A 57671-nucleotide genomic window follows, 5' to 3' on the forward strand; every position below is an offset into this window, starting at 1 on the left:
TTTCCGACGTTTGATTCAGCAGTTCCCGACAGGATTCTATTGTTGCTCTCTGCTCGGAGCGTACTGTTTTCAGCACCTGTTCTGTCTCTGCTTTCGTTGACAGCACCGATAGTGTTTGCAGTATCTCTAACTGCTCCCGTGCCATTTCCTTGTTGAGTGCTATCAGTGCTCTCCAGTTGGAATCGAGCACCACCACTGTCGGCTGGGTGTCCGCCGCTGCCGACAATTCCTTGTCGTACATCTGCTGCAATTCTTCTTGCTTTGAATTCATACTCCATATTCTCCTTTCTATATCGCTCGCCATGAAGCTTGTTGTCACGGCACTTCATTTTGTTGGGAAAGGTATATGTGATATATTTTTTGTTGCCTTCACGTATTATATTATCTTTAAACTTCTCCTTCAATTATAATTTATTGCCTACATGTTGAAAAATGATAATTATTATTTACAAATGATGTGTAAAATAAAAACATAATTTATCGCGTATTGACAATGCTTGTAAATAGCTGTAAAATTAAATTGAAATATGCTTTTTATTAATCAAAGATGGAGGAAATGATATGAGTATTTTTAAAGAATTATTGAGATGTATCGCTCCAAAGTTGTATTACAGTATTATGTCTGATGAAGAACTAAAAGAAAAACGAGAACAAGTTAGAAAAAAATACATTTCAGGGAATGACTCCAGCTCTGGAAAAACGTTACATTTAATTGATGGTATTCAATTAAATCGAATGAATGAAAAACACGAAAAAGAGCATCCAGATGCTAAACCAAGACATAAGGAACATGGGTGGTATTTGCCTGAAGATGATGATTAAGTTTTATATCAAAGTATTATAGCAGCGAGTGTAGTATGTATTACACTCGCCGCTCTGCGTTTTCATTTATCAAATCAACCGCCTCCTATTGTTTATCGACTTAATAGTAAAAGTATTTCAATCTTAACTAGTTTGTTAATACATCTGTTTTTGCGTCTGTACAGCGGATAGTGATCGTCCGATTATGTTTTCTCATTGTGATATTCCTCCATTCCTTGTGAGATTTTTGAGAGGGGGCTCGGGGTTCGCCCCGACCAGCAAGCGTTCGGTGGACTGCCAAATGCGGTGCTGGCATTTCATACTTCCGTTGCCGGTACGGCTCCGTCAGCGGTAGTTTTCTCCTTGTGCCAATGCCGCCACATTCGCTCCACGTTGCGCCACAATCGCTTTTGTGGGTACGGGTGGGATAACTACCCGATTTCTGTATCGGCGGCAAAAATGGGCGGTTTTGTGCGCGTTTTTACTGTCATCCGAGAGCGGTATACCGTCACCCTGAACCACAAATGCCGTCACCCTCAGTTTTACCGTCACCCGCCTCAAACAAAGGTAAATAGACGTTTTCTGAATTTCGGGTGCTGGTATGGTCAGTAATTTCTACCCACAGCAGACTTCCATTCTTACTGTCACCCGACTGGTCATAAACGAGTTCAAGTATTCGTGAGCCGTGACTTCTGCGCATATTGAATTGCACTCCATACACTTTAAGCTCTTCGGTATGCTGAACAAGATTTCTCGTCATCCAGTTGGGAGCGTACTCACGACCGAAGCGTTTGTACATTAGCTTGCAGAGCTCAGTTGCGGAACCTGTGAAACGTTTTTCTTCGACCATGAGATCATGTATTGCGAAAGAGAAAAGGTCTGGCTTATGCTCAGGTACAACATCGACTACATTCCACCTGTGATTTGCAAACTCCAGATTCAATTCAAGGTGTTCAATGTCACGACCTGCGCAGTGCAATTTTGCTTTACCACTTCCACGACGTTCTTCTATCATAACCATGATACCGTCAACGCTACCGATGATACCTGTCGAGCCTGAGACCATATTGAACGGATCGCTGTCGTAGCACTTGCGCGTATGATGTACGACAAGTATTGCAACTTTTAATTTGTCCGCAAGTACTTTCAGCACAGATAGCTCTTTGTAATCCGAACCATAGTTGACATCAGTGTTGCACCTGACCTTCTGCAACGTATCTATGACAATGATTTTTAAATTCGGAAGCTCCTGTTTACTTTTTTCGAGTTCTTCTTCCAGACCGTTGCCAATAGTTTTCGCTTCGATTGCGAAGTTCAAGTTCTCACAGGGTTCGTCTGTAAGCTCGTATATCCTGTTCTGCAAGCGCAGCAGGTTGTCCTCAAGACTGAGATACAACACCTGACCTGTATTCGTATCGTGCTTGAGGAAATGCTCACCGTTAGCGACAGACATACACAAGTCCAGTGCCAACCACGACTTGCCTATCTTCGGCGCGCCTGCAAGGATATACAGACCCGGGTACATCATTTTGTAGATGATGTACTCCTGCTTTTCCAGCGGAGTTGTCATTATGTACTCGCTGTTGTAAATTGTTAATTCGTTTCCTATAAAATCATCTCCTTCTTTTTTATCGGAACACAGCCGACAGCTTTTTTGTAACGAGCAACTGCTCGCGCGAACTATTTGTGTGGGCTGTGTCGGGCGGATATTTGCTCTTTTGATTGAAAAAATGTGGGAGCAGTATCCTTTATGCAAATCGACCTGTTTTTGCATAAGTTTTTGACTGCTCTGAAACGTTTTCCAAAACACAAATTGATTTTTGTGAGAACTGACCTTTTCTCACTAAACTATAAAAACAGCTGCACTGCCCATAGAATAGAGCTTTGCAGACATTTCAACTCAAAACTGTTATGATGACAGTTTTGAATGATTTTCAGTCAAAAATGAGCGTTTCGGAATTAAAATGTGGGAGCAGTATCCTTTGTACAATTTGAACTGTTTTTGGCATATAAATCAGACACATCACGAACGCATCAGGACATAGTACGTCCCAGCATAGCAGACACACTGTTTTGAACAGCAGTATCCGCCGTACTATGCCTGACCGAATCAGAAGCCGCCCGACTGCATATCGGACTCATAGACAACCTAAATGCTCGGCTGCCCCGGCACACTCCCATTGCCTGCGACGGTTTTATCACGCTCGGACTGTGGCTGAGTGTAAGTATCCGTTCCCGACTTTCATCGCTTACTTCACATCTGCGCTATGTGAAACCAGAGATGTTATCGCTCGCTCTTTCGAGGTCATCGCGCATCTCTGGGCTGGTACGGCTCACCGCCCCACCATCGGAAACAACGTAACTCCTGATCCCATATTCAATTTTCAAGTTACTTTTTGGTTTTTACTTGTTCATTTCAGGTCACCCCTTTATATTATCCATGTGTAATATGTTACATATCATATCATATTACACGGTTTTGAGAAGAATGAGCAGATTCATTAACTGAACTCTGCTCGTGCTTTGCATCTGATTGTAATTGCACATCAAATATATGCTATTACTCTTTTTCAATTCTATTATAACACACTATTTTTATTTGTCAAGGCCTTCATTTTTATTTTGAAACAAAAAGAGCAAAGCGTCAATGCTTTGCTCTTGATTTGTATACGTTGTATTGATTTCGGCATCTTGCAGAACAGAACTCGCTGCGTATATCGGTGGCATAGAACAGCTTTCCGCAGTGCTTGCAGGTACGGAGCAGCTTCTTATCGTCTGTCACTGCTTTAGCAAAGGCGAGATCAATCATTGCCTTGAGCGAATCATACTCGCACAGCAGGTTCAGTCCGTTCCTGTTATCTATCTTGTAGGTCAGGCGAGGAGGTATGAACTCCGTCAGCTTTGATTCCTTGCTTATCGTGAAGCTGTACAGATATTTAAAGTATTTCTTTACCCATTCAAGCGGCTCGCAGTATCTATACTTCCGCAGGAACATTGTCGAATATATCGGGCTGCGGTAATACAGTCTCAGCTTGCCTTTCTTATTGGCTTTATCAAACAGGTCGATTATATCAAGAGGGAAGAATGTCTTTGCAAACTCATTCACATCAACGATACCGCTGTCAGTAAAGATATTGTCACGGACTATGACACGCTCGCTTTTACCTATATCCGAACCTGCAATATCAGGCATAATACCGAGCAGACCATACTTATGTACAAAGTCCAGCACCATTTCATTTTGACAGAGGTCGTTCTCAGTCAGATACTTGCCGAGATTAAGTGCGTCGGTCATCATTGTGTTTTCACTTTTTATTGGATCGTACACCGAGCCATACTCGCAGGGAACAATGTATTCCACACTGTCTATGCTCTGTATTTCATATCTTGTATTCTTGTGCCAATGGCTTACTAATAGCTGTTCCATACGGCTCTCCTTGTAATTGCACTTATATAAATTTATATTACTCACTAATCTTATTGTAACACGCTATCCTTCGTTTGTCAAGTCGTTATTTTTATCGATACAAAAAACTACCTCAGATTATTCCAAGGTAGTTGTTGATAGTGTAACATTTTTAATTTCGACAATTGGTGTTATTAGCTATCCAACTTCTTTGATAGCTCAATATCAAGTTCTTTGACCTTTTCTAAGCATTCGTTGTAATTCTTTTTAGCAATACTCATTGATAATTTTCTATCGTTACTATCTCTGTCGGCTTTGTCGTCATATACAACAACAAATTCATCAATTGCATTGGCGAGAGCGGAATAGGCTTCAGCCCAGTCATGCAATTTTATACTTGCTATTGAAAAGTCTGTTTGTTCAAGGAATAATTTTCTAATCTCTATTTTTAAGCTTTTTACTTGGTTTATAAACTCGACTTCACTAATGGTTCCGTTTGCATAAGCGCTATAGTAACTTAAATACTTTTCAGCGTCTATTATCATTTTATATATACAAGTGCGGTATGTTTCTATCAATGAAGTATCATCCGAAGTATTCTCATTAATAAATTTTTTTATAAAAAAGTAACCTTGCAATTCTTCAACCAAAATGTCATCTATAATTGAAGAACGGTCGTTTTCTCTATACCAATATCCTTTATCCTGATCTTTATCAACCCATGTACTCCTGAACGCATATGTCCCATTAATAACATCTTCTTCATCATAACCATAAGATGCAAATATTATATTATTAGTTTTTCCTTTCCATTTCTTTTCACTATTTGGACTAGAAAATACATCATAATAAATAGCTTCTTTATTGATTTCATTAGCTATTTCTGCAATATCCCTTTTTTCACAAGGAAATCTGAGAATTATTTTTATACCTATTCGCTTAATATTGCCGCCCATAGGTTTAACAGAATAAATAATATATTGATCTGTTTCTTTGTATATCTTCTTTGTAATATAAGGTGTATAAGTTTCTACATTGAAGTAAATTGTACCCACAATACTGGAACGAAATGTGCAATGCTGCTTATACTTATCTTCTAGTTTTTTGTTATCAATATACGCAAGTCTGTCAACATATTCTTTAATATCTTCGAGTGACTTCCTTCCTTGTTTTATCAATGAACGTGCAGTAAACGCATCATAAATAATTCGAGTATATCTACTCAATTGTCTATTGTTATCGAAGCCGGAATTTTCATAGAAACTACATGAAGCCATTATTGCACACCCATGACCTACAAACTGGTCTGCAGTTTCATATATATCAATCGGAGAAGAAAGGGAAATACCTGCATTTCCTGAGTGACAACAGTCAAGAATAACTATTTTATTTTTGCAAGGAATACTATCTATGACAGAAATCAATTCTTTAACAGATACCTTTGCGTTGCTGAAAATAATATAGTTTTCATTTTTTTCATTTGATCCGTGTCCTGAAAAATAAAAGATAAATGTGTCAGACTCTTCAATTTCCTTCAATGCTTTACAGAACCACGTTTTAAATTCTTCCAGTTTAACAATTCTTTTTTCACCAATAGAGTAAATATTTTCCTGCTTTACAGATAAGCCTAATTCCATTGCTTCTTTTATTGCTTGAATATCATTGTAACATAGCGGAATGTTATATCGCGGATTATCGTACTCGCTCACCCCTACAACAAATGATTTAATCATAATTTATCTCCTTTTCTTTTGTGCCTTTTTTCAATATTATTATACCTCATTTTGTTTAAATAATCAATATAAATATAAAAAACTCATAGAATCAAATCTAAACTTGGATTCAACTCTATGAGTCATATTAGGATACTATTTGTTTTATCTGTCCATAGTAAGCTCTTTTTTTATCTCTTTGATTCGCTTTTCTATGGCATCAATTTTATCTTTGAGTGGTTTGGCGGCTCCTTCAAGCTCTTTTATTTTTCCGTCACACAAATTATTAAGTTCTTTTTTCTCAATTTTTATAGATTCATTAATAGTAGGCAAACGTGAGTTTAGTTCATCGATTTGTGCTTGTAAAGCCTTCTTTTCCTTTCCCTTAAATAGGCTTAAATTGCTCTTTTGTTGGTTAAGTGCAGATATTTGTTCTTCAAGCTTTTTCTTTTCTTCGACAGCCGGAGTTTCTGTTTTACGTTTCTTTTTCCATGCTTTTATTTCAGAATCATACGGATCTACTTGCACATGAAGTTGCTTAAGCTGAGTCTCTAAAGTAGCAGATTCTGATTCAAGTTGCTTTCTTTTCTCTGCATTTTCATTCCAGTATGCATCATTTTTACTTTTTTGTAACTGACGCTTGCTTTCTTTTATAACTTTATTAGCACTATCAAAAAGATCGTTCATTAAAACATTATATTTATTAGTCGATCCGAAAAGATAAGAATTAATTGTTGATACTGTTTCTGATAGTTCTTGATAAGAACTATCTACAGCTTGAATTATTTCATTAGAAACATATTTTGCAACAACAGCATTTAAATCAAAAGTGAGTACATTACTTATAATCGTTTCATAATCAGTTTCAAAAAAATCCCAACCTGATTCGGTTTCTTGATAGAGATTAAATCTATTATAAAATACTAAAATAGCTAATGACGTAATTTTATCAATTATTTCTATAATTGAATCACAGTCAATTGGTTCAGTTTTTTCGATTATCTGAACGGATGATTGAGCAGCATTTAATGTTGTGTAAAATCTTGACGCTAAATTAATTAATTTGCTTTGCATTGTAGAGCAGAAACTTTTATAGAAGTTTGCTCTCCAGTTCTCTGGATTAATTTTTAAAATACTATCATAGTAGTGTTCGGCACTTTCGTAGTTTCCCTCTTTTAACGCTCTTTCTGCTAAGACGGCTAAGTTATCCATTTCATCGGATTTGTCAACTTTTACTGTACCAGTGACATTTACAGTTCCTTCAATCATCATCTTTCTGGCTTCTTCAACTGTATATTTACATCCACAGGTCTGACATACAAACACTCCATCCTGCTTGAGCATATCTGTGCTACCGCACATTTCACAAGTTAATTGTTTCATGAAACTTTCCCCTTAACAATTATTATTGATGATTCAGCTCTATATTTTTAATTTTGCATACTTAATTATCTATCGCTTAAAAGCTATAACCTTTTTATTTCTTTTTAATAATAACCTTTCCACTTCGGCAATTGCAGCAGACTTATCAGTACTATGATCAATTGATGCCACCTTAATAGACATTTCATTCTCTAAATCAGCAAGTGAAGGATCACTCATAGGATCGCTGAGCCGTATCTTCTTTGCAAGCTCGGTCAATTTCAGCTTGATCTCGCTGTCTGTTTCCGTTTCAGCAAGCATTTCTACTTCAATCTGCAGATCTTTGATAAACTGCCGCTTGACAGCAACCTTGTTTTCGGTAGCAGTTATCATTTCCGTGCCTGCATTGGTGGTTATCATGCAGACCGCCGAAATGCCGAGTATCATCACACATACGAGTATAGCACACCAATTCGGTGCAGACGATACAAACATAAATATCAGAAATGCTACAAATTGTATGGCAAGGTATACCGCACTAATATATGTAACCGATGAGCCGAGCAGCTTACTTTTCAAGTCCTGTTTCTTACCGATAGTTGCATACCACACATAGGCTTGTACAGCAAATGATATCACAGTGAATGCATAACATATCCAGAAAGCAGAAGTTTTTGTTGTCGGTATCACAAATGCGATAACATTATAAATGACAAACAGTATTGCTATCACAATATAGGGAGTTTTATTCTTCATGGCTATCCCTCCCTGTTAAATCCGCATTTCGGACAAAACTTGCCCGATCGGGTAAACTCAAATCCGCATTGAGGACATTTGTTTAGTGGCGTAGTTTCCTGCTTCGTACCACACTTGTCGCAGAATAATGCGCCTGCTTCCAATTCAGCTCCGCAATTATCGCAAAAGCACTTAACTGGTACAACAAGTGGTGTGGGCGGCTGATTGTCTATTCCCGATACCGCACCGTTTATCGCTGTCCCAACAACTCCGCCAACTGCCCCGCCTATGCCTGCCATCGTTCCTAAGCCGATGCCCATGTTGGTAAACTGTCCGACAGCTTCGTTTTGTGCAACTTGCTCCGCTACATCAAAACCGCGCTCCTGCTGATAGGTGTAGCCCTCCTGCTGACGCTTGGTCGCCATAGCCTGCGACTGTATAACCATTCGTTGAGCCGCCGTCTGCTGTTCGATGATACCTACCTGCTGTTTCAGCTTTGCTTCAGTAATATCCGCATACTGCCGGAAATGAAGCTCTTTGAACTTTTCATATTGTTCGCTGCCGTCTGGCTTTACAATTCCCGTCACGAAGAACTTTCGCAGATCAACGCCATATTCAGCAAAATCAGGCTTTAGTTTTTCATGTATGCTCTTTGAAAATTCTTCGAATCGTTCATCTATTTCAAAAATACTGATAGCATTATTTCGCATTGCCTGTGCAAGATAGGTCTTTACCCTTGTCATAAGGAATGCCCTGAAATAATTGACAAGGTGCTGACGGTCAAGCAGTGCTTCTGTTCCGACAAGATTTATCAGCAGATTACGTGAATCCTCCACGGCAAGTGTCATTTCGCCATTCGCACCGATTTCAAGCGGAAAACCGTATGTAGGCTCAACATACTGCACCTTACTGTCTGTTCCCCAGCGGATAGCCATTTGCTCGGTCTTGTTGATGAAATAGATCTCGCAGTGAAACGGTGTCTTGCCATCTGTCGGAATGTTGATAAGCCTTCGAAGTAAAGGGATATTCTCTGTTTCCAGCGTATGCCTGCCCGGACCGAACAGGTCAAGTGCCTGTCCATTCATATAGAGCAGAGCTTCTTGTGACTCATGGACTATAAGCTGTGATGAGGTATTAAAGTCCTCACAGGGGTGTTTCCATACAAAAGTACTATTATCGCCCTCATATTTGATAATATCTGCTATTTTCATTTTATCACCTACCAAATTCTAATAGTGCTTTAGTGACAATTGCAAATCACAATAATCTTATTATTTCAAGAATATTTTGTGAATATTTACTATAATTCTTATTATACTACAATTATATTCTTATGTCAAGTGGAATATCTACTTTAACGTTGTTTACTCGGTTTGTGCAATTATGTATTCTAAATGTTAGAGGTGAGTAATGTGGAACTGGACTATAAACAAGTTGGCTTAAACATAGCAAGACGTAGAAAGGAACTTCATTTAAAGCAAGTCGAAGTATGCGAGATGGCAGATCTTAATGACAAATATCTCTCGTGCATTGAAACCGCTCGTTCCATTCCTAGCCTTGAAGTTTTCTTACGTATCTGCAATGCTCTCAACACTACTCCTGACCATCTTCTCATCGGAGCAATAAAAAGCCCAGATTATTCAGAAATGACATTTGCTCTTCTTGATAAGTTTCAGACGTTATCTCCTGAAAATCAGCGTTTATGCCTTGCCATAATGGATTTGATGCACGACAATTTTAACGATAAGATTTAAAAGAGTTAAGGGTGCATACGCTAATTAACGTATGCACCCTTGTTTTAAAAAACTATATACAGCAAACTGATATGTTTTATCTTTCAACACATCAATTATCTGTTGCTTGAATCTCGCATTATATGCCCTAATATTTAGCGTTAAATTATAAATCTTCCTCAACTTCAATACAATTGTCACCATGATATTCAAATCTAAAAATACGGAAGTTTTGAAAGTTTAAAAAGCATTTCCAAGATAAGTCATCATCTTTCTTTATCCACATAAATACAATATCAAATGTTTCTTTAAATCTTTGCATAAAGCGGTTTTCAAGAATAAATGACATAGATATCCTTTCAGCCCAAAGTTTTTCTAGCATTTTATCATCAGCAATAAAAACGATTTCTTTGCTTTCTCCCGCCATCAAGTTTATGATTCTATTTTTTATATTTTTTTCTCCAGCACATGAATTGTTCCATTTGTTGTTTGAATTTTTACAAATTGCTTCATCAAATGAAAAAGAAAGAAAAGAATTTGTTGTATTCGTTATTCTAAACTTAATTCCGTTAGTGTTTGAAATCGAGTCCCAATTTCCTGCTTCATAAAAAACTTTTAGATCTGAAAACAGTATATCTTGTTTAGAAAAAACAGATATATCATAGTCAGTTACAGTTATGAAAGGGCGTATTTGTAATTGATAGTTGTATTTTTCAATATCGTAAGCACGCTCAGCTATTGCATTAGCTTTCTCTGTTATCTCATTTGCTTTTTGAGCCATAGTAACAGCTTGAGTTGCTATTTCATTTGATTTTTCAGTTATCTCATTCGCCTTTTTTGCCATGTCATTGGAATGATTAGTCTGATATAAAGCATATATAGATAATAACATTGTAGCTCCAAATGATAAAAAGCCAACAATGTATTCAAGCATTCCATCTGCAGTAATCTGCGATACTCTTTTGTCAGCTTCAATGTGAACAATAAATGCTATAGCATAACCAAAGGTAATAAAAGCTAAAACTATTATACAAATTACAGCCATTTTTCTCTTTTCTTTCATAGTAATTCCTCCGCCTAAATTTTTTGGTACATATATTTTATCATAAATTTTTAGATAATTCAATCGAAATATATTTAACAAGCTGATACCTACATATTTGTAAGTATCGGCTTTTGTTCCTATTCGGTTTGATTTAGTTTTCTTTGATAAGGGAATCTTACGTTGCAGGGCGTCCCCTCTCAAAAAACAGTCCACCGGACTGTTTTTTGATTCACCCCTTGCGGAGCGCTTTGTTTTATTTCGTCGCCTTAAAAGCTGAAAGCGACGACCAGAGGCGCTGCCTCTGGACTCTGCCAAAGGAACACAGTCCCTTTGGAATCCCTTACATAGGCTCGGCGTACTTATTGCGCTGTAAGCGATGTACAGATACCATTTTTGATATTATTAAGCGAGTTTACGAGCGACAACGTGGCAAGCGGTCGAGCTGGCTCAGCTCGAAATTCTGATTTATAATTATAATATAAAGAACAAATCCCGAAGCGGTCATATCGCTTCGGGATATAAATCATGCGCTTATTTGTTACTTTTCCACTTGTAGTAGTACCTGCGGCAGGTGTAATATATTTTCGAGAACATATCCTTTCCGAAGAAAAGTATCAGGTTCGCCAGAGACAGAAGAATGAATATCCTCGTCTGAAAGCCACCTGCTATAAATACTCCTGCAAGTCCTGCTGCCGATATCAGTCCCAGCCATTTCACCTTTACGGGAATAAAGAAGAACAGCATTATCTCCACATTCGGGAACAGTATCGCAAAGGCAAGGAAAAGGCTGATATACAGATAATAATTAGTCGCATAGCCCAGTATGAATCCTGCTATGATACAGCCTATGACTCCCGTAAAGTAAAACAGGTTGAACTTGAAGCTTCCCCATTGGTGCTCCAGCGACGTTCCCATCATCCAGTAGAAATACAGCGCAAAGGCAAGGAATATCATGTTGAATTCGGGAGGCACAAGCACAAAGGAAAGCACTCTCCACACCTCGCCCTGCATTATCTTCGCACGGTCAAAGGTTATCATGTTGATGAGAAATACCTTGTTATTCGGATTTGTCATGAGTATAACGTCCGCTATGGCAAATATCGCCATGCCCAGAACGATATACAGCATAAGGTTTGATATTGAAAAGCGGCGGAACTTCCGCTCAAGCTTGTCAAGCAGCTGATTTAGCATCGCATTACCTCGTTTCTTATTTCAGATGAGTTCAGTATATCACGGGAAATACCGTTTGTCAAGGAGCTGTCTCTCATACGGTCTCGCCGCGCCCGATGCGCTCTGCAAGGTCATTGAGATACACCCAGCGCTCCATTTTCTCGTCAAGCTCCTTTGAAAGGGCGTCCTTTTTGTCAGACAGTTCCTGAAGCCTTACATAATCGGAGGTATTGGCGGACATCTCCTTTTCCGTGTCAGCAATAGCCTGCTCCAGAGCGGCGATATCATCGTCTATGGTGTCATACTCCCTCTGCTCCTTAAAGGAAAAGCGGAGCTTTGTCCTGCCCGTGTAGACTCTCTCCTTCTTCTCGCACTTCTTTTTAGGCTTTTCAGTCTCGGCGGAGGTGAGTGCCTTCTCCGCATAGTCGGAGTAGTTTCCGTTGAAGCGATTGCACTGACCGTCCTTGAACTCGAATATCTCGTCTGCCATCTTGTCGAGGAAGTACCTGTCGTGGGACACCGCTATGACGGCTCCGCTGAAGCTCTCAAGATAGTCCTCGAGAATGGTGAGAGTAGTTATGTCAAGGTCGTTGGTAGGCTCGTCGAGGAGGAGTATATTGGGCGCTGTCATAAGGATCTTCAGCAGGTACAGCCTTTTGCGCTCGCCCCCCGAAAGCTTCTCTATCCTGTTCCACTGGAGCTCGGGAGTGAACAGAAAGCGCTCCAGCATCTGTGAAGCCGTGACAGTTCCGTCGGGAGTCTGCACCCTGTCGGCGGTCTCCCTGATATAGTCGATAACGCGGAGGGTGGGGTCCATGGACTCGCACTCCTGCGAGAAATAGCTTATGTTAACGGTGTCGCCGAGAACTATCCTGCCCTTGTCGGGAGAGACCTCTCCCGTCAGCATTTTCAGGAAGGTGCTCTTGCCTGCGCCGTTGCGTCCCACAATGCCTATCCTTGCGTCACGGGAGATAATGTATGAGAAATCGGTGATGAGGGGCTTGCCGTCAACGGTCTTGCTGATGTCCTCTATCTCTATGGTCTTTTTGCCCAGTCGGGAGGACACGGACTGAAGCTTCAGCTTCTCGGCTTCCACTGGTATCTCGCGGTTTTTAAGGGCTTCAAATCGCTCTATCCTGTCGCGGGACTTGGTGCCCCTTGCACGGGCTCCCCTGCTTATCCATTCGAGCTCTCTGCGGTAAAGGCTCCTGTTCTTGCGCTCGGCAGCAGCCTCGTCAGCCTCTCTCTGCGCCTTTTTCGTAAGATAGTCGCTGTAATTGCCGTCGCTGACGTAAAGGCTTCCCTTGTCCACCTCGGCTATCCTGCCGCATATCTTGTTGAGGAAGTATCTGTCGTGGGTGACCATGACAATGGCGCCGCGGTACTTCATGAGCAGTTCCTCAAGGAGCTGTGCGGTCTCGTTGTCAATGTGGTTGGTGGGCTCGTCCAGAAGCAGTACGTCACTGGGCTGCACCAGTGCGGCAGCTATGCCTGCGCGGCGCTTTTCTCCACCCGAAAGAGTGCTTATATCGCGGTCGTAGTCGGTTATTCCCAGCTTCGCCAGCACGGACTTCGCCTCATACTCCTTTGCCTCTTTAAGGTCATCGGGCAGATGTGCAAGCACCTGTGAAAGAATGCTTCCCCTGTCATCAAATTCGGGTATCTGGGGCAGGTAGGATATCCTTATGCCGCCTGTCCTGATGACCTCGCCGCCGTCGGGCTCCTCAGCCCCTGCCAGTATCCTCAGCAGGGTGGACTTGCCCGTGCCGTTTATTCCTATGATGCCCACCTTGTCTCCCTCATTGAGGAAAAAAGACACGTTGTCGAGCACCTTTCTCTCCATGTATGTCTTGGATATATTCTGAGCCGTAAGCAGTATCACTTGCGTTCACTCCCTGATAAAAAATAGCTGTTATAATTATATCACAGATCAGCCGAAAAGGCAAACCTGTCCGCGGACTGCTCTGACGCAGGATAAATACGAGAAGAAAATTGTTGATTTTTTGCCGATTTAGTGGTATAATTGATATATGTGCACAAATTAGTTCAACATAAGCTGTAAATAATCTCCCTGACCGCAAATATCTCACTCTCCGACTCCCTCACAAGCGGCTCAGGCATATACATATTTCCGAAAAGGGGGAATTCCAATGGGTAATATCTCTGTCGTCAGATCGGATATAACTCTGCTTGAAACAGACGCAATAGTAAACGCTGCAAATAATCACCTCTCAGCAGGGGGAGGAGTCTGCGGTGCCATATTCTCGGCAGCTGGCTACTCGGAATTGAAGGCTGCCTGTGATGAGATAGGCTTCTGCAATACGGGCTCCGCTGTGGTAACGCCTGCATTCTCACTGAATGCAAAGTATATCGTTCACGCTGTGGGTCCTATCTGGCGCGGCGGCGATCAGGACGAGGACAAACTGCTGTACAGCGCATATTACAGCTCACTTACCGCTGCTGCCGAAAAGGGCTGCCGCTCTATCGCCTTTCCTCTGGTCTCCGCAGGCATATACGGCTACCCCAGCGAGGAGGCGTGGAGGATAGCTCTCACCGCCTGCCGCGACTTTACGGAAAATACGGACATGGACGTCAGATTTGCCGTGCTCTCCGATGAGCAGTTCAGCATGGGAAATTCCTTGCTCAGCGAGCTTCTCCCCCGTAAGAACAGCGGCACACAGACTGCGGCTGAAATGGACAGGCTCCGCATAGGTAATTCAGAGACCGACGCCATATTCTTTTACAGAGTGGGCGACGCTTACGGCGCTTTCAGCAACTGGGCTCCCACACCGTTTACCGTTGACGGTGTGAGCTTCAGCACCGCCGAGCAGTACATAATGTACCGCAAGTGCCTGACCTTCGGCGATAACGTCACCGCAGAAAAGCTGCTGAGCTACGACTCTCCCAAGGAGCAGAAGGCTCTGGGCAGAGAGGCAGCAGGCTACATCGACAGCGTATGGGCTGGAATAAGACAGACTGTCGCTATAAGAGGTCTTTACGCCAAGTTCTCGCAGGACGCCGAGCTGAAAAGGCTCCTCCTCGGCACAGGTGACGCCGTACTGGTGGAATGCACCTCCAACGACCGTATATGGGCGTGCGGTCTTGACAAGGACGACGATGACAGGCTCTCCGCGGACAGGTGGAAGGGACAGAATATTCTGGGCTTCGCGCTTATGGAGGTCCGCAATATGCTGAGAGCAGAGGGCTGACGCCCGTAAAATAACAGCAAAACAGCCGCAGAGAGCAGATGCTCCCTGCGGCTTTTCTTATGTACGGACTATTTCCTTATCCTCACATAGTAATTCTCCCCGTCCTCGTGATGGATATATCCGCCGTTGTTTTCCATCACCTTCAGCGATGCGGGATTGCTCTTTTTTACGCGAAGGTATATCTCCTCCTCGGCAACTGCGTCCCTTATCTCCTCAAGGAGCAGCTTCAGCCCCTGTGTGCCGTATCCTTTGCCGCGGTATCCGGGAGCGATGTAGTAGCCGATATGTCCCGAGCCCCCGGCAAGAGCTTCCGTGAGAAAATGCCGGAAGTGGAATGTGCCCACGATAGTTTCATCATCACGAAGATAGTACACGGTCTGGGGCACATAGCCCTCGGGAAGCTGCTCTCCCAGCGACTGGGCGATAATGGTGTCAAGAGCGACGCCGAAGTCCTCGCGGCTTATGCCGTGATAGTCGTTGATGAAGCCGTTCTCGTCCTCGGGGATACTGCGCTGGAACAGCCATTCGCTTTCGGCGTCCTCGTAATTTGCTGCTTTAAGATAAAGCATACCGTCACTCCTTTGCGTTATTTACGGGAGCTTCGCGGAAGAAAAGCCCCTCTGCGGAGACCAGCTGCGAAAGAAGCTCCCTCGCTTCGCCGCCGATGTTGTACACCGTCATGTACAGGTCGCCGCCGTAAAATGTGATAAGCGCGTCGCACTCGGGCAGGTATATATTCACAAAGCCCCTGTCCTCGCGGAATACCTTCTCCAGCAGAGCCGCCAGCCGCGCTGCCTGCGGCTGCTCCGCGGTGCCCTCCTCTGTGACCGCCGTCATGTCATAGCAGCAGTACAGCCTGAGAAGGATACGGGTCAGCCTGCGGTCAAGTTCGGACCTGTGGCTGCGGAAATATTCCTCCACGCTGAAATACCGTCCTCCTGCGTCCCGGGAAACGGTCTCTGGCAGTATATCTATCAGATACGCCTCTTTCTCAAAAAGCTCCTCTATCCTTGTGCTTACGTCCATATTATCCTCCTGTCGGCGAAAACTGCGACCAGCCATTTCCATAACAGCAGCGCATGAAAATGTTATTTTTGCCATTTATTAAGACTTCACTTTGTGACATTCATTAAGCAGTTTTCTCTATTCCGAGTTACTTTGATGTCCTTCTTTTTCCCGTCCTTATGAAGTCCATGAGCTGCTCGAGGTCGTCAAAATCGTCGTAGTCTCCCATAATACCGGTGCGGTGGTAGACTATCCCTGCCTGCTCATTGCGCTCAAGGCAGTCCAGAAGAGCTTCCACGCCGTAACGCCGCGCATACTCCGCAAAAGCCCTCGCCTTTATCTTCTCCTTGAAAAGACCCTTGCGGCAGTCTGCGGGACTGCACTCATAGCAGCCTGCTATCTCCTTCTCCAGTACACATTTCCTGTTCTCGCACCACTCTGCGTCCTTGCACCACGAAAGGTCAAGAAAGCCGTCCTGCCTGCAGCCTCTGCACTCCACATTCTCACTGCACAGACAGCAGGCAAGTCCGCAGCGAGCTATTCCCAATTCTCGTTTCATTTATGCTCCTCCGTTCAGTCCGTTATCTCAATGATATTTCCCTCTATGACCGCAATGCAGCTCTCGTAATAGCCGTCTCCCGTGGTCCGCGGACCGCTTTTCACCTCATAGCCTGCTCCGCGGAGCTTTTCTGTCAGCTCGTCCACTTTCTCCCTGCTTCCCATGCTGAAAGCTATGTGAGCGTAGCCCATATGCTCCGAGGACTTGTCCGTATCAGCCACCCCGGGCTTGTTCATGAGCTCCAGTCTCGCTCCGTCATCAAAGCTTATGAAGTATGACCTGAAACCTGTGTTCATGTTGTGGTAACCGTCATTAGAACGTCCGCCGAGATGCTTCACAAAGAAGTCCCTTGCAGCTTCCAAGTCACTGACATACATTGCAATATGTTCAATACGCATACTGTTCTCCCTTATACCATTTCCGCACCCATTTCAAAGGCTTTTTTCATCTCCTGGGGGAACACGGTCTCATGGCGCTTCTGCTTGGACTCAGGGTCGAACATGGTCCACTGCCAGTCGGTCTTGCTGTAATCTTTCAGCTGAAGTGTATCCCCGCTTATCAGTGTCTTTGTCGGTCCCACAAAGCGTTCCAGAGTCTGCTGATAATTCTGCACAAGTCCGCTGTACATAGTATCGGGAGCATTGCTGGTCATGACGAAAAGCACAGGTATCACATTCTGATTGCAGCAGGGGTTCTCCACGTTATAGGTAAGGCTCTGGAAGATAAGGCGCTCATACAGCGCACGGAATGAAGCCGTGGGCTCAGAGAGATAATTGGGCGAGCCTATGATAAGTCCGTCAGCGGTGCGGATAGCGTCAAGCACAGGTGTCAGCCCGTCCTTACAGACGCAGCGTCCCTTGTTTTTCTCGCGCTTGCAGCCGAAACATGAAATACATCCCGTGTACCTTTCAAGTCTGAAAAGGTCAAATCGTATTATCTCAGCACCCTTGGACTCCGCGCCCTTGGCTGCCTCTGTTATCAGTGTGTCGGTGTTCCAGCCCTTTCGCGGACCTGCGTTTACTACAACTATTTTCTTGCTCATGATCATACTCCTTTTCTGTTTTTGCGTATTGCATCGGAAATGCATCTGTTTGCCCGCTCTAAAGACGACAGACTTATATTCTTTTCACTCATTATAACATAAAAGCTATGTGATAACAAGAAGCGCGGAGATAAAGCTGATGTTTTTTCATTTATACCGCGAACCAGCCTGCGGGGGCTCCCCGCTTATAACATAAAAGCTATGTGATAGCAAGGAGCGCGGAGATAAAGCTGATGTTTTTTCATTTATACCGCGAACCAGCCTGCGGGGGCTCCCCGCTTATAGCATATTTGCATTTGCAATGTCAACAATCGCACACAGCAAAGAGTCCGGATACAGTCTTGAATAAACTGTATCCGGACTTGTTTTTATATCCAGATCATTTGCGCCGCCTGTTACTGCGGCTGCGTTATTCTGGACATATTATCCGAGCTCAAATCGTTCGTCATAAATATCTCCCCAGTCTGCACCAAGATATTCCTCGGCAGAATGCTCCATAAAACCCGAAAGGCATGTTAAAAGGTCGTCAAAATCTTCATATTCTTCGGTTTCTCCGTCAAAAAAGCTGAATATCTTACCGCTTTCACGGGAAATAAGAAGTTCTTCTCCGTCCCCCACAACAGCTCCGATCACTATTACATCATTTTCAGCGTCAGAACTTCCCATTTGAGGCCATCTGAACTCTATGTATCCTCCTATAATTCTTGCGTACTCTGTCAGCAAAAGCCAGCTCTTATACTGGTGCGGCAATCTGACATTATTGTCTTGTTCCCATTGCTCGATTTTTTCAATTTCAGCAGGCGGACCGAACTCCGAATCCGTAAACTCCGACAATAACGCGCACATATTTTTGTAATAGTCAAACTGCTCTTTTATAGTATCATCTATTTCATATCTGATCATTTTCATCACCTTTTATCATCCATTTTATGCCCTTAGCAATGCGCTTCTCAGGCTCGTTGAAATGTCCGCCGCCGTTCCATTCAAGGATATGACGGGACACATTTTTATCGCCGCAAACAAGCTCATACTGCCTGCGGGTACAGTCCCCGACAGTTGCCATAATGCGGTCACGCGCCTTTTCCTCACGGTCGCCGAGACTCAGATAAACGGAGCTGTTCTGCGGAGCGATATGGCTCTCCGCATAGCTTATCCAGTCTCCGAACCACAGGGAGCCCGAGCAGCTTATAACTCCGTCAAACGCCTGACTTTCATAGAATGCCCACAGACTGAAAAGTCCTGCGAGGGAGTATCCGCAGAGGATACGCTTTCCCGTAAGACCATACTTTTTTTCGCAGTACGGAACGCAGTCATTCATGAGACGATCCAGCGTTTTGCGTCCGCCGCCCGAAAAGGACATTTTCTTGTTGAGCGTGAACTCCCACGGCGAGAAGTCAGCATTCCAGTCCTCGGTCTCGTAAATGATATAGTTGCACTTTACGTTTTCACACAGTGCAAGGACTTTTTCAATTGTTTCGGAGCTGTCCTTCATCTCGCCCCAATATATCGTGGGCAGGTCAGTGCCGTTTATTATGATATGGCAGATTTTGCCGCTTATGTTCACTTTTTCCATTCTTTCTTCACTCATCATATTCTAATAAGGTCCCGAGCTCAATATATTCTCATAGTACCATATTGCTTTAGATAATGCATCAAAAACATATAATTCTTACTGAGAATTTTATTTCCTTTTTGAGATTTTTACGATTTCAAAATTATTTTTCTTATTTACTCCTTGCGAGCCAACTGATTTACCAATTGCCCATTCTGCAATCGGCGAGCGTAATTCTTGTTTATCATTAATAAATATCCGGATATTCTTATTATATGTGCTTGAATAAATAAAAATATAATCTCCAACTTGCGCAACTTCTTCCGATACAATGTCTTTAATTGTTTTTATGTTTGTCAGCTGTTTTGCTGTATTCTGTCATTTCCCGACCAGCACTCTTCTCATCAGGCACAGATCGAATACATCGAGTATACCATCCTTGCAGAAGTCGGCATTCTGCCAGTTTTCCAGCTTTGCGTCGGGTACGGCAAGCAGCCATTTCCGAAGCAGTACAAGGTCAGCAACATTGAATTCACCGTCCGCATTTACATCGCCTATGACCGTATCATAAGCAAAGAAGTCCGCGCCAAGCTCGTTCTTGTCGGTATTCATTGCTGTCAGCAGAGAAACGCGAGTGCCGTCATAATAGTACAAGTCGTATCCGCCGCTCATAGTGCTGCTGAAAACAATTTTTTCGCCGCTGACAGGGCAGGCGTCCGAACAGTCGTACCTATCCGAATCAAACGGCAGCGACGTTATCTTTTCGCCGTCACAGCACATTATCTGGTCGCAGCGATCGTCCGCAGAGAACCATTTCGTGAAGTACAGCATATCTCCGCAAACGATGGGATAATATGCATTTACGCCGCTTTCACCGAAAATAGTCCCGGAGGTTTTCGTGCTCAGGTCAAGCCTGCATATAGAGCCAATACCGTCAGTGTAGCGCGCGTAGTAAATATTCCTTCCGTCCTCGGAAAAGCATGGCATCGCCTCCTCGGCGGAGTCATCGGTCAGCATCGTGACCGCTCTTGTCTTAACGTCAAGGAGCGCAAGGTCATACACAAAATCGTCTGCACTGCTGTCCCAGCGGCCGCGCTTGAAAACAATGCTTTTTCCGTCAGGCGAGAACTTCGGGTCCTCATTGCGGAATCCGCTGTTCTGCGTGAGATCTATGATTTCTCCGTGGTCGGAGAGATAAATATCCCACTCGTCAGCCGTCTTGTCTATCGCCATAAAAGTGAACTGCTCGGGCGACCTTCCGAAGCTGCCGTTCATAGCGTGGATAAAACCGCCGCTGACAGTCCTGACCGTACCGTCAGGAGTACGCAGATACAGCTCACTGTCAAGGTCGGCATAGCTTTTGTAGCTGTGCCACAGGAGCCAGCCCTTAGGAAGCTCCGCATCCGCCCAGCCATTATCGGGATAGGATTCGTGCTGAGGAGTGTCTCCGCTCTCGTGGAATGGCGTTATCCTGACGTAGTCCACAACGAGATCAGTCTGCTCGAAATCAGGCGAGCCTGCCCAGCCTTTCGGGAACCACAGTCCCAGCCAGAAACGACTTTCGTTTGTAGGGATAAACTCTGTCGCCGTATGTATCAACTCGCCGTCAAAGTAATACTCCACGCGCGGAGTCTCGTTTTCATCGCCTGTGTGCCAGTCAAAGCGGTATGTGTGGAACTTCCCGTCCGCCTGATCACCGCATTCAACAGACTTAGTCTTGTAGTCCTCCTCGGTCAGCCAAGTGGTGCAGAGAACGTGGCTGAGCGAAAAATCGTCATTTTTGTCACGTCCCGGGAACTCAATATCTATCTCGTGATTTACTATCTTCAGCTCGCCGTCTGAGTAATCTTCTTCGTATTCAAACGTCCACATAGCAGAGCAGCAGCCCAGCTCAGGAGCGATTTTTGCGCGCACCTCATAGCTGCCGGAACCGAAGTATTCCTTCGTCGCTATCGCTCCGCCGCAGCGTTTTCCGTCAGCACGTCGGCTTTTGTCGCGGTTGATACCGCGGAGCTCGCCTGTGTAGCCGTTACCCAGTCCCGTGAGAATGAGATCACCGTCACAGACAGCAACATTATCCGCGATAACTCCCCCGTTGTAGTCCTCGGAAGCACCGTTCACCATGACGGTCCCGCCCCAGTTTTTCTCGGCGACGAGCCATTTGTCCATGTCAAGGTCCGCGCCGCTGAAATCATCATAGAAAACATCGTCGGGAACGGCTCCCGTATCAGATGTCACGGGCATACAGAGTGCAGCAGCGATCGCTGCTGCAAGAGATGTGATCCGTTTCATTATACCGCCGACCATAGTCTGACCTCCTTGCTTCCGGTTATCAAAGTCATCATGCGTCAGGCATTTATCCCCTTGTCAATTATATTATATCATTTTATCTTCAATAAAGCAATGGTTAAGTGCAGAAATAATTTCTGATCCGGTGTTGTAAATGAAAAGTCCCTATAATCAGGCATATAATTGCGCTGATCGCAGGGATTTTGCTATTTTATTGTCTGTTCAAGGTCATTAAACTCGGGCAAACTTAAAAGCTCGCCCAATTTCATATATAAAACCGTCACTATGTGATACAATAAAGAGATTGTTACTCATTCAAGCTGAATGAAACTTGTAGTGCCCTATGCTCACACCGTAGACTATACGGAATGGCAAATCAGTACAGCACAAATGAAGAACATATGCCTGACGATCATCAGAAATATATTCAATTGAACGGCGAACGCTTTATCCATTGGGCTGCAAAGATAGGAAACAATACAAAAGCTGTTGTGTCAGCGATACTTTCAGGATACAAGGTCGAACAGCAGGGCTACAAGGCGTGTATGGGACTATTGAAGCTTGCTGACAAGTATACTCCCGACAGGCTTGAAAACGCCTGCAAGCGAGCTCTCAGCTTCACACCACGCCCTTCATACAAGAAAATTCAAGTGATACTCTATTCCGGTCAGGACAGGCAGGATGAAGTAGTTGCAGAGAAGCCTGATAATACAGAGCATTATGGCTTCACAAGAGGCGGTTCCTATTATGGAGGTGTGAAGTAATGCTGACAGAGAGCACTATCACCAAGCTTCAGGAAATGCGACTGAGTACCTTCCGCCGAACTTGTCCCATTGCCGCAGGCTGTCAGCAGCATACATAGTACGACAAAAACAGCAAGAGTTGCTCTCTGTGCTTTTGAGTTTCCCATAACAGGTGCCTTCTTTCTTATAGTTCTTTAAGCTTCCCGTCCACAAAGTAATAAATATTCTCTTTCTTATACCCATATTTCGAGCCATTGACGCTGATATGCGGCTCAAAAGTGAAATAATCCACCGACGAAAGCAGTGCAGTGTTGCCATTTTCAATGTAAATACGGTCGTTTTTGTCCTTTACGATCGAGTGACCGAGATTGCCGAGAAAGTCAAGGTTGATAAATCCGCGATTAGTTATTAGCTGATTGATATGGAAATACAGTTCCTCAAATGTGGTCTGCGGAGTCGCAAAGCTGAGCATTTCAGCGTGAAGTTCCTCCTCCATAAGCAGACCGTTCCGCCATTCATCGCTGCGGATACTGCTTATATCATCAACTACTTTGCCGCCCTCGAGAATTATCGTTCTTGCGTAGTCGCCCCATATATTGTCGTTCTGCGGACTGAGGTCAATAGTTATGATGTCATCAGCAGCGATAAGTCTGTGGGAGGTCACATACTCTCTGCCCGAGACTGATACTGTGGTCTCGTCACCTGAGAATACAAATGCACCAATGTCCCAGTACCAGAACGAATCTGCTCCCAACGCTAGCATTTTATCCTCGCAAAGGCGACGTACCTCGGTCAGCTTCATACCTGTGTGTATCTCTTTTTTTATGTATTCTATCGTGTATTTCGCTATCTTCTGCACTTCGGAGTATTTCATATGATTGCCCTCTTTCTGTTCCGGATAATCCCTGATAATTACATTCTATCATTTTATCTGCAATAAAGCAATGGTAGGTGCAGAAATAATCGCCGATATGATAATTGTTGATCCGGTGTTATAACACCCTCACATATAATTACTTAAAAGAGCTGTATTTTTCTACAGTAGTTATCGCATCCGACAAATCTTAAAAATGCAATAAAACAAAAAGCGCTCAGAATAGACATCTAAGCGTTTTTCATTGTGTATATGTTACAATTTAAATACGGCTTCATGCGCGTAAAATAAATTCGCGCCCCAGTTTTACTGAGACGCGAACTTGGCTGCGGGGGCTCCCCGCTGTGAATGTGTTACAATTTAGATACCACTTCATGCGCGTAAAATAAATTCGCACCCCAGTTTTACTGAGACGCGACCTGCCTGCGTATGTCCGTCCAAATAAATAACTGTAGGACGAGCTGTCGTAACTTTCCTTCGGCTTGTACCTCGACTGGAACAGTCCACTGGAAATGCCTATGTGCATCACTCATTTCAAGGCGTGAAAAAATCTTTAGATATCATATAATCCGTTTTTAACTAGATCAGTTGTAGAATCCAGCATTATCTCAGTTGCTTTTCGTTCAATCAATTCTAACAAATTACCTTTTTGTTCAATTAGTTGTTTTATTTCGTTAGCGCATATTGAAATAATAATAATTTTTTGTGCTAAATAATATTTGACTGCATTAGATTTAAATGTACTTGGGGCGCTTTTTTTAGATACTATGATTCCAAATTTGATACATTCTCCTTTACCTGAGGCATTAGTGATAGAAATGAGACTATGTAACTTTGAAATATAGGATCCTAAAGGTTTTTTATTTTCATTTTTACATTCAATATAAATTCTTGAACCGATGGTTTGGAATATGCCGTAATTTAAGCATATTTTATTGCGAACAAAGCAATCTATTTGATTTGTTGTAGTGCGTATCCCTGCTGCTTTAAAAACATTACAGAGATTAAATAGCTTTATTGTTAAATTTTCAAGTGTATCGCCCTTTTCTTTTTTGCCTTCGGCGTTCATTACACGTGAATACAAGTTGCTTAGAGCAATATACTGCTCGTCAGTGGGGTGAAAGAGATACTCGTTAACTCCACCAGCTTGAAAAATCCGATCCATTGTATTTTCTTGGGCAACAGATTTTCCTGATGTATTTACATAATTCTGTTGCCCAATTATAAAAACACTATCATCTAAGGAATCATCAATTAATGAATACAAAAATTCAATATTTTCTGGAGTTGTTACAAATTCATTATCACAATTATAGCATAGTATTTCTTCTGGAATATTAGATAAGTTTGCTGATTTATAAATCAACAAACCGCATTCAGGGCATCTAACGGAAAAGTTAACTCTTAAAATATGATTCTTTTTACATTCAGTTAGCACTTTGCAAGCAGATTGAGAAGAGATGCCAAGAACCCTTATAATTTTTGAAACAGTTATACAGTTTTTGGCATCACCAATTAAAGATTGGAAGTATCTATCGAGCTTTTCAATTTCTTCTTTATCTAGAAGACTGCTTAGGTTTGATAAGCGAGAACAATACATTTAAAATATCCTCCTCTGCGGTATATTCGGTAAATTTTAAAGTACAGAAATCATTTTTGACGGATATTTTCACTTTAAACCATTTTTCAAAATATGACGAATTAATACGTTGAAATTTAAATTGCACAACATCACATTCATTGTTTTTTTGCAGCATTTTTTTATTATCAAAGAAAACAGCCTTAGATTGGAGTGGATCTTCCTGTGCCGATGTTTGTTCAACTTTGGATTCCTCTTCATCAGTTGCATTTAACTTCATTGGAAATGCTTCCCGGTCTTGAGTGAAGATTTTCTTATTTGGATAAGTGATAGAAAAATATTTTTCTATCATATTCATAATACTTGAATGAACATCATCTCTATAACGAGGTTTTAAGTGGCAGATATCATTTGTAATAGAATCAACAATATCATTTATTTCTTCTGACTTTTGCTCCATTAATTCTTTTATTTCTAAAGGCGTTTTTGTATACTTTTCAAGCATTTCGTATAGAACTTTTTTAAAAATAGGACTTGAAGAAATGGATGGTAATGTTTTTATTCCAATCCATTTACATACTGTTTGAGTAGCTATTGATATTTGTTTTTCAACAGTTGTTGTGGTTGCTTTTTCAAGTATAAAGTTTTCCATAAAAACATATAAGCCAGCCTTGGATTTAGCTCTTGTAACAATTATTCCCATATCAACATAAATTTCAACAAATATTGGATACAGTGTTTTTGAAGATATCTGTTTATTTCTATCAAAGGTACAAAGCTGCTTTCCTAGATAAAACTTGATACTACGTCCAATTTTTTTAGAGTTACAAATTTGATATTTAAATAGCTTAATTTCTTCTGAGTATAAGCTACATAGATGTTGCCGTTGATTTGAGACTATAATAGTTTCTAATTTTCTCTTAGTTAATTCATCGCTATTTAACCATTCCGGTATTGTTTCACGATTAATGCACTTTATCTGAACGTCCTTAATGCCTTCAATAAGAACTTTATCAATCCAATCTAATACTAATTCTTCATTTTCAGGGGAAGAATTCGCAAATTTCTCTAAATTATTAATTAAATCTTGACGATTCTCGGTTGTTTTAAATTTCTTATCTTCACTTGCAAATTTTTTTATTGCTGGAATAGTTATGTAGCCTTCGGCTTCATTTGAAAACGCATTTGGAATCGAAAACATTATACTTCTCCTTTACATATTTTTTTTATTATATCACACTAAAAATAATGTGTCAATAAAGTAAAGAAAATGTTGAAAAGTGCAATTTTGAGTAGAGACTTATTTATACAAATTGGTGAATATTTTTTATTATAAAAAAAGCAAATCACTCTCATAATAAATACTGTCGCCGGTATCATTTCTGCACCATAAATAACAAAACACCCGATACCTTTGAGCGCGAATACTACGCAAAATTGGTAGTTTGTGATGAGATGTAAATATACTTGACAGTTCAGAGGTTATATTTTTTGAAGTTTCATTTTCATATCTTGAAATTTTTGTTTTCGTTAAACTGGCTTATAAATGAGACAAAGTCGCGCAAAGAGTTTAAATACGTTGTTCTTTACAAAGAAGGAAACCCTATCTGAAGCCAGAGGTTCAAATAGGGTTAGTCGTATCATTTTCCTAATTCATTTATATTAAAAAAAACTCGTTCTATAATTTTAATATTATTTGAATTATCTATTTCAATTATATTCAATTTTTCTAATTCCCTTAACGTGTTTCCTAAATCATCGATTTTTATATTGTTATATTCACTAGGAAATGAAAGATTACTATTAGCAATGGCTTCCTCTAAATCATCAATAGATATAGAGTTATATCCATATCTTTGTATATATATAATAACTTTAATTTGTTCCTTATTTATTTCTATTTCAGATAGCTTAAATAATTTTTTGCATAATTCTATAATCACAAAAATAGCTGAAACATAATTCTTATCTACAGTATTCTTACCTAATAAATATGCGTCTTTTAATATAGTTAAAAATCGATAAGGCGATAACATAAGATTATATGGAAGATTACCTATTTTTTGGTTATAAAATCTCCATTTTTCTTAGGTTTAATCGATTGATAATATCGATCATTTACTGCTTCTTTATCAAAAAATATTGATGAAATGATAGAATTTAAAGCTCGCTCATCAATAGTAACCTCTAAATCCCTTTGCTTTAGTTCTTTCAATATACTATTAGCTTCATTTTGAATACAAAGAATCATATCATTTGAAGAAAAACCATCTAGCGAAACATTTCCATCAAATACAATATTGCCAACTTTTTGTGCAGCCTTTCTATCTGCAACATGTATTAAATGCAACTCTTTTTTGATTTCAGCTGATGAATCAGAACTATTCATGTTATTTTCTATCGTAATCGGATAACTCTTTTTGGCAAAATATGATTTGCTTATATTCCTAAACTTAAAATTTGAATTTCTCATGGAATATACTCCTCTAAATTTCCATTAAAGCGATCAATAATTGTATCATATAAATCTATCTTACTAAAAGACTCACCATTAAAGTATGAAACAGAATACAAGTCTTTAATAAGCAACCACGGTTGAAGATCGTTTGAATGTCTCGTTGAATCAAATAATAACAAACAATCAACTTTCTCTTCTTTAAAACTTGAAACACTTGATATTTCAACGCACCAAATATATGTTGACATATTTAAATGACATATTAAAGAACAAAGATCATTATCATATATTTTTTCTATTGCATTGCTTTTAAATCTATTAGAGCGTGTTAAGAAAATCCGCACTATAGATGTTGAAGGGAAATTATTTGCATTCTTAGGACTATTTAAATAATCAAATGTAGCTTGATAGACATTTTAATATGTAATAAACATCTTTTCCGCTAAAGGGATAATATATGTATCAATTTGGGTAGCAGTATAGGATAAAAACCCATCTGAAGTAAGTGTACATTTTCTCGCTAAAAATTGATATGGTGCGAAATTATCATCATTTGCAATATAATTCGATACAGTACTGCAAGCCATAATAATTTTTGGAGTCTGATTATCGTCGTCAAATTCTTCCTGAATGGTTTCTATATCAATATCTTGAAATCCACTATGTCCAATTAAGCAAATGGCATGATTCTCTGAACTATTTAATCCAATGACTGGAAGCCCAGAATCTAAATACGCAAATATCTCATCATCTATAACAGAAGACATCTCCATTGAGCTTTTTAAAATTGGATATAATCCAGCAACGTTTAACACTTCCATTATATTATTGGCGGTTAAACCTTTGGCTGGGATTTTTCTTTCTAAAAATGACATAGTATTATTCGTGACATCTGCAATTTTAATTCTATTCACGCCTAATCCAATATTAAAAAAATACTCAAGCACCGCCCATAACGTAACCTGAGCACACATTGCTACTTCAGGATCTTGTTTTGTGAAACTAAAGCTAGGTACTGATTCTTCCTCACCAACAACATTACTGTAAACATTATAGGTAGAAATATATGCACGGTCTTTAATAAAACATTTTGGATGCATTTGAATCCTACCAATATGCGAATAAGGAGTTGGTCTTAAAACAATATATCCCATATATTGTCCATCCATATAGAAATGTAATCTATAACATTCTTTTATAGTAGGCTTTGTAGCTTTTATATAATACGCGTAAACCGAACTTAAATATTCTTTATCTGAATAAGGGTATTCAACAACAATACACTCAATTTTTTTACTCAAATAATCATCAAAAAAACGTAATGTATTATTATCGATATGTGTGTGTGAAATCCATTTTCTTTTATCTGGAATATGTTTGTTTTCTATGTTTTCTCTTAACTGTTGAAAAACAGTCAAACTTTGTTTACGCTTAATTACTTTCGTTTCTATAATCCCAACCATATACATACGCCCCATCACTCACTGTATAATGTGTATACAAAATATATTATATCACAAAAATGTTTTTTGTCAAACAATTATTGAATAATCGCAAGCAAATTTCTACCTTTTTGACAACAGACGACCATTTTGCATCACTTTTTTTGTAAGCACATCCAACATTATAATATAAGTCCATACAAAAGTTATTCCTCTCTCGTATTCTTTCTAACAAAAAACTATTTTTATTATTTTATGAATCACAAGCCAAAACATCATCAAAGCTAAAGTAATATTAGCTTTGATGATGTTTATTACACTATCGTTTTTTCAATTATACAATCATGTTTTTTTGTTTCAGTATCATAATTTATTCCCACAAGAAGCATTTCACCTGAATATTCTGAAATTTTCTCCGTATACTGCTTACGCTTTATCTGTTCAATTGCAGTATCAGCGGATTTATCCCATTTTAGCTCTATGACCATAGCGGGCTTACCAGAAGTCTTTCGCGGAATAAAAACGAGGTCAGCGAAGCCTTTTCCTGTTGCAAGTTCTCTGTGGATTATATATTCTTTTCTTGCGGAGTAATAGGCAAGCGATATTACACAGCTCAATGATGTTTCATTGTTATATCCTATGATAGAAGCATTCTCGTCGTGAGCCTTTTCTACCATCCGGGCAACTTTTTCCTCATCGCCGTTGATCGTCGCTTCTATCAGCTCATCAGAGGAACGTATCGCATTCATGACAGTTTCCCAACCGCCGTCCTCAATAGAATTAATGAACTCCTGCTGCACTTCGCTGTTCGGTATCCATACTTTTCCGTCATTGTAGGTAAGGTATCCGAGATGAATAAGCAGTGTAAGCACATCATCTGCACTATTAAAGGTGCTCATATCGTTCTGGAACTTTCCAGTATTAACGCAGACTTTTTCTCCCGCGATCATATCGACAACCTTTTCGCGGAGTCCGTCGAAATTCATCTGGATATATACCTTTAGTGCTTCGTAGGTTTCAGTTGAAGTCCAATAGCTGTCAAAATCGTGTCCTGTCATAGACATTACTACGGAACGTGGGTTATATATTGAAACGCCCTTTAAATCATATCCATCATACCAACGCTTGGTTTCCTCAAACGGCATATCGTATTTTTTGCAAAGTTCCTGAACCTCAGCTTCAGTAAACCCAGTAAACTCAGCGTATTCACGAGTATTGGTCATTGCAATCTCTGTGAACATATTTAGTGCTGAATGTTTGCCATATTTTTTTATAGGCAGTATTCCTGTCATATATGCAAGGGCAACATAGCTCTGATCTTTGAGTATTCGCCTTAAAAAGTCGAGGTATTGAATCTGTCCTTCCGTGTCATTTTTATACTCACGAAAAACGCAGTCCCACTCATCAATTATAAAAATAAACGGCACTCTTTTCTCGTTAAAGACTTCTGCCAATACTGACATCAAATCGTTCCAATCGAAACAATCCACATCGCCGTTTTCTTTTTTTATCTCATGTATCAATCGCTTTGACAGATAATCAAACGATTCTGTTATAGAATTACCTTTACTAACAAAATCAAGCATATTGATATGAATCACATTATATTTATTCAGATGCTTTTCAAAGTTCGGATCGGACGATATTTTATACTTACTAAACATTTCTTTAGAGTCGCAGCCTCTGCTATAATAGGCAGAAAGCATATTAGCAGCCATAGATTTGCCAAAACGTCTTGGTCTGCTTACACATATGAAACGTTGTTCGGTATATATATGAGCATTAGTTTGCTTAATGAGTTCACTTTTATCAACATATATCTCTGAATTAAGTGCCATCTGAAAATCCATATTGTCAGGATTAAGGTATATTCCCATTGCCGTTCCTCCTTTGCGCTTATATTACCTCTATTATACTCTATATCGCTTAAAAAATCAACTGTTTTAGGAAAATAGGCGCTTGCACTCCCTTTCGGTCCGATATGCCTCGCACTGCCGCACAAATCGCTTTTATCGGCTTCTTGTCTTGTCGGTGCTATATCACCGCTCTTGTGGCTTTATCCCTTTAAAAACAGCCGTTTTCGCTGCAATTTAGGCGCACTCCTATATATGAAAATACCGCCTGCCGTCCAAGCAAGCGGTAATAAAATTAAATAAACTGAATTCATGTCAATAATTCGGACTTTATCTCATATCCGCCCTTAAAAGTGACAGATATTTCTTCTTTGTTGAGTATTTTAACACATTCAACAACCTTCCGTACCAATATGTCATCATACTGGTGAAGTTCAAAACTGCTACTATCAATATCAGCTTTTATCTCATCCGCAAGCTCGTTCTGCTCGGTATCTTCCTGTGCTTTGAGTGAAAGCAACTTCTGACTCAGCTTTTCTTCTTCGCTATATAGCCTTGCGAATTCATCATCAAGTGAATCAGGAGCACAAGTCCCTGTTGCAATAAGGTTGACAAAGTCATTACGAGCTTGGTCTATATCCTTGAGCCGCTGCTCGATCTGCCTTATTCCATCATCGTTTGATCCCGAAAGGACAGTATCTGTGGCTGATTTCAGTACCTTTGCAACATCATCGCTGCAGTTATAGAACTCGTTTATAGCTCTCACAATAGCGTTGTGAAGCGGTTCTTCGTCAATAGTAGGAGATTTGCAGTATTTCGGACCGTGTTCCAGACGATTAATGCACCGCCAAACCGTCCTGTTCCTATTGTGGGAAGTCCAACGGCACCGCCTATAAGCTGTACCACATTCGCCGCATACAAGCACTTCCGTCAAGGAGTATTTACTGTTATAACGCCCTTGTTCCGTCATTGTATTCGTACACACACTTCTTTTGGCATTACGGCGAGCAATCTCCTGCTGTACTATATTAAAAGTGTTTTTGTCAATGATCGCAGGGTGACAGTCGCTTACATAGTACATTGGACGTTCACCGTTATTTTTGACTGCTTTATGTGATATACAGTCAATAGTATAGGTCTTTTGCAGCAGGCAGTCTCCGATATATTTCTCGTTCTGGAGTATTCTTTTTATAAGCATCGCACTCCATTTGCCGCTTTTAGAGCGTGTTGGATATTTTTTATTATTTAGCTCCTGTGCAATTGTATGTGTTGACCCACCGTCAATATACAGTTTAAAAATAAGCTGTATAACCTCAGCTTCTTCAGGAATAATAACAGGCTTTCCGTCCTCTCCTTTTTTGTAACCAAGGAGATACTTGTAGTTATATCGAACCTTTCCCTCTTTGAAAGCCATTTGATTACCAAGAGTGATATTCTTGCTTATAGACTCGCTTTCTGCTTGCGCGAAGCTGCTGTACAACGATAATATGAATTCGCTCTGAGCCGTTAGCGTATTTATATTCTCTTTCTCAAATATAACACCGATACCGAGGCTTTTCAGAAGACGTATATGATCAAGACAATCAACAGTATTTCTTGAAAAGCGACTTGTTGATTTGCATAGGACAAGGTCTATCTTTTTCTTTTTGCACATTCTTATCATTCGGTTGAACTCTGTCCTGTTCTTCGTCTGCGTTCCGCTGATGCCCTCGTCCGCAAATATTCCCGCGAGTGTCCACTCAGGATTAGAGTTGATGTAATTGGTATAGTATTCTATTTGTACCTGATAGCTGTTCTGCTGTTCTTCCGCTTCAGTGCTGACACGGCAATAAGCGGCTACATTAACCTTTTTCTGCTGAACTGGTACTCCCATTATTTTCTGCTTTGCAGGGATTATCCTTACATTTGCTGCCGCTTCCATTGTCATTGCTCCTTTCCGTTTCATTTTTGATAATAACGCCGTTAATAAACTCGGCTTCTATAACGCACGAATGGCTCACCGTTATCCGCTTTACGCAGGATCTCAGCAAGCCAATGTCAAGAGTATTAAGTTGATTTCTGCTATCAATCAGAGACTTCAAAAGTTCTGTTTTCTGATTAACATCGCTGTACGTGCAGTGCTTGTATTTCGGTTCAGTAAGTCTGAGAATATCGTTCCTTATTTCCTCAGCAGTTTTAGTGCCATTATCAATGGCACGATCAATTTCAGATTGTTTGCAGCGAATTTCCGAAGTCGGAATATACTCGCTTACTGTCGCTACTGCTTCAATAAGCACAGGATTTGCAATTACAGTATTCAGAATATTCAGTATTGCACCTGTCAGCATTTCATCTGCCATTTTGAATAAGAATGGACGACATTCATGATTACGACAGTCCCATAATTCAGCTTTTGTTCGGAACAACCGTTTGCCGCATTCCTTACAAACGGTAAGATTTCGGATTTCCCGTAGTTCATCAGGAATTATACAAAGGGAAGTAGCTTTTGCGCTCTTGCGCTCATTCACTTTCTTGAATACTTCCTCACATATAAGCTGTGGATAAACATTCGTACCGAGATACTTTTCGTTCTCAAGTACTCGCTTTACCATATTCTTGTTCCATATCTTATCCTCGTTATATGGAATTTTCATATTAATAGCAATATTCTCAAGGCTCTTTCCCACCATATATTCGCTGAATATCGTGAGTACAGCAAGCACCTCCGCAGGGTTAGTGGTTATCATACCGTTCTGCATCATATATCCGAAAGGTATTCTTCTGTTTTTACTCATCTTCTGCACCTCCTTTACGATACAACTATACCACAAAGGAGCTGTTTTTTCTATTCACCACAACCGACAAAAAAGCTTCCTGCATTTTAGGCAGGAAGCACTATGTAATCCGGTTATTTATCAGCCATAATTGAAGTACAGCTTTATTTTAATTGTCTATGTAAACAAAAGACTGTGGAGCTGTTTTTACTCCAAAATCCTGTAATTTTTTGGACTGTGAATACTTTTTTACTTTACCAAGACAGTAAGCAAATGCTGTTTCACGGTTATGGAAATATGAGTCAAAAAATCTCTTTTTTATACCTGCATTTTTTGAAGTTTTTTTCCAAACATCATTAGGAGTTCCCTGAATAAGATCTGTAACCTCGACTTCGGCAACTACTTTCATTTCAGGAGCAGTAGAATAAATAATTATACTTTCAATCTTTCGCTTACATTTTATTTTTCTGAATTCATATTTTTTGGTACCAGCAAGAATATTGCTGACATGTTCAGGATTGATGGACATCAAAACCTTACACACAATACCGCCTCCAATTTTTATTTTAGTTTCTATTTTATTTAATCAGTTTGTTTTCATCTTGTTTTGCTAATGACAGAATTGCCTTGAAATCATTCATCGAGTATACCGCTTGATAAGGATGACCGTTCTTCCAAATACCATTGTCATTTAGCGTGTTATAATTCACATTACAGCCTTTACCAAATGCATGATTATATACTAATTCCAAAACATATAGATTTTTCATTTTTTCATAAAAATTCTTGATTTCACTATGAGTAAAAACAGATTTATTTCCGACTATTTTGACATATTCTTCAAACGATTTAAGATAACTCCAGTTTTGCTTTATTGGTTCAGAACGCACTATTGTTCCATAAGAAGTCACAACAGATTTGAAGCCCCGGTTATACTCATCGCTGCTCTTTCTGTATATCATTATGGGCATTCCAGGAGAATAGCAAGGAGTATTAACTGGAAAACAAATATATGTTTTTGTCATACCATTAGCCGCTGCAAATTCTTCAGTATCCTGTTTAGTGTTCTTCAATTCTGAATATGGAAATATTTTATCATGCCATTCTGCTTCAATGGGAAGCATAGCAAAAGCACTTGTTTCCTTATTGATAAAAGGGAAAGAAGTATATGGAGTCATAAAATTGATTGCATTCTTGCTTCTAAGATAAACACCTTCATTCCTCGAATTATACCCTGCGAGTTCGAAGCCAAACTTTTGAAGCATTTCAATCAATTTTCTGTGCTTATCAAAAACTGTAACATATATTTCTTCATCATCAGATTCGAGCCAGTTCCACAAAGCAATTCCGATAGCTCCTTCTCCCAATCTATTACCTTCAACTCGATCAGAGAGCTTTAACGTGCTGATTTTAAGTCTGCTGCACTTTGGGAGTATCTGATTATCCAGAGGTATTTCCTCACACTCTTCCTTTTTTAACATAACAAATGCTCCGATACCATAATCATCTATGTACGCGAAAGCTTGTTTACCCTCATTTGCCTTTTTGTTATACCATTCTTCAAATTCGGGATAATCCTCTTTTAAAGAATCAAAAAAGCTATCATAAATATTGAGTTCAGATAATCTCTTCCATTTATATGCTCCAGCCATAAACACGCCCCCTTAGTTTAGATTAATAGATCATTGAGCGAATAAAAAACGATTTTATTTGAAAAAGAATATATCTTCAAATCGTCTAGACTTGGTTTACCATCAAACTGTGAAATGAACCATGTTCTAGGATTGGTTATGCTATCTATCATTTCCATATAGTCGCCATCTACATCAGACATGGAATGTCCCATGACACAAATTTGATCAACTTTATCAGGAATACTCTTCAAGAAGTCTTCTAATCGCTTAAGTTGCAACTCTTTCTTTAAGCCATCGTAAAAATCGGCGATACTTTCTCTTTGAGTGTCAATATAGTAATCTCGACCATCATCCGATGGATCAAAATTGTGATCTCGATACTTATTAGAATTATTGCCATCTTTATACCCGAACAACAGCTCCTCGCCCGATGCGTAATATCCATGAATATGAAATATTGAAATATTCTTCGGATCATACAGTTTTTCAATCGTAGAAGTATAATTGAAGTTAATAATGGCTGCTGCATTTTGAAATACATTATATATTCGTGTATTAGATTTATCAATATCCTTATTCGCTGTTTCAACCATCTCACGTAAGCTTCCGAATATAGCCTGCCTTAAACTCCTTAAATGTTCATTAACATTCCAAATTGTATCATCTCTATCGGATTCATGATCGGACAGATAATCGGGGAAGGTGACAATTTGCTCTTCTATTTCATCCAAATTAAGCTCACTGAAAGATTTCTCATATTCTCCCCAGTTGACGCCATAACTCTCAAACAAATCATAAGCATTATCAAAACTGCCATATATTTTCTTTTCTGAAAGGAGTTTATAATAATCGGATGTGCCTGTATGCAGATTATGATGCATATCAAAACCATTTCCTATTATGTATAGGGTATTGTGATTTATAAGAGCATCATTCATGTCTACAGATTTCATTTTCAGCCATCCTTCCTGTCAGTTTATATATAACATACTAATTCAGAAAGCTGTATTACAGCTGGATCTTACTATAATTATACATTATTACGAGCAGAATTTCAATAGTTTGACAATAAAAATGCTCCCTGTTTTTGAGCAAGGAGCATGATTTGTTATTTTTTGCTTACAATGACGTTTTTGTAGATTGACCCATGTTTTTAACTTTGCATACTATTATTCTAGTTTCAATCTTATCTTTCAATAGTTTTCGCACGCCGCTCTTATTATGACTGTCTTGAATAGAAAAACTGGTAATATATTCTTTTTTCTCCAAATATTCTGCCAGTTTTTCATTCTCAATAGAATACCTTAGCTTAACATCGTGACGTCTTGTTCTATCATCAAGTTCTTTATAGATTTTATTAAGCTTTTTGAAGCACCGTTCCAAGTCATCACACCCTAAGAGCTTATAATTATTAAGCAATAACTTGTTTTGATTATTTTCATCAAGTTCTTCCCAGGCTTTAAAAAATATCTCCTTATTGATCACGTAAGCATTGCCAACTATTATTTGTGCAAGGCTTTTACTCATAAAATCACAGGCATATTTACTGATCAATGTCTGTTTCGTATTATGTGGAATTTGGGGACTAATAACCAGATCATATAATAAATCCTCATTTATAGTAATATCATCCATATTACTAATGTAATCATTCTGATTAATAATCAAGAATTCCAGCCTCAAATCAGGATGAGCTTCTGAAATTGCCTCATAATTCTCAGTTGAAAATGGAACTGCTTTCTTTTCAATCAAAATCTTCATTTTACTGTCAGAAATTGTATCATATGCGGAAGAAAAGCCATTGATATTTAAAGAACTAATCATCTTACTAAATACATTATCCTCAATGTCGCTTGTTATTATATCTTCCTTTAGCTTATCTGTTACCTCACTGCACTCAGATTGCACAATCGAATCACAATGCGAAGAAATGAACTCTTTTAATTCATTAGAAAAACCAAAGTTATCATGATATATATTAATGTTTTCCCAGTTGGCAGTAACTTTACTATCTATAAATAGCTGATCCCATATCGACTTAACAGTTTCAGGTTTGTCCCCTACTATGTCTCCACAAAACTTGCTAATTTTAGCAACACAGAAATCTTCGTGCTTAATAATGCGGGTTATCATTTCATTATCTTCCAGATATTTTTTTGTAAGTATAATTATGCTGTCGATATCCTCATTTATGTTCTTCTCATCAAAGAAAACAGCGCTCATATATATATTTAAATTTTCATGTATATAAGTAAGTAGGGGTTCATAATTAAGCTTTAAAATGGTATAATTTCAAGGAGAAGATAAAAAGCGATCCTGTGTGGGAAATATACAACCGCGCCTACAAGCAGCACTACGCTCGCTTCATGAAAAAGAAAATGAGTAAGTCCGAGTTCGCCGAGTGGGGAGAGTATGCTATTGAACTGCGACAGAAGGCTGCTGATGGCGAGCTGGAGATGGAGGAGTATCAGAGGCTTATCCGGGTATAAAATGGATAAATTCCTTTTAGGAATCGCTTGACTTTATCATACTACTATGCTATAATTTAGACTGAAATTAGTCTAAAAGGAGGACGAGCATGGAAAACGGACTTATTTATCTTGATACATATATTCTTCAACAAGATATGAGAATTAGACTGCCTAAAAGTATTTTGTCAAACCTTTCTGTAGAAAAAGGAAAGAGCAAATTTTCTATATACATTGACAGAGCTAACAATCGGTTGATTTTACAGCCTGATGATAAAATGGAGGATAATGGTGGCACAAGCAAAAAATAAACCGATTCGTATTGAACGTGTATGGGCAATGCCCAATAAAAATACTTTCAAGATTAAGCCTATAGAGCAATTGATAGGAGAAACTGTAGACCTTTCGTTGCTATGGATTGATCCGTTTGCAAACCAAAATAAAATAGCAAGCATAACCAATGACCTGAACACAGACTACGACACTGATTATCACCTTGATGCTTTAGAATTCCTGAAAATGTTTGATGATAATTCTGTAGATGGCGTGCTTTATGATCCTCCATATTCACCTCGTCAAGTCAGTGAGTGTTATAACAATGTCGGATACTCCGTTACATGGGACACGACAAAAGCATCATTCTGGGGCAATCACAAACGTGAAATATCCCGCATTGTAAAAATTGGCGGTAGAGTTATAACATTTGGATGGAATAGTGGTGGCATCGGAAATAAGTATGGCTTTGAAATCGAGAGAATTCTTCTTGTTCCGCATGGCGGATGGCACAATGATACGATCTGTACTGTTGAAATAAAAACACATGAGGGTTGCTTTGAAAAAACGAAAAAAGCTCCGCAAAAGATAGGAGAGAAACCAATGCTTACTGCAAATGACAAAGAACTGATTGCGGCTTTAAAGAAACTTCCAATTGATTATTGGGATTTTCGAGAAGATGACACTAAAGAGTATACGCATGGTCTTCATAATTATCCGGCAATGATGGTTTGCCCCATAAGCAGAAATATAATCAGGCTTGTAAGAGATATACAGCCTATTCATGCATTATTAGATCCTTTTGCCGGATCTGGAACGGTACTTGTAGAAGGCATGGTCAACGGTATTGAAACGGTATCGGGAAATGACATAAATCCTTTGGCACTGCTGTTAAGCAAAGTTAAAACTACGCCTTTAGATAACAAGCAGCTGACTGCTGAGGTAGATCAACTTCTTAAAAGAATATCGCAAAAAAGGACATCTAATTCATCCGCCCTTGACAACATCGATTCTTACTGTACAGATATTCTTAATTTGGATTTAACAAACAAAAAAGGATGGGGAGACAAGGCACATACATACCTTAGAGATTATTGCGAATCCAATGACATAGACATCTGTATCCCTGAATTCAAAAACATGGGATATTGGTTTAGACCGCGAGTTATTTTAGAGCTTGCAATAATAAAATCAGAAATCGAGAGGATTAAGAATAAAGATATCCGAGATTTTGTTTTTGTGGCAATGAGCGAAACTATTCGCTTTGTATCCAACAGGCGCAATGGTGAATTTAAGCTGTTTAGAATGCCAGCTGCAAAAGTACAAGTGTTTAATCCAGATGTTTACGATGAATTCAGCAAAATATTACTGCGTAATGTCGCTAAAATGGAAGACTTCTGTGAGGTGCTTGAAAGGAACGATTCTAAGCCTTCAGTATCGGTGTTCAACAATAATGTTTGTTCGCTTTTTGATGTCGCAGATGATACATACGATCTTATCATTACTTCTCCGCCTTACGGAGATAGTCGAACAACCGTTGCATACGGAGAGTATAGCAGACTTTCGCTTCAGTGGATTAATCTGTTTGAACTCTCCGAGAAGGAAATAATGGGCGTTGATAAATCGTTAATGGGTGGAAAAAAATACAGAAACGGTTTTGAATTTGTTTTACCAAGTGAGACATTACGAACATCGCTTGAGACAATTAAAGATGCTGATATCGAGAGAGCTGGCGATGTATACAGTTTCTACGCTGATCTTGATGCTGCTCTGCGTAACATAGCAAGAAAAACAAAGTCTGGCGGCTATCAATTCTGGGTAGTTGGTAACAGAACTGTGAAAAATGAACTGCTTCAAACCGATGTTATTATAACTGAACTTGCTCCGCAATACGGGCTTGTTCCAGTATATACTGTTGACCGAAACATTCCTAACAAAGTGATGCCTTCGTTGAATTCTCCGACAAATATTACCGGCGCCAAAGGCACTACTATGACTATGGAACATATTGTAATTCTCAGAAAAGAATAAAGCTAACAAAGCCCTGAGTTCAGTGAAACCCAGGGCTTTGTTGTGTATTAGACAATTTTTTTATTCACTTTAAAAAGCAGAGATTGATCATTTTCTTTAATTCTGAAACCAGTACCATGATCATGAGTCTGACCATCCTTAGCTCCGCCATGATACTGACCAATTCTAAGATCGATGTAAATCTTACCTTGCTCGAGAAGAGAAACAAAGGCATCATAATCAAAACCGGAAACTTCGTATGCCTCAACAAATTTGAATTCTTCATTAGCACCAGCGCCTCTTGAATGCGCCTTTGCATAAACGAATTTTCCTCTATATTTCTTTTCAAATGCTGTTCTCAGTTGATCACGAGTCCAATATGCATATTCTTTACCATCTTCAGCAATAATAGAAATCTTTGTGTCGGAGCATGAAACTTTCAGGCTATGTCCTGTATTAGCAATCGCTACATAGCGATCCGCAGACAGTGTCGAATGGAGAACCTTTTCGTCATTATCATAAGCATCGCTGGAATAACCAAAAGTCATACGAAGTGTGTTAGCTGCACCTTGTGGCTGTGGCGTTTTAGTGAAAATAGTAAGCATGCTATTTGAATTTAGCCTGCATGATTTGAGCTCGTAATCACCAAAATCTGGACCGTCAATATTGTTCTCAACTATACCAAGAAGATCTTCAAGGGTTTTTCCGATGCCAGTCGGCCCGGAACGATGTGTTTTGATCCAGCCCATATTACAAATCTGAGTATATTCATCAATAAAATCATTCAATGTAGTTATCATAAAACACTCCTTACTATTCTTTGAAAAATAATATTATAATCTGTTTTTTACCCAATTTGGAACCGCATTATAATGTCCACTTAAGTATTCCTTTACGATTACTTTATCAAATCTAACATCATAACCATCTAAAGAATATATGGACGAATAGCCTCGTTCATCCTTGTTTATGAAACTAATCTCATCACGACGAAGTAATTTCAAATTCATCAACTGTGATTCGTGTGTAGTAACTATTAACTGAACATCTCTTTCTTCTGCTATCTTTAAAAACTCTTCAACGAATTTTAGTGTAAGTAATGGATGAAATTTACGATTTATTTCATCTATCACATATGTTCTGTTTTCATTACTTTTTAATAACACTTCTATAATATCTAATAAGCGAACCGTACCATCTGATTCATCTGAAAGCGCAAAAGTAGCTTCTGAATTTTCATGCTTGAAACTCATTGTTTTAAATTCAAATTGCAATTCATTATTTAATTCGATTATATACATATTATGTCTTTCAGGCATTCTAATCAAGACAGCTGGTTTAAATGTATCAGGTATTTCAGGATGTTGATTTTTTTGATCAAGTAACCGTTGCTGTATTTCTTTTATCATATCATTAGGTATATTTGCAGAAATCTTATCTTCAGTTACAGGAACAATTTCAAATTTAACAATACCAGTTGAAAAATCAGATAGTTTTTTTGTAATCTCTTCGATACTTTCCGAATCGTTTAAAATAGAATAGTTTGTAATAGGGTTTTCGGGTGAATTAACATCAAGATCATATTTAATCCAAGAAAAAACTCTTTTGAATACGTCTAATTTTGAACTTTTATCATACAAGGATGATTTATTTTGGTTCATTAGTTTTAAGAATAATACCGTTTCGTCAGATTTAATATCTTCGCCATAAATCTTAAGTCTTTCAATGTGCTTATTCGAAGTTATATATTCACCAAGCAAAAATGCACTGTTTTGAATATCTCTTGTAAATATACTTCTTCTGCTTCCGTTTTGTAATTCTTCATAAAGCCATTCTTCTGTAAATATGCTTTTGGATAAAACTGATTTAAAACCATATACAAAAATTTTTCCATCTAAGAGCAGTTTGACTTCAAATAAAGATGTCTTTTCTTTGTTTTCTTCATTAACTCTACAATATAATGGGTAAGACCCTGTTCTAAATGATTCCACTACTATAGACTGAAAAAAACCAAGTGCAGTAACTAAATTCGATTTACCAGAAGCGTTAGCTCCGTAAATGGACAGAAACTTTAGCAATTTGTGCTTACCATATTTCTTTAGTCGATTAGAATTATTTCTATATTTTCCTGCTTCCATGCTCAATTCTTGAGTATCGTAAAATGATAGAAAATTATTAACTGAAAATCTTATTAGCATAAAAATCACCAAATACATTATAAACCATTCATCAGAAAAAGTCAAGTTTTTCCTTAAATTTCTCTGATGCATTCATACTTTCAAGAAAAATCTTAGCATAAAATGCTTTTAAAGTGAAAAAAACGTAATAAAAGCACTTGACATATTGTCTGCGAAGTGATATAATATAATTAGCACTAAAGCGCAGAGAGTGCTAAAAATTCCTGAGGAGGTGTGAAAATGGCAAAAACAAAGTCTAGCACACGCGGTGTCCAAGAGAAAAAAATAGTTCCTGTCAAGCCCTATAAAAAGGCAGACGGAACAAAAGTCAAAGGTCATCGTCGCTCAACTCCTAACTAAATAGGAGAAACTTGAAAATGCTGAGCAGGCGTGATCATATAATATAAATCGCAATAACATTATAGCATGTCTGCTCTGATTTTTCAAGTATATTTTTACATTTTTTATAAAGAAAGGAAAACTATAATGACGAAAAATCAGAAAAAAATAGTAGCAACAGAGGAAAAAGCCCTTCCGCATTTACTGTACATATGTTATGTGCTAATTCTGCTGGAAGATGTGAATTTGATGGTTGTAACAAGTATATTTTTTATGATAATATAACCGCCAAAAAACTAAACGCCTCAAATGTTGCGCACATCGTTGCCGCAAGTCCAGATGGACCACGTGGAGATAAAACTCGGTCATACTTATTATCTGACAAGTTAGAAAACTTGATGTTGTTATGTCCACAGCATCATAAAATGATTGACGATTATGTGGAAGACTATCCAGAAGAATTGCTTTTAGAAATGAAGAAAAAGCACGAAGATAGTATCAGAGAAATGTGTGATTTAATATTCGTTCCTAAATCAGAAAGAGTAATCTTCTTTTCACCAATAAAAAATGTAAGCTTAACACACATCGATAATCAACTTACTGCGCAAGCGTTGCTGCCACAAAAAAGGCCTGCGTCCACCTGCGGAATAAATATATCTATAGAATCCGCTTTTGATTATAACACCTCTGAATACTGGTCAGACATTGATAATCAATTAAAACGAGATTTCGACCGAAAAATAGGCAACGAACTTGATAGTGATCCTAATACTATCTTTTCAGTATTTCCACTTGCTCCTATTCCGTTGATTATCAAACTTGGCTACTTGTTTATGGACAAAACCAACGTTGATATCTACCAAAAGAAACGTGTGCCAGATACTTGGAAATGGATAGAAACCAGAAAAACCAATTCCTTTTCGGTAAACAGAATAGTTGTTAGAGCTGGTAGTAATATCGCACTTATTATATCGCTAACTGCTGAAATTAACCCCAAAAGAGTCACTGATATAGTAGATGCTGATATAATATATATTATAAGTGCTGAAAGAATAGGTGTTGATGCTATCTCCAGCATCGATGATTTGTCTGATTTTTGGCATGTATATCAAACTGTATGTGATGAGATCAAAAACAAAGAATGTGCTGTTGAAACATCTGTATTTCCAGCGATACCTGTATCAGCCGCATTCGAAATTGGTCGTAGATATATGCCTGGTATCTATCCTAAATTGCATATATATGACGATTACAACGGCTTTTGTAAAACTCTTACCATAGGAGGTGATTGCTAATGGAACATAAAAAGCAGGAGTTAGGCAGAATTCTAGATTTAATTGCCGACGAGCTTAATATTACACCAACTATGATGGATAAGGCTGTTAGTAGCTACGAAGCTGTGGGAAAATGGTTAGGAGAAGGTATTGATTATAAAGTAACCATAAAGCCACAAGGATCTATGAATTTGGGAACGGTTGTACGTCCTATTGACGAGGATGATGACTATGATATGGATTTGGTATGCTTGTTAGAAGGCGGTCAGAACCTTATTCCTAAATCACTAAAAGGACTTGTAGGCAATCGCTTAAAGGAGCATGAAATCTATAAACAGAAACTTGAAAAAGAGGGAAAACGCTGCTGGACAATGAGTTATGACGGCTTTCATATGGATATATTGCCAAGTTCACCACAATATACAAAAGCTCAACCTTTTGGTTCTACATCAATTCGGTTAACTCACAAGCTTGAAAATGGCGAATATATCAATAAATACAGCAATCCAGAAGCTTATCATGATTGGTTTGTTGACAGAATGACAAATGATCACCCTATTAACAAAAGCGGTGTTTTTTCAGAGCGTGCAACCAAAATTGAAAAAGTGCCGACATATAAGAGGAGGACTACGCTTCAAAAAGCAATACAGTTATTGAAGCGACATCGTGATATCATGTTCCTTGGCAATTCTGATGATGCACCAATATCAATAATAATAACAACCTTAGCCGCTTATTCATATAAAGGCGAATCAAATATATATGATGCACTTATGTCAATACTTGATAATATGCAAAATCATATTGAATACAATAACGGAGAATACAAAATATTGAATCCTGTAATGCAGGAAGAAAATTTTGCAGATAAATGGAACGAAAAACCTCAAAAGGCAGATAATTTCTTCCGCTGGCTGACTACTGTAAAGAAGGATATTCTCGAGTCTCCTCTTAAACTTTCTGGCATTGACGAAATAGGAGAGGCTCTCAAACAGTGTTTGGGAGAAAAGCCGATAAACAGAGCACTGAATAAATACGGAGAAGAAATGCGAACAGCTCGCGAAAATAACAGACTTTATGTTGACGGAGGTAAAAACGGGCTTGTTAACACTACCGCTGCATCTTCATTACTTAAGGTAAAGGGGCATACTTTCTTTGGTATATAAGAGCTTTTTTAAAGCCAAACGGCTGTCTTTAGCACAACAGAAAGCAGCTCTGTGTCAAACATTTGCAAATAGCAAGTGTAAAATAATTAATAACAAATTGATATGGAAATCTCAGGTTCAACCTACACATTTATCGAGGAAGTATAATATTGAATTACAGTATTCAATCAATAGCCTTCCACGAATATATATACTTGGAGATGCGTTGAAAAAGCTGGATGATCCAAACTTCCCGCATAATTATGGTGTGGATGTCGCAAAAAAGAAAGTAGAGATTTGCTTATTTCGATACAAGGAATTCACAAATAGTATGTTACTAAGTAATACAGTTATTCCTTGGGCAATTGAATGGTTATTCTATTACGAAATATGGCTCACTACTGGCGAATGGCAAGGTGGCGGAGAACATCCAGAAAGCTGATGCTTCATCATAACATTATTTAAAAACACAAACCGCTTAGAAGTCTATTCTAAGCGGTTTTCTTGTGGAGCTGGAAACGTGACTTGAACACGCGACCGAGGACTGTTTTTAAAGCGAACATAATTTCTCTTCGATTGTTACGCTGCTTTTGCCACAGTTTCCTTCAGTTCGCCTACGAATCTGTAATATATCTCAACCTGTTGATATGTTTTCCCATAGAGCTTTTCCTTGTGGTGGACAACTATTTTGTCGATAAGCTCATTGAGTATATCAGCATTGAGTTCCTTTATATCCGTATAACTGTCAATTACTTTTGTAAATTTATCGGCGGCATCGGATCTGGCTTTGAGCGTCGTGATCTCATATGTCAGTTCAGGTATCGCCTTCTTTAATTCTGCCTGTTCTTCCTCAAATGTTTTTGTCATCTGTGCGTAGCGATCATCTGAGATCTTTCCGAGTGCATTATCTTCATAGAGCTTGTTGAGCAGGCGGTCTATCTCAGCTATTCTGCCCTGTGCTTTTTCAAGCTCATGTTCATGCTGTATTATCTTCTTTGCACTGCTGTCGCTGCATTTGCTGTCGAGGAATGACCTGAACTCATCCTTATTTTTACGATATGACTTCAGCACTCTCCGGATGTCTTTCAGCACAAGCTTGTACACCACATCGTAGGTAATATAATGCGAAGCACAGTATTCCTTGCCGTGAGTTTTGTACATCCAGCATGAGTATGCTCCGTGATATGTACCGTCTTTGCGTTCCTTCTGCGAGTAGGTGAGCGCATGACCGCAGTCTGCACAGTAGAGCAGACCTGCGAACATCTGAACCTCACCTGTCAGCGTTGGACGCCTCTTGGTGCTCATCATTCTGTGTGCTTCGTCCCACAGCTCCTGAGAGATTATCGGCTCATGGCAGTTCTCAACGATTATCCAGTCCTCTCTAGGAACCTTGACCTTCTCCTTGCTTTTCATTGACTTGCACCGCTGCTTTCCGTAGATCAGTTTGCCGAGGTAGACTTCGTTTTCGAGTATAACTCTTATGGAAGTAACGTGCCAGTCGAACTCCTTTCTCCAGTAATCCGACTTGAAGTAATCAGGATTATGGAGATTGAAGTAGGCGATAGGCGTTAGTACCTTTTCCTCGCGGAAGATTTTCGTGGTCTTATTGTAGCCTATCCCCTGCGCCGCCATTCTGAATATCTTTCGTACTGTCTCCGCGGCAGGCTCGTCTATCACAAGATGATGCCTGTCGTTCGGGTCCAGCTTGTAACCGAAGGGCGGCTTTGAACCAATGTACTGTCCGGCTTTCGCTTTTGCCTTCTTCGCAGTCTTAGTCTTGATAGAAGCCTCTCTTGCGAAGTAATCATTCAGCACATTCCGCATCGGGAACATCATATCGTTTTCGTTCTTCATGGAGTCGTAGTTGTCGCTCACAGCAATGAACCGAACTCCGAGCTCTTTGAACTTTTCAACATACATTCCGACTTCGATATACGACCTTCCGAATCGTGACTGGTCTTTTACAAGGACAGTATCTATCAGTCCGTTCTGAATGTCCTCATACATTCTCTGGAACGCAGGACGGTCAAAGTTAGTGCCGCTGTATCCGTCATCATCGTACACTTCATAATTATCTATTGCATGATCCTTGCAGTACTGCTCCAATAATAATTTTTGCGAACCAATGCTTACGCTTTCGCCCATTCGTCCGTCGTCAACCGAGAGCCTGCAATACAGAGCTGCTTTTTTAGGCTGTTTGTTTTTCATTATAACTCCTTTCACAGCCGTGCAGCAGATCCTTACACGGACAGTATACCACATCTCCGCTCAGTAATCCAGTGTGCACAGCTGATTTCGTAGGACTGCACAAAAAACATTTTCCGACTTTTACATCGACTCGCTCTCGGTCTGCTTTGCATCAAAGGCAGGCTTTTCATACCCCCTTTCGAGCTGTCGGAGCATTAGTTCTCCGAGCGACTCTTCAGCTCTTTTCCTGCCAAGGAAAGCAGACCAAACACGATAGGTGACACCGTCAACAGTACAGTCGTGATGCAATACGGACTGTACCTCGGGATCTTCACTGCAATGAGTCTTTTCAAGGTTTACGCTCATACATCCGCCTCCTCTAAAACTATTCAATTCAAATTCACAGGTACAAAATCTAATCGTACCGTCTTTGCTGAGCCTGCGTGTTACCAGCCCAGACTTTTTGAGCATCCCTTGCGAGGCCTGCTCGGTTTTTTATCACTCCTCTCACAGCGGCAATTATGCTGCTCAGACGCCTCCCATATCTCCCTAATCATAGCCTTTATCTGGCTTTTTCCTCAAAAAAGACGCCTGCTTTTTTGAAATTCCCAAGAAAAGACGCCTCTGCTTACTTCACAGCAAATGCCGAAATATCGGCGGGCACTGCCCGTCCGATGTGGAATGGCGGGCGCAAATGACGCCAGCCTTTTTCCTGCAAACCAAAAAGGGGCACGGGTTCTCCCGTTTTCAGCGGCAGGCGGAATGCCGTCTGCGATGCTTGCCTTCCCAAAAGGGAAGACTTTTTGTCACCGCCGCCACTTTTTTCTTCGCCAACAGTATTTGTGTGGCATCCCCACACTCGCTCCACGTTGCGCGACAATCGCATTCAACGGAAGCGGTGGGGTAGCTATACCATTTTCACTCTGAGGGCGGCTAAAAAGGGGCTTTCTGCGCCTGTTTCAGCTGCCAATACCTGTCATAGTTATTATTGCAAAGAAAAGAAGGCGCATAGTTTATATCATCTTTGATAGCTAATATATATCTTCCCTCTCTGTATTAAGTATATATTCTCTTGTATACTTAATATATAAGCCTATGACATCATGACACAGCCCCTATGACAATTAACTTTTAAATTTCAATGCCAACTCTGCATCATGAAGCTTGTCCTCATCCATGTCGTAATTCAGGAATGCGACCTCATAAGAGTTTTCGACCTGACGACCGTTGCCAGCATAGTTGTTGTGGATACGAATGATGTCCTTCTGCGCAAGAGTTTTCAGTGCGCGCTCAACATTGCTCACCGACATTGCAGTGTCTCTTGCAATACCTGTGCGGCTTATGGTTGAGGTTTTCTTTTCGCTGTCGTAGTAGCAGAGTAGATCCATCACCACCTTGAACTCGGCAGGCGTAGTGATGTTGAGATACTCCAGAGGCGAATTGACGCCGTTAGAGTATGCTGTGCAGTTGATAACGTTCAAATCTTTCATCTACATCTTCCTTTCGCGTTTCGAGTTTTTACTTGTGATGTCAAGAGTTGTCCGGAAGTCTTAACTGTGTTCAGTATACACGCTCTCTTGACAAAAGTCAATAGATATAGTATACTATCTCTACCGAGTTCAATCTATAATCTATTTTTATGAACAAATTGTAAACTTTGGCTTTTTGCCATTTATACAGCTGTTTCCAAAGCAAACCGCAGTATTATGTGCTCTGACGAAATAGAACACTATTTCTGAAAGGAGTTATTATGTTTGAGATAAAAGCACACTACCATGACAGAAAAATATATCTTTCCGACGGCAGAGTTTATCCGCTCGGAGAGATACTTCTACGCTATTTTTCAATGAATTTTTATGACTTAGGTGAACTCTTTGATGTATGTGAACGTGCAAAGTCTGAGCTGAACATCAGTTCCTTGTTCTGTCCTGCTGACATAGGAAAGTGCGCACAGGAAATAGAATTTACATACGACAGCATCATGGATATTGCGAAGTCGCTTCCGCCCTACGACACAAAACATTTCAGACACGGTCTCCTGAGAAATCTGTTCGCTTACTACAACGACATCTTTGACGAGCCTTTCTATGAGGACTCGGAGTTTGAAGTCGATGACTACAACGAACACTTTGTCAACGCAGAGAGTACTCCTGTATCCTATGAGGAAATGTATATCACAGAAGATTTGAACGAACTGCGAGCATTATCTGACTACGAATTTGATAGCAAGAAAGTTTTCAGCAACTACGAGAACAGAAAAGATGCTGCTGACTTTACAACTTGTATCGAGCAGATGACAAACGAATTCTCAACTTTTATCGAGGACATTATCCGCGTCAAGAAAATCTTTATGCCGTTTGTTGACGAACTATGTGACCACAACAGTTATCCGACAACTCAGAAAGTGATTGACACATTTCAAAAATATATAGGCGTTATTTCAAGCGGAAGTATGTGCATGGGACATACAATAATTGAATTAATCCCGAGCCTTTTAGTAGTCTTTAGTAAAATACGAAAATGGCTGTATTTCGCGGAATTTTGAAGCTTCATTTATAGTAACTTCAAGCGATTTCAGACGATTTTTAGTACAAATAAGTGCCAAACAAGTGCCAAAAGTGGCGCATTGTCCTCCAAAAAGTAAACCAACGTTCAATGAATATATAGCAGGGATACTTCTGAAAAAGGAGCGTTTATCCCTGCTTTTTTCTTATACATTGAGGTGCTAATCGCTTCATTGAGGCTCACGTTTCGAGTGCCATTCGGGTGCCACTTAGAGTGCCATTTCGAGTGCCAAATTACTTGGTAAGCACCTCTCTTTGAACTATTCTGTTACGATCCATTCTCCGGATTTGGTTGAACCCTTACGAGATATCTTTCCCTCTCGTTGGAGCTTTTCAAGGCGATATCTGATTGTTTGTTCGCTGACATTGAGCAACACTGCGAGTTTTTTTCTTGTGATTTTAGGATCAAGAAGCAGTTGCTCTATGATAGCTTTTTCTATATTGTCAGATTTTTCTTGGCGGTTTTCTTGGCGGTTTTCTTGGCGGTTGTTCTTTTCGTTCTCCTCCGCCTGAATTCTTGCAAATTCCTCATTGATATATGCTGTAACCATAGTATAGTCGTCAGTATCATTGCTTGGCTCAAAGACAAGCTCCGGAGAACCATTCTCCTTCATAGCATTTTTTGCTCTGCGTATACCTGAACCGTATGACTCTATCAAATCAAGGGAGAAGAACATTTCCTTCAACTCAGGATTGAGATACACTCTGTCACGGAACTCAGTATCATTATTCATAGCTTCAATTGTAACAGGCGGAACAGGCCTGTTATGATTGATAAATGAGATATGATCCTTGTATATATAAATGCCAACGTATTCTTTTCTGCTATATTCCTTATGGAGTATGCAGTTGGTCGCAAGCTCGGAGAACATTGCAAGCGGATAATTGTAGACCATTCTGTGTCCGACACGGTCGGGCTCACGAACTGTATATGCGGACATTATCGTCTCGCTAAAGTAATCAATGACACGCTTTGCTTGTATCCAGATTGGTCCGTCAAACACCTGTGATACCATTTTGTCAGTGCCTACCGCCTCGCGAATAATCTCAACTCGAGCATAAGGAATGAACTCCTGTGGCTTATCCGCAAACATCAGAACAGCGAAGTTCTTGGCACGATAACCGCTGTAATCGTTTTTGCTGATAAGTCCCATTGCTTGTGCCATATCAACCTTGGGCATGGAGCGAATATCAGGTTTTGCATTGGTAGCTATGAGATATTCCTTCATGTATTCATAATTGAGATCGTCAATGGTTGCGGTTTCGTTCAGTTCAGAGGAAAAATGAAAATCTGCAAACTTTTTGAGAAGTTCAAACTCTTCACGCCTATTAGGAAGCCTTGTATCGCGGCGAACTCGAATATACCTGCCAGGCTTAAGTCTTATAGACTTATCGGTTTCAGCTTGTTGTTTAGTCTCATACGGACCGTCGCTACCGGGCTCAACGGCGATAATAATATATGTTCTACTATCTATTTCATCCTGGATAAGCTGATATTTAGGGGTGGGGGTAATGTTTGAAAGCAACGATTTTAAAGCGTTTTCTGTTGGTTCAATATTACCCATGTCGATGCCTGATATAGGGCGCATAGGGATTGCTTTGATACCATTTTCTTCGTCGTTGACTTCCTCTACGCCGATAAAGATAAGTCCGATTTCACGGTTCATATAGTTATTACAGAATGCACAGGCGGTCTTGAGTATGCTGCCTCTTGTTTCGGCAGATCTCTTGTATTCTATATAGTCCGACTCAACAGCACCGCCTTCAATGATGTCATGAGCCATTTTCCGTATATCTTCACGTTTCATAACTAACTCCTGTATTGGATATATGGTTAGTATCGTTAATTTATAAGCTATTATACCATAAATGCAATTTTTATTCAAGTACTAATTCTGCTATAATCATTAAACAAGACGATACAACACACATTTATCAGAGTAATTACGAATAAAAAATATAGCGGCACCTATTCACATAGATACCGCCACATTTGTATGTTTGCCGGTATTGATAATTATACATTTACATACCTTTTAAGCCGGGAACCGTTCAAATTATTTTGCCGTCGGATATCTCAATTATTCTGTTGCATTGCTTTGCAATTTCAAGGTCGTGAGTAACAATTATAACAGTTTTTCCTTTACGGTTAAGTGCGTGAAAAAGCTCCATAATCTCAGCCGATGTTTTTGAATCCAACGCACCTGTAGGTTCATCGGCAAGGACAACAGAAGGCTCGTTAACAATCGCTCTTGCTATTGCAACACGTTGTTTCTGACCGCCTGAGAGCTTATTAACGGACTTCTTTGCCATTGAGTCCATTCCAACTGATTTTAATGCATTCATAGCTTTTGTTTTCTTATCTGATATCTTTTTTCTTGAAAAATCAAGTGGGAGTAACACGTTTTCTATGCATGAAAAATCATCTACCAATGCAAAATCCTGCATAACCATTCCTATTTTTTTATTTCTGATTTCAGCAAGTTTTTTTTCGCTTAAGTTTCTTACAAGTGTATCATCAATACAGTATTTTCCGCTCTCATAGCTGTCGATACAGGCAAGTATGTGAAGCAGTGTTGATTTACCTGCACCTGATTTACCTATAATCGCTACAAGTTCACCATCATTCACTTTGAGATCAATCCCTTTTAATGCTTCAAATTCATTAGATTTACCTTTATTGTATACCTTATGAACGCTTTCTAATTTCAGCATATTGGTTCCTCCTTAATTTGATTTTAAAACTTGATTTGGTGTGCTTTTACCGACAATCTGTAATGGCAGTATCATAGAAAGTGTCATATATAATAACACCACTATCACACATCCGATTATTTGCCATATGCCTAATTCTATCACCGTTCTTCCGAATAATCCTGTTTGTTTAATTACTAATGTTGAAATCAAACTTATGACAAAAGAGAAACTTACACATATAAGTGATGACCAACAATTAATAAGTGCACACTGTTTCCATTTTAGACCACAAACATAGAAAATCGCATAATTTTTGATCTGTTTTTTAGCTGAAAGTGCAGATGTACTTATTGCGCCTACCATAGTTAAAATGAATATGCTGATGAATATTGGTATTAATGTACGAATTTGCGAAAAAATATAACTTAAGCTGTTCTTTTTCATGTTTGCTGCACTATCAAAATATTGAACACGAACTTTTTTCAAAATCTGATCATTAAGTTCAATCTGCTCATCTGTGACACTATCATCATAAGTCACTAACAAATTTCCATTAAGTTGCATTATTACGGGTTTGTCAATCAAATCCTTTTGCAGCATAATAAATGTTGGTCTACCTTCTCTTTCAAAAGAGTAGTCGCGGTAAAGATTTCTATAGTCAAGTGAGTTGTGCGAACGCAAAGATGTGTCAAGTATTTTCGTATTGTCCTTAATAATGCCTATTATTTCAGCGTTAAATCCGACGCCATCTAATCCGAGAAATATCTTGTCACCAGTTTTTAAGCCATATGGATTGCACGTTACAACTACCGGAACGGTTTCCGCCGTGGGGCTATTAACTTCAAACCAATGTCCGCTTTCTAATTCAGGCGTAAATAACTCTGCAAATTCATCGTCATAACTTATGAATTTATCGTGTAGTTTTTCAGTGTCGTTCGTTTGTTCATTATCAATATCATCAAGAAAAACATCATATTCTGCGATTACATCTTTCTCGCCTTCGATCATACTACATATTTCGTCTTTAGTTCTTAATGTAACACCGGTTTCAGGGTTGATTGCATTGATCATATTGTAGTAGTAACCATTACTATTCATAAACGTTTTAAAAGGCATATAGTAGGTGAAACGGGATACGATAGTAGAGATAATGCTAATCAAAATAACAAATACAATAGACATTTGAAGTATGGTTAGTATATTCATAAGTAGATTTTGCTTTAAGTTCTTCATACCAAGTTTGAACAGCATTAGCTCTCCCTCCTTGCTTCGTTGATTGTTTTTCTAAGAAATCTCAAAATCATTATTAATAAGACAAATATTGTACTGAAAATATAAATTGCAAATATGAGCAAATACAATTTTATGTTGTAGGCACCTTCAATGTACTCGAAATACTTAGACAAATACGGAAGTACAAATTTGGCATAAAAAACTGTAGTTAAAGTAAACAGCGGAATTGCAATAATCATACATTCACTTATAAACAGGAATAAGATTTTACTTCTTGTACAGCCACAAATCTGGAAAATTGCGAGAGTTTTAGTTCTTTTTGAAAGGATATATTTATAAAGCACAGAAAAATTGATTGCAGCAAGTAAAGCTATAAGAACAGAAATTGCAGTTATTGTATTATAAAGATAGTAGTTTTCTGATTCGGGAATATCAAGTTCAGGAACGGAAACGCTATTGCCGAAAATGCTCTCAAAATTATTCTTAATATCCTGATATTCCGATATTGTCATAGAATCTTTAAAGACAATGCCTATCCAATTTTGAAAAGTTGTTTCCTCGTCAAGCGATTCAAAGGGGAAAAATGGAGTTGCCAGCTGTTTATGATAACCAATGACTTCATATTCCTTGTTTTGTATCTGAACCCATCGCTTTTCGCCTTCAACCCTTGTTGTTATCTCTTTGGTACAACCTAAATCCATTTGTCCATCTTCAATAATCCTGACTATTGCAACTTTATCACCATTTGTTTCTTGAGCATCATTGAAGTATTCGCCACTGACCAGATTACCATTGTTTTTTAGATTTTCTTCAAAACGTGCTGAATGCTTTATTCTTCCGTTTTCAGCGACAAAATACATCATAATAGCGTTCCACGGTTGGTCAGGATCGTTTTGCTTTGAGTAAAACGGCTCAATAATAGGACTGGCAACATACATTTTCATAGAACTATTTGTTGAATCAGATATAGAAAAAATGCATTCTTTTAACTTCTGCTTTGTCACATCGTCAGGATTGTTAATTGTGATTACCATTTCAGTAAGATCGCTTGTTTCTTCTTTCTTCACAACATTGTAGTTCTGATATAGACCATATGAAAAGTTGATAATAAATGAAGATGTTACAATACAGAGCAAAACAAGAAGAAAAATCATTTTTTCTGTTTTAATAAATGATTTCAAATTTTTGAATAAATATCTCATAATTTTACCTCTATTATTTAGTTTGTATCATACATAACACCGAAACTGCAAAAACTGTAATTACAATAATTGTAGCTTCAATAGTATGTTGATTTATGTAAAGAAGAATACTGAGAACGTATAAAAGAATTGATGTTATTACAGCTGTAATTTTCCAATATACTCTTTTCTTCTCCTCTATTGGTTTATTAATATTGTCGACTGGAGCAAGCCAAATGATAATTGTTTCAGCTGGCAAGAATAGGAATGTTAATAGGGCAAAGGAGGTCTGTATTTCATAAGCTGCCTTGCTGAATACTATTACAAATAATGCTATTGTCGTGAATATAAAATTGCATTTCAAGTATGTTTTAGCATGATATCCGCCTGTCATGCTTCTAAGCGAAATAAATATGACATAGAATATCATTGCATTAATGAGTGAATCAAACAACAATCCGATAGCCAATGTTATCAAAAATCCGATTATACTTGATATTGTTATTTCAACTCCATAAGTATATACATCTTTTGCATCCTTAGGTATAATATTGTGCTTTACAAATTGATCGGAAATCAGAGTGCTTAGTCTATTTATCATCGTCACTCCTCCTTACAAGCACAGTATAACTTCAAATATTGTCTCCGTCAATAATTTTGTCCCCAAACGACTAAAAAAGTCATTTGGGGACAAATTTCAGATATTAAGTAAAGCATTTACAATGAAAAAACCGTCTTTTTCATATATATCCACCATACCATTATGTGAATCTGCCAAAACTCTGACAGTTTTCAATCCGTATCCGTGATGCTGCTTATCGGCCTTTGTTGTGTGTAATTGTCTGTTTACTGATATTACTGAATCTGCTATCCTGTTTTTTATAAGGATACTATAATAGTCCGATTTTTCAAATATATTCAAAATGATCTCAGGCTTAACATCTTTCAATTTCTCCGACGCTTCGATTGCATTATCAAGCAGATTTGAAAGAATAATTGAAATATCTCGTTCAAAGCTCTCCGGAATATCTGCTGTGAGCGTGCAGACAACCGATATACCTTTTTGTTCAGCAATAGAAAATTTGTAGTTTATCACTGAATCAATTATCTTGTTTGATGTGAAAATAAAATTGTAGCCTTTCAGCTTTTCGGAAGAAAGCTTTTCTTTGATATATTCTTCGAGTTTTATATAATTCTTGTCTTCCAGTACTCCCTGTATATAGGCAAGTTCATGGACATAATCATGTCTCATTTCTGAAAGATTGTCATATTGCACCTTGATCTTCTCTATCATTTCAGATTGCTGCTTAAGGCTGAGCTTTAAAAGCTCGGTTTCTGTTTGTTCAGTGTTGTTTTGATTGATCTTTATCATGAATTTAAATGCAACTACATCAAGAGCAATAAGCAATACTACTATTGCAATGAAAATGTATAATTGATTCCAAAGCTCTATACTTAGCGAATATAAGAAAAAAGCAATAATAAAAGTTATTGTGAAACTTGATGATACAAGAATCCATTCATCACGTTTGAATAGAAATGCTTGTTTTTGCCTGAAAAAGACAATAAGCTGAGTTACTACAAAATAAAGCATTTTTGTCAAAAACAGAATTATTATTCGTTCTGTTCCTGTTGCAACCGTCATATCATAGGCTGATTTGCTAAACAAATATGAGAATATGTACAAAATCGGCAAGTTTATAAGATAGAATAGGGTACAGCTTATTACGGCTATAATAAACTTTTCAAAAGTTGAATTTTTTAAATACAATAACGAAAACAAAAATAAAATTACTGCAAACCCACCCATTGCAAGAAATTCTGCTTTTACAAGCATAGTACCAAAATAGTCCCATAAGCTAAGAGCCAGTGTACCTCCAATGATTTTTAGATAATAATGCTTATTATCTTTCAGCCTAAAATAGCCTATATTGAATATAAGGGCAAGAAACGATTCTGCCACAATAGCTATTATTTCTACAATTGTCCACATCATAGGGTATCCTCATTTCTTAGCAGTTTCATGAACAGTTCTTGTATTTCAGTCTTTTTTCCATGACTTATTGGGATTTCGCTCCCATCGGACATTAGTAATGATTTAGCATTTATACTCCGTATAAACCTATAATTAACAAGATATGATTTATGAACTCTGATAAAACCTAACGTTTTTGTAAGCTGTTCAAGTTGAGATAAGCTGTATTTTCTCGAAAGAATTCTCGCGTCTTTTTCGCTTTTATTCGTGTAATATACATCATGTCGTACAGCGAAAAACTGAATAATGTCATTAACTTTTTCACTGATTGAATCTCCGTTTTGAAGTTCGAGAGAAAGCATTTTGTATTTAATTTGTGTTCTGCTACAATACGAGCTTATTGCTTCAATGGTTTCAGATTTCAGGTTAGTTTTGCGTATAAATCTGTACGGAGTGAATTTGATAGTTTCAAACACAAAATGCGGATGAGCCGATACAAAGATTAAATCAAAGTTTTGATTATTATTTCTTAATTCGGATGCAATATCTATTCCGGATATCTCAGGCATATCTATATCCATAAATACAAGGTCATATTTATTCTTTGCAAGAGATTTTTTAAAATCTTTCCCAGTATTAAATGTTTCTAATTCTACAACCACATGATATTCAGAAAACGTGTCACATATAATTTTTTTATAAATAGTAATGAATTTATTCTCATCATCTACTATTGCTATTTTGAGCATACACATCTTCCCCCTTTTTTAGGATTAGCTTAATTATACCACAATAATAAGCATCTATCAATCTATCCGATGAATAGCCTCCCTGAACTTTTCCTCTGACAACTCTCCTGACATGAAAGACATCTTTGCAGTATGAAGCTCCCTGAGCCAGTCGGCATAATCGTTATAGGACAAGTCCTTGCCCAGCTTTTCGTCATCGAGTTTAAGTTCGTACCGCTCGACACGCCTATAATTGCGATTGATAGCTCTGTCATAGTCCGCGAGGAGCTCGCTGTGATTTATCCTGAATTTATATATCTGCTGCGGACCTATCTGTTTACAGGTGCGCCCGTCATCATCCCTGACCCGATCACAGTATCGGGTCTTTTTCTTTGTCTTGGGCTTGAAAAAATGTCCGCAGTAGTCGCACTGACTGAAACTCGTATCATATTCCATTGCGTGCA

At 39.0% G+C, this 57671-nt stretch carries 55 protein-coding genes and 1 pseudogene (1 of these 56 running past the window's edge); 11 read left to right on the forward strand and 45 right to left on the reverse strand.

Translation table 11 applies throughout. The annotated features are described in order from the left end of the window. Positions 1-271: hypothetical protein (locus DSZ37_RS16215; protein WP_181380348.1), on the reverse strand; the 271-nt coding region annotated here is incomplete at its 3' end. A gap of 290 nt (positions 272-561) precedes the next feature. On the opposite strand from DSZ37_RS16215, the gene DSZ37_RS16220 reads away from it, so the two are divergent. Beyond that, entirely contained in the window at positions 562-822 is a 261-nt protein-coding gene (locus tag DSZ37_RS16220) for a hypothetical protein (RefSeq protein WP_109727900.1), read from the forward strand. Between the two features lie 487 nt (positions 823-1309). On the opposite strand, the gene DSZ37_RS16225 is transcribed toward DSZ37_RS16220, so the two are convergent. The 6 genes from DSZ37_RS16225 to DSZ37_RS16250 form a co-directional block, all read right to left on the reverse strand. Beyond that, positions 1310-2575 (reverse strand): AAA family ATPase, encoded by a 1266-nt coding sequence (locus DSZ37_RS16225; RefSeq protein ID WP_109727901.1) that lies wholly within the window; start codon positions 2573-2575, stop codon positions 1310-1312. A gap of 870 nt (positions 2576-3445) precedes the next feature. Next, the gene (locus DSZ37_RS16230) at positions 3446-4228 is read right to left on the reverse strand and encodes a hypothetical protein (RefSeq protein WP_109727902.1); all 783 of its coding nucleotides are present in this window, start codon (positions 4226-4228) and stop codon (positions 3446-3448) included. Between the two features lie 173 nt (positions 4229-4401). Beyond that, entirely contained in the window at positions 4402-5940 is a 1539-nt protein-coding gene (locus tag DSZ37_RS16235) for a caspase family protein (protein ID WP_109727903.1), read from the reverse strand. A gap of 144 nt (positions 5941-6084) precedes the next feature. Continuing rightward, positions 6085-7302 carry a hypothetical protein gene (locus DSZ37_RS16240; RefSeq protein ID WP_109727904.1) on the reverse strand — a complete coding sequence of 406 codons (1218 nt, stop codon included), beginning with the start codon at positions 7300-7302 and terminating at the stop codon, positions 6085-6087. Between the two features lie 69 nt (positions 7303-7371). After that, positions 7372-8037, reverse strand: coding sequence for a hypothetical protein (locus DSZ37_RS16245; RefSeq protein ID WP_109727905.1), 666 nt, complete (start codon positions 8035-8037; stop codon positions 7372-7374). 2 nt (positions 8038-8039) lie between these two features. Then, positions 8040-9227 carry an SPFH domain-containing protein gene (locus DSZ37_RS16250; protein ID WP_109727906.1) on the reverse strand — a complete coding sequence of 396 codons (1188 nt, stop codon included), beginning with the start codon at positions 9225-9227 and terminating at the stop codon, positions 8040-8042. 201 nt (positions 9228-9428) lie between these two features. Here DSZ37_RS16250 and DSZ37_RS16255 point away from each other — a divergent pair, with 201 nt between their 5' ends. Then, the gene (locus tag DSZ37_RS16255) at positions 9429-9770 is read left to right on the forward strand and encodes a helix-turn-helix domain-containing protein (protein ID WP_109727907.1); all 342 of its coding nucleotides are present in this window, start codon (positions 9429-9431) and stop codon (positions 9768-9770) included. Positions 9771-9915: 145 nt separating this feature from the next. Here DSZ37_RS16255 and DSZ37_RS16260 read toward each other — a convergent pair whose 3' ends face one another. The 3 genes from DSZ37_RS16260 to DSZ37_RS16270 all read right to left on the reverse strand — a co-directional run bounded on the left by DSZ37_RS16260 (position 9916) and on the right by DSZ37_RS16270 (position 13846). Further along, complete coding sequence (locus DSZ37_RS16260) at positions 9916-11109, reverse strand: hypothetical protein (RefSeq protein ID WP_146198210.1); 1194 nt, start codon at positions 11107-11109, stop codon at positions 9916-9918. Between the two features lie 216 nt (positions 11110-11325). Next, entirely contained in the window at positions 11326-11985 is a 660-nt protein-coding gene (locus DSZ37_RS16265) for a hypothetical protein (RefSeq protein ID WP_109727909.1), read from the reverse strand. A gap of 73 nt (positions 11986-12058) precedes the next feature. Continuing rightward, complete coding sequence (locus DSZ37_RS16270) at positions 12059-13846, reverse strand: ABC-F family ATP-binding cassette domain-containing protein (RefSeq protein ID WP_109727910.1); 1788 nt, start codon at positions 13844-13846, stop codon at positions 12059-12061. A gap of 268 nt (positions 13847-14114) precedes the next feature. On the opposite strand from DSZ37_RS16270, the gene DSZ37_RS18045 reads away from it, so the two are divergent. After that, positions 14115-15173, forward strand: coding sequence for an NADAR domain-containing protein (locus tag DSZ37_RS18045; protein ID WP_242978652.1), 1059 nt, complete (start codon positions 14115-14117; stop codon positions 15171-15173). Between the two features lie 68 nt (positions 15174-15241). Here DSZ37_RS18045 and DSZ37_RS16285 read toward each other — a convergent pair whose 3' ends face one another. From DSZ37_RS16285 to DSZ37_RS16320, 8 genes are all read right to left on the reverse strand, one after another. Continuing rightward, the gene (locus tag DSZ37_RS16285; RefSeq protein ID WP_109727911.1) at positions 15242-15742 is read right to left on the reverse strand and encodes a GNAT family N-acetyltransferase; all 501 of its coding nucleotides are present in this window, start codon (positions 15740-15742) and stop codon (positions 15242-15244) included. A 4-nt stretch (positions 15743-15746) separates the two neighbouring features. Further along, entirely contained in the window at positions 15747-16199 is a 453-nt protein-coding gene (locus DSZ37_RS16290) for a hypothetical protein (protein ID WP_109727912.1), read from the reverse strand. Between the two features lie 127 nt (positions 16200-16326). Next, positions 16327-16737 carry a DUF3795 domain-containing protein gene (locus DSZ37_RS16295; RefSeq protein ID WP_109727913.1) on the reverse strand — a complete coding sequence of 137 codons (411 nt, stop codon included), beginning with the start codon at positions 16735-16737 and terminating at the stop codon, positions 16327-16329. Positions 16738-16751: 14 nt separating this feature from the next. After that, positions 16752-17135 carry a VOC family protein gene (locus tag DSZ37_RS16300; protein ID WP_109727914.1) on the reverse strand — a complete coding sequence of 128 codons (384 nt, stop codon included), beginning with the start codon at positions 17133-17135 and terminating at the stop codon, positions 16752-16754. Between the two features lie 11 nt (positions 17136-17146). Beyond that, positions 17147-17779, reverse strand: a complete 633-nt coding sequence (locus tag DSZ37_RS16305; protein ID WP_109727915.1) for a flavodoxin family protein — start codon at positions 17777-17779, stop codon at positions 17147-17149. Between the two features lie 423 nt (positions 17780-18202). Beyond that, the gene (locus DSZ37_RS16310) at positions 18203-18682 is read right to left on the reverse strand and encodes a hypothetical protein (RefSeq protein ID WP_109727916.1); all 480 of its coding nucleotides are present in this window, start codon (positions 18680-18682) and stop codon (positions 18203-18205) included. Further along, the gene (locus DSZ37_RS16315) at positions 18669-19352 is read right to left on the reverse strand and encodes an alpha/beta hydrolase (RefSeq protein WP_109727917.1); all 684 of its coding nucleotides are present in this window, start codon (positions 19350-19352) and stop codon (positions 18669-18671) included. The genes DSZ37_RS16310 and DSZ37_RS16315 overlap by 14 nt, the downstream gene beginning before the upstream one ends. A 357-nt stretch (positions 19353-19709) precedes the next feature. After that, positions 19710-21638, reverse strand: a complete 1929-nt coding sequence (locus tag DSZ37_RS16320) for a family 16 glycosylhydrolase (protein WP_109727918.1) — start codon at positions 21636-21638, stop codon at positions 19710-19712. Between the two features lie 350 nt (positions 21639-21988). Between DSZ37_RS16320 and DSZ37_RS16325 the strand changes: the two genes are divergently transcribed. Next, the gene (locus DSZ37_RS16325; RefSeq protein WP_146198211.1) at positions 21989-22384 is read left to right on the forward strand and encodes a hypothetical protein; all 396 of its coding nucleotides are present in this window, start codon (positions 21989-21991) and stop codon (positions 22382-22384) included. Here the strand turns inward: DSZ37_RS16325 and DSZ37_RS17825 are convergent. The 14 genes from DSZ37_RS17825 to DSZ37_RS16390 form a co-directional block, all read right to left on the reverse strand. After that, positions 22366-22530 (reverse strand): hypothetical protein, encoded by a 165-nt coding sequence (locus DSZ37_RS17825; protein ID WP_181380349.1) that lies wholly within the window; start codon positions 22528-22530, stop codon positions 22366-22368. The two genes, DSZ37_RS16325 and DSZ37_RS17825, sit on opposite strands and share 19 nt — an antisense overlap. Positions 22531-22547: 17 nt before the next feature. Continuing rightward, positions 22548-23237, reverse strand: coding sequence for a M24 family metallopeptidase (locus tag DSZ37_RS16330; protein WP_109727920.1), 690 nt, complete (start codon positions 23235-23237; stop codon positions 22548-22550). A 553-nt stretch (positions 23238-23790) separates the two neighbouring features. Next, positions 23791-24837: a hypothetical protein gene (locus tag DSZ37_RS16335; RefSeq protein WP_109727921.1), complete on the reverse strand. Its 1047-nt coding sequence runs from the start codon at positions 24835-24837 to the stop codon at positions 23791-23793. Then, positions 24794-26017, reverse strand: a complete 1224-nt coding sequence (locus DSZ37_RS16340) for a hypothetical protein (RefSeq protein WP_109727922.1) — start codon at positions 26015-26017, stop codon at positions 24794-24796. Before DSZ37_RS16340 ends, DSZ37_RS16335 begins: the two co-directional genes overlap by 44 nt. A gap of 439 nt (positions 26018-26456) precedes the next feature. Next, positions 26457-26852, reverse strand: coding sequence for a hypothetical protein (locus DSZ37_RS16345; protein WP_109727923.1), 396 nt, complete (start codon positions 26850-26852; stop codon positions 26457-26459). Between the two features lie 20 nt (positions 26853-26872). Next, positions 26873-27289: a hypothetical protein gene (locus DSZ37_RS16350; RefSeq protein ID WP_109727924.1), complete on the reverse strand. Its 417-nt coding sequence runs from the start codon at positions 27287-27289 to the stop codon at positions 26873-26875. Positions 27290-27690: 401 nt separating this feature from the next. After that, positions 27691-28737: a hypothetical protein gene (locus DSZ37_RS16355; protein WP_109727925.1), complete on the reverse strand. Its 1047-nt coding sequence runs from the start codon at positions 28735-28737 to the stop codon at positions 27691-27693. A gap of 293 nt (positions 28738-29030) precedes the next feature. Next, positions 29031-30593, reverse strand: a complete 1563-nt coding sequence (locus tag DSZ37_RS16360; RefSeq protein ID WP_109727926.1) for an AAA family ATPase — start codon at positions 30591-30593, stop codon at positions 29031-29033. 286 nt (positions 30594-30879) lie between these two features. Next, a complete protein-coding gene (locus DSZ37_RS16365) occupies positions 30880-32490 on the reverse strand; it encodes a recombinase family protein (RefSeq protein ID WP_109727927.1) in 1611 nt (536 codons plus the stop codon). Continuing rightward, on the reverse strand, positions 32411-33343 hold the full coding sequence (locus tag DSZ37_RS16370; RefSeq protein ID WP_109727928.1) for a recombinase family protein: 933 nt from the start codon (positions 33341-33343) through the stop codon (positions 32411-32413). The genes DSZ37_RS16365 and DSZ37_RS16370 overlap by 80 nt, the downstream gene beginning before the upstream one ends. A gap of 148 nt (positions 33344-33491) precedes the next feature. Next, positions 33492-33866 carry a hypothetical protein gene (locus tag DSZ37_RS16375; RefSeq protein WP_109727929.1) on the reverse strand — a complete coding sequence of 125 codons (375 nt, stop codon included), beginning with the start codon at positions 33864-33866 and terminating at the stop codon, positions 33492-33494. Positions 33867-33900: 34 nt separating this feature from the next. Continuing rightward, the gene (locus tag DSZ37_RS16380) at positions 33901-34974 is read right to left on the reverse strand and encodes a hypothetical protein (RefSeq protein ID WP_109727930.1); all 1074 of its coding nucleotides are present in this window, start codon (positions 34972-34974) and stop codon (positions 33901-33903) included. Positions 34975-34991: 17 nt separating this feature from the next. After that, positions 34992-35909: an AbiH family protein gene (locus DSZ37_RS16385; protein ID WP_109727931.1), complete on the reverse strand. Its 918-nt coding sequence runs from the start codon at positions 35907-35909 to the stop codon at positions 34992-34994. A gap of 166 nt (positions 35910-36075) precedes the next feature. Next, positions 36076-37179 (reverse strand): hypothetical protein, encoded by a 1104-nt coding sequence (locus DSZ37_RS16390; RefSeq protein WP_109727932.1) that lies wholly within the window; start codon positions 37177-37179, stop codon positions 36076-36078. A gap of 77 nt (positions 37180-37256) precedes the next feature. Here DSZ37_RS16390 and DSZ37_RS17830 point away from each other — a divergent pair. From DSZ37_RS17830 to DSZ37_RS16400, 3 genes and pseudogenes are all read left to right on the forward strand, one after another. After that, positions 37257-37445: pseudogene (locus DSZ37_RS17830) on the forward strand (DUF6076 domain-containing protein); the annotation flags it as partial. An 89-nt stretch (positions 37446-37534) separates the two neighbouring features. Beyond that, positions 37535-37735, forward strand: a complete 201-nt coding sequence (locus DSZ37_RS16395; RefSeq protein WP_109727933.1) for a sucrose-6-phosphate hydrolase — start codon at positions 37535-37537, stop codon at positions 37733-37735. Then, complete coding sequence (locus tag DSZ37_RS16400) at positions 37716-39728, forward strand: site-specific DNA-methyltransferase (protein ID WP_207655920.1); 2013 nt, start codon at positions 37716-37718, stop codon at positions 39726-39728. The genes DSZ37_RS16395 and DSZ37_RS16400 overlap by 20 nt, the downstream gene beginning before the upstream one ends. Positions 39729-39775: 47 nt before the next feature. On the opposite strand, the gene DSZ37_RS16405 is transcribed toward DSZ37_RS16400, so the two are convergent. Both DSZ37_RS16405 and DSZ37_RS16410 read right to left on the reverse strand, forming a co-directional pair. After that, positions 39776-40507 carry an MvaI/BcnI family restriction endonuclease gene (locus DSZ37_RS16405; RefSeq protein WP_109727934.1) on the reverse strand — a complete coding sequence of 244 codons (732 nt, stop codon included), beginning with the start codon at positions 40505-40507 and terminating at the stop codon, positions 39776-39778. A 33-nt stretch (positions 40508-40540) separates the two neighbouring features. Continuing rightward, positions 40541-41845, reverse strand: a complete 1305-nt coding sequence (locus tag DSZ37_RS16410; protein ID WP_181380351.1) for an AAA family ATPase — start codon at positions 41843-41845, stop codon at positions 40541-40543. A 590-nt stretch (positions 41846-42435) separates the two neighbouring features. On the opposite strand from DSZ37_RS16410, the gene DSZ37_RS16415 reads away from it, so the two are divergent. Genes DSZ37_RS16415 through DSZ37_RS16425 form a run of 3 tightly spaced genes read left to right on the forward strand, consistent with a single transcriptional unit; the run spans position 42436 to position 45084 of the window. Continuing rightward, positions 42436-43518 (forward strand): SAVED domain-containing protein, encoded by a 1083-nt coding sequence (locus tag DSZ37_RS16415; RefSeq protein WP_109727936.1) that lies wholly within the window; start codon positions 42436-42438, stop codon positions 43516-43518. Beyond that, positions 43518-44663 carry a cyclic GMP-AMP synthase DncV-like nucleotidyltransferase gene (locus DSZ37_RS16420; protein WP_109727937.1) on the forward strand — a complete coding sequence of 382 codons (1146 nt, stop codon included), beginning with the start codon at positions 43518-43520 and terminating at the stop codon, positions 44661-44663. Before DSZ37_RS16415 ends, DSZ37_RS16420 begins: the two co-directional genes overlap by 1 nt. Continuing rightward, positions 44653-45084, forward strand: a complete 432-nt coding sequence (locus tag DSZ37_RS16425; RefSeq protein WP_074719196.1) for a hypothetical protein — start codon at positions 44653-44655, stop codon at positions 45082-45084. The genes DSZ37_RS16420 and DSZ37_RS16425 overlap by 11 nt, the downstream gene beginning before the upstream one ends. Before the next feature lie 137 nt (positions 45085-45221). Here DSZ37_RS16425 and DSZ37_RS16430 read toward each other — a convergent pair whose 3' ends face one another. The 3 genes from DSZ37_RS16430 to DSZ37_RS18050 form a co-directional block, all read right to left on the reverse strand. Then, positions 45222-46850, reverse strand: coding sequence for a recombinase family protein (locus DSZ37_RS16430; protein WP_181380352.1), 1629 nt, complete (start codon positions 46848-46850; stop codon positions 45222-45224). A gap of 120 nt (positions 46851-46970) precedes the next feature. Continuing rightward, positions 46971-47195 carry a hypothetical protein gene (locus tag DSZ37_RS16435; RefSeq protein WP_028521599.1) on the reverse strand — a complete coding sequence of 75 codons (225 nt, stop codon included), beginning with the start codon at positions 47193-47195 and terminating at the stop codon, positions 46971-46973. Positions 47196-47953: 758 nt separating this feature from the next. Further along, positions 47954-48319, reverse strand: coding sequence for a hypothetical protein (locus DSZ37_RS18050; RefSeq protein WP_242978653.1), 366 nt, complete (start codon positions 48317-48319; stop codon positions 47954-47956). 260 nt (positions 48320-48579) lie between these two features. On the opposite strand from DSZ37_RS18050, the gene DSZ37_RS16445 reads away from it, so the two are divergent. Continuing rightward, on the forward strand, positions 48580-49374 hold the full coding sequence (locus tag DSZ37_RS16445) for a hypothetical protein (protein ID WP_109727939.1): 795 nt from the start codon (positions 48580-48582) through the stop codon (positions 49372-49374). A gap of 279 nt (positions 49375-49653) precedes the next feature. On the opposite strand, the gene DSZ37_RS16450 is transcribed toward DSZ37_RS16445, so the two are convergent. From DSZ37_RS16450 to DSZ37_RS16485, 8 genes are all read right to left on the reverse strand, one after another. After that, the gene (locus DSZ37_RS16450; protein WP_109727940.1) at positions 49654-51201 is read right to left on the reverse strand and encodes an RNA-binding domain-containing protein; all 1548 of its coding nucleotides are present in this window, start codon (positions 51199-51201) and stop codon (positions 49654-49656) included. Positions 51202-51445: 244 nt separating this feature from the next. Continuing rightward, on the reverse strand, positions 51446-52108 hold the full coding sequence (locus DSZ37_RS16455; RefSeq protein WP_109727941.1) for an ABC transporter ATP-binding protein: 663 nt from the start codon (positions 52106-52108) through the stop codon (positions 51446-51448). 12 nt (positions 52109-52120) lie between these two features. Further along, positions 52121-53341, reverse strand: a complete 1221-nt coding sequence (locus DSZ37_RS16460) for a hypothetical protein (RefSeq protein ID WP_109727942.1) — start codon at positions 53339-53341, stop codon at positions 52121-52123. Then, complete coding sequence (locus DSZ37_RS16465; protein WP_109727943.1) at positions 53341-54525, reverse strand: FtsX-like permease family protein; 1185 nt, start codon at positions 54523-54525, stop codon at positions 53341-53343. Before DSZ37_RS16465 ends, DSZ37_RS16460 begins: the two co-directional genes overlap by 1 nt. A 13-nt stretch (positions 54526-54538) precedes the next feature. Further along, positions 54539-55105: an accessory gene regulator ArgB-like protein gene (locus tag DSZ37_RS16470; RefSeq protein WP_109727944.1), complete on the reverse strand. Its 567-nt coding sequence runs from the start codon at positions 55103-55105 to the stop codon at positions 54539-54541. Positions 55106-55201: 96 nt separating this feature from the next. Continuing rightward, entirely contained in the window at positions 55202-56500 is a 1299-nt protein-coding gene (locus tag DSZ37_RS16475) for a sensor histidine kinase (RefSeq protein ID WP_109727945.1), read from the reverse strand. Continuing rightward, on the reverse strand, positions 56497-57228 hold the full coding sequence (locus DSZ37_RS16480; RefSeq protein WP_181380353.1) for a LytR/AlgR family response regulator transcription factor: 732 nt from the start codon (positions 57226-57228) through the stop codon (positions 56497-56499). The genes DSZ37_RS16475 and DSZ37_RS16480 overlap by 4 nt, the downstream gene beginning before the upstream one ends. A 57-nt stretch (positions 57229-57285) precedes the next feature. Then, positions 57286-57671 carry the final stretch of a DUF6076 domain-containing protein gene (locus DSZ37_RS16485; RefSeq protein ID WP_146198212.1) on the reverse strand. The gene runs 559 nt beyond the window's last position, so 386 of the gene's 945 nt are visible here — the last part of the coding sequence; its start codon lies beyond the right edge, outside the window; its stop codon occupies positions 57286-57288.

Source organism: Ruminococcus flavefaciens, from assembly GCF_900116855.1.
Taxonomy (GTDB): Bacteria; Bacillota; Clostridia; order Oscillospirales; family Ruminococcaceae; genus Ruminococcus; species Ruminococcus flavefaciens_R.

Bases quoted from the DNA above. Each gene is read 5' to 3' on its own strand.
- DSZ37_RS16470 (WP_109727944.1), bottom strand. From the start codon at position 55,105: ATGATAAATAGACTAAGCACTCTGATTTCCGATCAATTTGTAAAGCAC.
- DSZ37_RS16235 (WP_109727903.1), bottom strand. From the start codon at position 5,940: ATGATTAAATCATTTGTTGTAGGGGTGAGCGAGTACGATAATCCGCGA.
- DSZ37_RS16325 (WP_146198211.1), top strand. From the start codon at position 21,989: ATGGCAAATCAGTACAGCACAAATGAAGAACATATGCCTGACGATCAT.
- DSZ37_RS16420 (WP_109727937.1), top strand. From the start codon at position 43,518: ATGGAACATAAAAAGCAGGAGTTAGGCAGAATTCTAGATTTAATTGCC.
- DSZ37_RS18045 (WP_242978652.1), top strand. From the start codon at position 14,115: ATGGGTAATATCTCTGTCGTCAGATCGGATATAACTCTGCTTGAAACA.
- DSZ37_RS16350 (WP_109727924.1), bottom strand. From the start codon at position 27,289: ATGAGAAATTCAAATTTTAAGTTTAGGAATATAAGCAAATCATATTTT.
- DSZ37_RS16370 (WP_109727928.1), bottom strand. From the start codon at position 33,343: ATGAGTAAAAACAGAAGAATACCTTTCGGATATATGATGCAGAACGGT.
- DSZ37_RS16450 (WP_109727940.1), bottom strand. From the start codon at position 51,201: ATGAAACGTGAAGATATACGGAAAATGGCTCATGACATCATTGAAGGC.
- DSZ37_RS18050 (WP_242978653.1), bottom strand. From the start codon at position 48,319: ATGAAAGATTTGAACGTTATCAACTGCACAGCATACTCTAACGGCGTC.
- DSZ37_RS16320 (WP_109727918.1), bottom strand. From the start codon at position 21,638: ATGGTCGGCGGTATAATGAAACGGATCACATCTCTTGCAGCAGCGATC.
- DSZ37_RS16245 (WP_109727905.1), bottom strand. From the start codon at position 8,037: ATGAAGAATAAAACTCCCTATATTGTGATAGCAATACTGTTTGTCATT.
- DSZ37_RS16300 (WP_109727914.1), bottom strand. From the start codon at position 17,135: ATGCGTATTGAACATATTGCAATGTATGTCAGTGACTTGGAAGCTGCA.
- DSZ37_RS16360 (WP_109727926.1), bottom strand. From the start codon at position 30,593: ATGGGAATATACCTTAATCCTGACAATATGGATTTTCAGATGGCACTT.
- DSZ37_RS16415 (WP_109727936.1), top strand. From the start codon at position 42,436: ATGTTATGTGCTAATTCTGCTGGAAGATGTGAATTTGATGGTTGTAAC.
- DSZ37_RS16355 (WP_109727925.1), bottom strand. From the start codon at position 28,737: ATGGTTGGGATTATAGAAACGAAAGTAATTAAGCGTAAACAAAGTTTG.
- DSZ37_RS16460 (WP_109727942.1), bottom strand. From the start codon at position 53,341: ATGCTGTTCAAACTTGGTATGAAGAACTTAAAGCAAAATCTACTTATG.
- DSZ37_RS16250 (WP_109727906.1), bottom strand. From the start codon at position 9,227: ATGAAAATAGCAGATATTATCAAATATGAGGGCGATAATAGTACTTTT.
- DSZ37_RS16310 (WP_109727916.1), bottom strand. From the start codon at position 18,682: ATGATCAGATATGAAATAGATGATACTATAAAAGAGCAGTTTGACTAT.
- DSZ37_RS16380 (WP_109727930.1), bottom strand. From the start codon at position 34,974: ATGGCTGGAGCATATAAATGGAAGAGATTATCTGAACTCAATATTTAT.
- DSZ37_RS16445 (WP_109727939.1), top strand. From the start codon at position 48,580: ATGTTTGAGATAAAAGCACACTACCATGACAGAAAAATATATCTTTCC.
- DSZ37_RS16290 (WP_109727912.1), bottom strand. From the start codon at position 16,199: ATGGACGTAAGCACAAGGATAGAGGAGCTTTTTGAGAAAGAGGCGTAT.
- DSZ37_RS16220 (WP_109727900.1), top strand. From the start codon at position 562: ATGAGTATTTTTAAAGAATTATTGAGATGTATCGCTCCAAAGTTGTAT.
- DSZ37_RS16305 (WP_109727915.1), bottom strand. From the start codon at position 17,779: ATGAGCAAGAAAATAGTTGTAGTAAACGCAGGTCCGCGAAAGGGCTGG.
- DSZ37_RS17825 (WP_181380349.1), bottom strand. From the start codon at position 22,530: ATGGGAAACTCAAAAGCACAGAGAGCAACTCTTGCTGTTTTTGTCGTA.
- DSZ37_RS16340 (WP_109727922.1), bottom strand. From the start codon at position 26,017: ATGTTTTCGATTCCAAATGCGTTTTCAAATGAAGCCGAAGGCTACATA.
- DSZ37_RS16430 (WP_181380352.1), bottom strand. From the start codon at position 46,850: ATGAAAAACAAACAGCCTAAAAAAGCAGCTCTGTATTGCAGGCTCTCG.
- DSZ37_RS16240 (WP_109727904.1), bottom strand. From the start codon at position 7,302: ATGAAACAATTAACTTGTGAAATGTGCGGTAGCACAGATATGCTCAAG.
- DSZ37_RS16225 (WP_109727901.1), bottom strand. From the start codon at position 2,575: ATGCAAAAACAGGTCGATTTGCATAAAGGATACTGCTCCCACATTTTT.
- DSZ37_RS16410 (WP_181380351.1), bottom strand. From the start codon at position 41,845: ATGGAAGCAGGAAAATATAGAAATAATTCTAATCGACTAAAGAAATAT.
- DSZ37_RS16265 (WP_109727909.1), bottom strand. From the start codon at position 11,985: ATGCTAAATCAGCTGCTTGACAAGCTTGAGCGGAAGTTCCGCCGCTTT.
- DSZ37_RS16475 (WP_109727945.1), bottom strand. From the start codon at position 56,500: ATGATGTGGACAATTGTAGAAATAATAGCTATTGTGGCAGAATCGTTT.
- DSZ37_RS16230 (WP_109727902.1), bottom strand. From the start codon at position 4,228: ATGGAACAGCTATTAGTAAGCCATTGGCACAAGAATACAAGATATGAA.
- DSZ37_RS16285 (WP_109727911.1), bottom strand. From the start codon at position 15,742: ATGCTTTATCTTAAAGCAGCAAATTACGAGGACGCCGAAAGCGAATGG.
- DSZ37_RS16390 (WP_109727932.1), bottom strand. From the start codon at position 37,179: ATGAGCGCTGTTTTCTTTGATGAGAAGAACATAAATGAGGATATCGAC.
- DSZ37_RS16295 (WP_109727913.1), bottom strand. From the start codon at position 16,737: ATGAAACGAGAATTGGGAATAGCTCGCTGCGGACTTGCCTGCTGTCTG.
- DSZ37_RS16405 (WP_109727934.1), bottom strand. From the start codon at position 40,507: ATGATAACTACATTGAATGATTTTATTGATGAATATACTCAGATTTGT.
- DSZ37_RS16435 (WP_028521599.1), bottom strand. From the start codon at position 47,195: ATGAGCGTAAACCTTGAAAAGACTCATTGCAGTGAAGATCCCGAGGTA.
- DSZ37_RS16395 (WP_109727933.1), top strand. From the start codon at position 37,535: ATGGAAAACGGACTTATTTATCTTGATACATATATTCTTCAACAAGAT.
- DSZ37_RS16385 (WP_109727931.1), bottom strand. From the start codon at position 35,909: ATGAAATCTGTAGACATGAATGATGCTCTTATAAATCACAATACCCTA.
- DSZ37_RS16335 (WP_109727921.1), bottom strand. From the start codon at position 24,837: ATGTATTGTTCTCGCTTATCAAACCTAAGCAGTCTTCTAGATAAAGAA.
- DSZ37_RS16465 (WP_109727943.1), bottom strand. From the start codon at position 54,525: ATGAGATATTTATTCAAAAATTTGAAATCATTTATTAAAACAGAAAAA.
- DSZ37_RS16365 (WP_109727927.1), bottom strand. From the start codon at position 32,490: ATGGAAGCGGCAGCAAATGTAAGGATAATCCCTGCAAAGCAGAAAATA.
- DSZ37_RS16315 (WP_109727917.1), bottom strand. From the start codon at position 19,352: ATGGAAAAAGTGAACATAAGCGGCAAAATCTGCCATATCATAATAAAC.
- DSZ37_RS16330 (WP_109727920.1), bottom strand. From the start codon at position 23,237: ATGAAATACTCCGAAGTGCAGAAGATAGCGAAATACACGATAGAATAC.
- DSZ37_RS16455 (WP_109727941.1), bottom strand. From the start codon at position 52,108: ATGCTGAAATTAGAAAGCGTTCATAAGGTATACAATAAAGGTAAATCT.
- DSZ37_RS16480 (WP_181380353.1), bottom strand. From the start codon at position 57,228: ATGCTCAAAATAGCAATAGTAGATGATGAGAATAAATTCATTACTATT.
- DSZ37_RS16345 (WP_109727923.1), bottom strand. From the start codon at position 26,852: ATGTTATCGCCTTATCGATTTTTAACTATATTAAAAGACGCATATTTA.